The organism is Micromonospora sp. LOL_025, assembly GCF_048060285.1.
Taxonomy (GTDB): Bacteria; Actinomycetota; Actinomycetes; order Mycobacteriales; family Micromonosporaceae; genus Micromonospora.
On sequence record NZ_JBHMIR010000012.1, the window covers coordinates 57,672 to 114,973 of the forward strand.

Below are 57,302 nucleotides of genomic sequence, written 5' to 3' on the forward strand. Positions count from 1 at the left end.
GCCCAGGGCCGGCACCTGCTGTTCACCCCGGGCGTGCACCGGGTCACCGAGCCGATCCGGGTGGACCGCCCCGACACGGTGGTCCTCGGCCTCGGGCTGGCGACCGTCCAGGCCGACAACGGCACCGTCGCGATGCGGGTCGCCGACGTGGACGGCGTGAAGGTGGCCGGCCTCATGTTCGAGGCCGGCCAGGTCAACTCGCCGGTGCTCATGGAGGTCGGCCCGCCCGGCTCGGCGGCGAGCCACGCGGCCAACCCGACCTCGCTGCACGACGTCTTCTTCCGCATCGGCGGGCCGGGCGTCGGCCGGGCCACCAACACGTTGACCGTCAACAGCGACCACGTGATCGGTGACCACATGTGGCTCTGGCGCGCCGACCACGGCGACGGGGTCGGCTGGACGGTGAACACCGCCGACACCGGCCTGACGGTCAACGGCGACGACGTGACCATGTACGGCCTCTTCGTCGAGCACTACCAGCGGTACCAGACGGTGTGGAACGGCAACGGGGGCCGGACGTACTTCTACCAGAACGAGATGCCGTACGACCCGCCGAACCAGGCCGCCTGGATGAACGGGGCCACCCGCGGCTACGCGGCGTACAAGGTGGCCGACTCGGTGAGCACCCACCAGGCGTGGGGGATGGGCAGCTACTGCTACTTCAACGTCGATCCCTCCGTCGTCGCCGACCGGGCCATCGAGGCGCCGACCAACCCGAACGTCCGGTTCACCAACATGGTCACCGTCTCCCTCGGTGGCGTGGGCACCATCAACCGGGTGGTCAACGGCACCGGCGGCACCGCCAACGCGGCCAACCAGCAGGCGTACCTGACGAACTACCCGTGACCCCGTACGGCGACGGGCCCGGCCGGATCGTCCCGGCCGGGCCCGCGCCCCTTCCGGCGGCGCCCGGCGGTCCCGGACCGGCCCCGGCGGATGGCCAGCGTCACTTCACTGAATAAAACGTTGCAGAATCTGCAAGATCGCTAGTAGGGTCCTCGCGTGACATCCGCCGGAACCGAACCCGCTCCCGGGCGGCGCGACCGCAAGAAGCGCCAGACCCGGGCCGCGCTGACCGAGGCGGCCCTGCGCCTGGTGGCCGAGCGCGGACTGGCCCAGGTGACGGTGGAGGAGATCAGCGAGGCGGCCGACGTCTCCCCACGCACCTTCTTCAACTACTTCGCCTGCAAGGACGACGCCCTGGTCGGCGACCAGGCGGGCGACGCGGCGCGCCTGGTCGCCCGGCTGGCCGCCGTGCCGCCCGAGGTGCCGGTGCTGACCGCGCTGCGGACCGCCCTCGACGAGGTCATCGACGAGGTGCGCGCCGAGCGTGAGCTGTGGTGCCTGCGGATGGACGTGGTGACGCGCAATCCCGCGCTGCTGCCCCGCCTGGTGGCGGGCAACGCCGAGACGGAACGCGCCATCGTCGAGGTCGTCGCGGCGCGGGTGGGCGTCGGTGCCGACCACGGCTACCCGGCGCTGGTCACCGCCGTGACGGGCGCGGCGCTGCGCCACGCGATGACCCGGTGGGCCGCCCACCCCGACCGGCCGGACCTTGCCGACCTCGTCGACGAGGCGTTCGCCGCCCTCGCCGCGGGGCTGCCGCAACCCGACCGGTCCTGACCCGCAAGCCCCTTCCGGGAAAGGCGCCCGGGAGGCCGTGAAACCCGTACCCGGTAAGGAAGGTCAATGACCGCCACCGTGCCCGCCAAGACCCCCGAGGTCGGCGCCGGCCGCATGTCCCGCCGCGAGGTGCTCCAGGCACTCTCCGGCCTGATGGTCGGCATGTTCGTGTCGATCCTCGCCTCCACGGTCGTGGCGAACGCGCTGCCGCGCATCATCGCCGACCTCGACGGCACCCAGACCGTCTACACCTGGATCGTCACCACCGAGCTGCTGGCCATGACGGCGACCGTGCCGCTCTGGGGCAAGATGGCCGACCTCTACAGCAAGAAGCTGCTGATCCAGCTCTCCCTCGGCCTCTTCGTGATCGGCTCGCTGATCGCCGGGCTGACCCCGAACGTCGAGGTGCTGCTGGCCAGCCGGGTCGTGCAGGGCATCGGTGCCGGTGGCATGACCGCCCTGGCCACCATCGTGATGGCGGCCATGATCCCGCCCCGCGAGCTGGGCCGCTACGCCGGCATCTTCGGCGCCGTCTTCGGCGTCGGCACCATCGCCGGCCCGCTGATCGGCGGCGTGCTCGTGGACACCTCCTGGCTCGGCTGGCGCTGGTGCTTCCTGATCGGCGTCCCGTTCACCCTGCTCTCGATCGTCCTGCTCCAGCGCACCCTGCACCTGCCGGTGACCCGCCGCAAGGTGAAGATCGACTGGCTCGGCGCGCTGCTCATCACCTCCGGGGTCTCCACCGTGCTGGTCTGGTCGTCGCTGGCCGGCAACAAGTTCGCCTGGGCCTCCGGGTGGACGGCGCTGATGGTGGGCGGCGGCCTCGCCCTGCTGGCGCTGGCGGTCTGGGTGGAGTCCCGCGCGGCGGAGCCGATCGTGCCGCTGGACATCTTCCGCAACCGGACGGTCTCGCTGACCACCGTCGCCAGCATCCTGGTCGGTGTGGCGATGTTCGGCGGCACCGTCTTCCTGTCCCAGTACTTCCAGCTCTCGCTGGGCAAGTCGCCGACGGTGGCGGGGCTGATGAGCCTGCCGATGATCCTGGGCCTGCTGGTCTCGTCGACGGTGGCCGGCCAGCTGATCACGAAGTACGGCCGCTGGAAGCGTTACCTCGTGGCCGGCGCCGCCGTGATGGTCGCCGGCATGCTGCTGCTGGCCACCATCGACGCCCAGACCAGCATCGTGCTGCTCAGCGTCTACATGGCGGTGCTCGGCGTCGGCGTCGGCATGCTCATGCAGAACCTGGTGCTCGCGGCGCAGAACGACGTGCCGGCGCACGAGCTGGGCGCGGCCACCTCGGTGCTGACCTTCTTCCGCAGCATGGGCGGCACGATCGGCGTCAGCGCGCTCGGCGCGGTGCTGGCGAACCGGGTCGCGACGCTGAGCGCGGAGAAGCTCGGTCCGCTGACCGGCGGTGCCACGGCTGGGGAGGGCTCCACCGAGGTGCCCGACCTGTCCGCCCTGCCCGAGCCGGTGTTGAAGATCGTCCAGGACGTGTACGGGACCGCCACCGGCGAGCTGTTCCTGGTGGCCACCCCCTTCGCGGTGCTCGCCCTGGTGGTGGTGCTGTTCATCCGGGAGAAGCCGCTGCACACCCTCAGTGGTGACGAGCGGCGGGCCCGGGAGGAGGCGGCCGCCGTCGTGCCCGGCGCGCACTGAGTCACCCGCCGAAGGGCGGTCCGGATCCGTTCCGGGCCGCCCTTTCGCGTGCCGGCAGCGGCCTGCCCGGCTGCGTCCGGCCGTGCGCCGGCCCGCCGGTCCGGCCGTGCGCCGGCCCGCCGGTCCGGCCGTGCGCCGGCCCGCCGTTCGGCGGCACGGCGGACGCGGTTCCGACCGCCCGCCGCATTGACGCTTTTGATTGACAGGTGATGAACGGCACGTTACGGTCGCTGGGAAAGCGCTTTCCAGCTCCCCCGCCTGCCCCACCACCCTCAGGAGGCCAGTCATGGAAAGGCCGGACCCCCCACGTCCGTCGTACCGGAAGAGGTGGCCCGTCGTCGGCGGCGCGGTCGCCGTGCTCACCGCCGCCAGCCTCGTCCTCTCGCCGACGGCCGGCGCCGCCAGCGCCTTCTCGGCCGACTTCGAGGACGGCAGCATCGCCGGCTGGTCCAAGTCGGGCGGCAGCTGGTCGGTCGTGCCCGACGGCTCCCAGGTGGCGCGGCAGTCCAGCACCTCCAGCGAGAACGCCCGGCTCTTCAACGCCTCGACCGCCCTCACCGACTACACCGTCCAGGCCCGGGTCAAGCCCGTGAGCCTGGGCGCCAACGGCTTCGTCGGGCTGCTCGCCCGCGCCTCCGGCTCGACGACGTTCCACCGGCTGGCCCTGCTGCCGGGCCGGGTCGAGTTGCAGGCGGTCAACGGCAGCTCCGTGACCGTGCTGGGCAGTTCCTCGCGGACCGTCAGCAACGGCACCTGGTACACCCTGTCGCTCACCGCCAGCGGCTCCGTGGTCAGCGCGTCGGTCGACGGCACGCAGTTCGCCTCGCGATCCGCGTCGGGTCCCGCCGCCGGCCGCATCGGCCTGCAGACCGCGTACTCCTCGGCGTCCTTCGACGACGTCGTGGTGACCACCGGGTCCACCCCGCCGCCGACGACCGCGCCCCCGACGAGCGCGCCGCCCACCACCGCGCCGCCCACCACCGCGCCCCCGACGACGCCGCCGCCCACCACACCGCCACCGACCACCCCGCCGCCCACCACGCCGCCGCCGGGCGGCAACGCGCCCGGCCTCCAGGGCTTCGCCACCATGACCGGCCACGGCCGGACCGGCACGAACGGCGGAGCGGGCGGCCCGACGGTGACCGTCAGCAGCTACGCACAGCTCGCCGCGGCCGTGGCCGACGACGTGCCCCGCATCGTCCGCGTCTCCGGCACGATCACCGGCACCGGCGCGAAGATGCTGGACGTCGGCTCCAACAAGACGATCATCGGGGTCGGCTCCACCGCCACGATCAGCGGCTTCGGCCTCGACGTCAACGGCTGGGGCCCGGACGAGGTGGCCTGGGGCGGGGACCTCTGCGACCCCGCCGAGCGGAGCCAGTTCACCCACGTCCAGAACGTGATCATCCGTAACCTGACGTTCCGCAGCTCGCCGGACGACTCGATCAACGTCCAGTGCTACTCGCACCACGTGTGGATCGACCACAACACCTTCCACCCCTCTACGGACGGCTCGGTGGACGTCAAGCGCGGCTCCGACCTGGTCACCGTGTCGTACAACCGGTTCGTCGGCACCGACAAGTCGATGCTGCTGGGCCACAGCGACAGCAACGGCGCCCAGGACACCGGCTACCTGCGCGCGACCTACCACCACAACTGGTTCGACGGCTCCAACACCCGTCACCCCCGGGTGCGTTTCGGCTACGCCCACGTGTTCGGCAACTTCGTGGAGGTCGACGACTACTTCATCGGCCTCGGCGTCGGCGGCCAGGTCTACGCCGAGAGCAACCACGTGAAGAGCGCGAAGACGATCACCGAGGACTACGGCGACACCCGCCTGACCTGGACGGGCACGAACTTCTACGACAAGGCCACCATCACCCGGGCGAACGACTCCGGCAAGACGATGGACGACTGGCTGCGGATCGACAACACCGTCGCCCGGCCCCCGTACGCGTACACGGCCGGATCCGCCTCCGCGACTCCGCCCGCCGCGGGCGCGGGGGTGGGCGGCGCGGACCAGCTGCCGTGACGGTGCCGCCGGCCGTTCCGGGCGACCCGGACTGAACCGGCCGTCGGTGGGGGCGGGCGAGCAGCAGGCCCGCCCCCACCGACGCGTGCCACGTGCCAGCGGCCCAGGCGCGTGGTCATGGGTCAGCAGCCCAGGCGCCCCGGCACCCGGCAGCGGCCCCGGCGCGCGCCGGGCCGGCAGAACCGTGACCGGGCGGGTCACGCCGGCAGCGGTCCCGGCGCGGGGATCGGCACCGGGCGGCGCTGCGGCGCGGGGATCGGTACCGGGCGGCGTACCGACGGCCATGCCGCCGGGATGCGTTCCAGGACCCCGCCGGCGAACACGTCCCGCAGGCCGAGCGGCTTGAGGTGGACGTACCCGATGTGGCAGTCGCAGACCGCGTTGCCGCACGGCCGCGGTCGCAGCGCCGAGCGCCACGACCCGTCGTAGAGGTTGCCGATCGGCTCGTCGATGAAGTGGCAGCGGCGCACCGTGCCGTCGCCGCGCACCGAGATCGCCGTCTCGCCCGCGTGGCAGGGACGGTCGAGCGACACGTGCGGGCGGACGCTGTAGCCGAACAGCGGGTCCAGCTCCGTCCAGGTCGCCTCCTCGCCCGCGTCGTAGCGCCGGCCCTCGGCGGCGTTCACCCACAGGTAGACCTCGGCGGGCAGGGCGGCCCGCAGCGCCCGGGCCTCGGCGAGGTGCTCCGGCAGGCCGACCACCCCGACCGAGTACCGGACGCCCAGCTCGGACAGCCGGGCGCAGCGGCCCAGGAAGCGGTCCCGGTCGACCTGGCCGGGGTGGTAGGTCGTCCACAGGGCGGCGGCGCGCGGGTCGGCGTCGGCGAGCCAGTCCACCCGGGCGGCGAGGTTGGTCTGGATGACCACCCGCTCGACGTGCGGCAGGTGCGACAGCGACACCATCGCGTCCCGGTACCAGCGGCGGGTCAGCCCCTCGCCCCACGGGGTGAGCAGCACCGACAGCCGCACGTCGGTGGTGGCCGCCACCCAGCCGGCGAACCGGTCCAGCGCCGCCCGGTCGGCGCGCAGCAGCTCCGGCGGGTCGCGCCGCTTGGCGAACGGGCAGTACGGGCAGTCGTAGTTGCAGCTCGCCAGCGGACCCCGGTAGAGGATCGCGAGGTTCACCTCGGCACGTACCCGGTCATCGCGTCACGGACCCGGGCGGACGTCAGCCACGGGCCGACCGCGTCGGAGCGGGCCAGCCCGGCCGGGGTCAGCCGCAGCCCGCCGTCGTCGGCCCACCCCCGGTCGACCAGCCGGCCCAGCTCGGGGAAGTCCTCGCCGGGCGGGCGGCCGAAGCGGGCCCGGTAGGCCGCCGGGTCGACCCCCTCGGCGCGCAGCAGCGACTTGAGCAGCCACCGGCGGCGCTGCTCCGCGCCGTCCAGGGCGAACCCGAACTCGGCGTACCGGAAGTCGTCCGCCGGGCGGGCCAGGTAGTCGTCGAGCACCGCGCGCACCTGCGACACGCCCACCGCGTAGTCGAAGGAGTAGTGCAGGGACGTGGTGTAGGAGCGGGCGCCGCAGCCGAGGCCCACCATGCCGTCGTCCTGGCAGCAGTAGTCCGGCCCGTCCGGGGTGGGCGCGTCGGAGCGGCGGAACTGCCGCATCGACTCCTGTCGGTACCCGGCCGCGCCCAGCGTCGCCACCGCCTGCTCGTAGAGGGCGAGCCGCTGGGCGTCCCAGTCCGCGCGGCCGTGCGCCCGCCGCCCGAGCCCCGTCAGCGGTCGCACGTACAGCGGGTAGAGGTACAGCTCCTCGGGCCGCCACGCCAGGGCCGCGTCGAGGCTCTCCCGCCAGGTGTCGGCGGTCTGCCCGTCGATGCCGTAGATCAGGTCGATGTTGAGCACGGGGATCCGGGCGTCGCGGATCGCGGCCAGGGCCGCCTCCACCTCCGCGCGCCGCTGCGGCCGGCCGGCCGCGCGGGCCTCGGCGTCGAGGAAGCTCTGCACGCCGATGCTCACCCGGGTGGTGCCGTACGCGGCGAGCACCGCGAGCCGGTCCGGCGTCGCGGTCGCCGGCGAGGTCTCCACCGACAGCGGTACGCCGGGCAGCCGGGCGCCCATCGCGGTGGCGATGCCGAACAGCTCGGTCAGCTCGTCGGCGGTCAGGTAGGTGGGGGTGCCGCCGCCGAGTGCCGCGCGGGCGTAGCCGGCGTCGTCGCCCAGCGCCTCGGCGACCTGTCCGGCCTGCCGGCGCAGCTGCCGCAGGTACGCCGTCACCTGCTCGGCGGGCGGGTTGGCGCGGGTGAACAGGTTGCAGAAGCCGCAACGCATCTCGCAGAACGGCAGGTGCACGTAGAGGAAGAGCGCCTCGCGCGCCTCGGCCCGCCACACGTCCGCCAACAGCGGGCGCGGTCGCAGCGGCCGGTAGGAGGTCTTGTGCGGGTACGCGTAGAGGTACTGCTGGTACGGCGAGCCGTCGAGGCCCGTGTCGGTGCTGGTCACCATTCCCCCGGTCGCAGGACGAAGTGGGCGTACGGGACCGTCCACACCACGTCGTGGCCGATCCGGTGGCCGGTGTGGCCGTCCTCCCCGTAGGCGGTGCCGTGGTCGGAGCAGACGATCGCGAACACCGGTCGGCCCCGGCCGGTGAGCAGGGCGCACAGCCGGTCGATCCGGCCGTCGACGTACTCCAGGGCGGCGGCGTGGCTGGCCAGGTCGTCGACCTGCGCCCCGGGCAGGTGGTGCCGGTTGGGCTGGTGCAGGGCGGCGACGTTGAGGAACGTGAACAGCGGCTGTTCCGCCGGCACGCGGGGCAGCACCTCGGCCAGCCGGTCGAGCTGCGCGTCCAGGCAGGTGGGGGAGGTGACCCCGAACTCCGGCTCCCAGTGCGCCTCGGCGAACAGGCCCGGCAGCACCGCGCCGAGCGGGCTGCGCCGGTTGAAGAACCCGACCCCGCCCAGGCAGACGGTGTGGTAGCCGACGTCGGCGAGCGCCGTCGGCAGGTCCGGTGCGTCGAACACCCACGTGTCGGCGCCGGACGTCTCGCTGCCGGGGAACGCCGCCGCGTACAGCCGCTCGTGCCGGCCCGGGGTGACCGGGGTGGGCAGGAAGCCGGCGAAGAACGCGTGGTGGGCGGCGTAGGTGAAGCTGGCGGGGGAGTGCCGGCGCTCCCACCGGCCCCCGGGCAGCGCCCGCGTCAGGTGCGGCGTGCGCCCCCGCGCGGCCAGGTCGGCGGCGACGTCGTGACGCAGCGTGTCGAGGGTGAGCAGGAGCAGGTCGTGGCTGCCGATCATGCTCCGCACCGGAGCACCTCCCGCCCCGCCGCGTCGCCGCGCGTGGGCCCCCGTCCCGTCGCGTCGCGCGGCGGTGCCTGCCCGGCCGCCGCGCGCCAGCGCTCCCACCGGCCGTCGGTCAGGGCGCGCACCTGCTCGGCGTAGGTGTCCCGGCCGTCGGTGAGCACCCCCGGCAGCAGGTCGCCGAAGGCGTTGACCTCGGCCACCGCGTGGCGTCGCCAGCCGACGAGGAACATCAGGTCGATCCCGACCTGGAGGGTGCGGGGGAAACACCCGGCCACCCGTCCGCAGGTCTCCATCGCCGCCGCCCACGCCGCCGGCCCGGCCGCCGCGCGCAACTCGGCGAGGTCGCCGCGCGCGTTGCCCAGGTGCAGGTTGGTCAGCGGCCCCCGGGCGGCGCGCACCACGGCGTGGGTGGGTCGCCCCGCGACCGTCACCACCCGCAGGTCGACCACCCGGTCGCCGAGCCCCGCCTTGGGCAGCCACCGCTCCACGTGCAGGCCCTCCCCGGCGATCCGGTCGACGATCGCGGCGACCTCGGCCTCGTCGCCGTAGCGGCGCGGCCGCAGGGAGTTGAACAGCCCGTCCGGTGTCGCCTCGACCGTGGTGACCGCCTGCACCCGCCGCCCGGCCACCGCCAGGGCGACGACCCCGGCGGCGGACGAGCCGTGCGCGGGCTTGACGAACACGCGGCTCCAGCGGGCCGCCGCCATCGCCGCCCGCAGCTCCGCCCACCCGTGCACGGCGGGCAGCGCGGCCGGCACCGGCACCCCGGCGGCGGCCAGCCGCGCGTGGCAGCGCCGCTTGTCGCAGAGCACCGCCACCTCCGCCGGGTCGTTGAGCAGCTCCGCGCCGCCGGCGGCGACCCGGTCCAGGCCCCGCAGCAGCCCGGCGTACGTGTCGGCCAGGCCGACCAGCTCACCGTGGCGGGCCGGGACGGCGGACCGGCGCAGCAGCCGGTCCACCTCGGCGTCCTCCCCGGGCGAGTCGACCCGCACCAGCGCGCCGGCCTCGGGCGGCGCCGCCCCGGTCAGCACGTCGGCCCACGGCAGCACCGCCGGTCGGGGCAGGCCGGCGCCGACGACCGCCCGGGTGAACAGGTCGACCCGACGGTTGCCGGGGTTGCCGACGACGGTCAGGCGCATGTCACTCCGACACCGCCGTGTAGCGGTAGCTCTCGCCGTCGTACTCGTCGGGCTCCTGCGGGTCGGAGTCGTCCACCCGGACGCCCGGCAGCGCGGCGACCAGTGACGCGGCCGTCTCCTCCGACAGGTAGTGGTGGTGTAGGTCCAGCTCCGCCAGGTGGGTCAGCGGCTGCCCGGCCAGGAGGGCCGCCGCGCCCTCGTCGCCGAGCGTGCCCATCGACAGGTCCAGCCGCTCCAGCCGGGGCACCACCGGCGCCGACGCCAGCGCCCGGGCGAGGTCGTCGGCGATCTCCGAGTTGCACAGGCCGAGCCGGCGCAGCCCGGGGAACCGCTCCCCGGCCAGCAGCGGGGCGAGGTCGGTGACCTGCGCGTCGCCGCCGTAGTCGGAGGTGCCGAGCCACAGCTCCAGGTCGGTCAGCGCGGGCAGGTCGGAGTCGAGCACCGCGCCGACGAACGCCCGGGACAGCCCACCGCTCTCCACCGCCAGCTCCCGCAGCCGCGCGTGCCGCACCGGGGAGAAGGCGAGGTCCTCGCCACCGCGTACCCGCAGCACCTCCAGCTGCGGGTACGCCGTCAGCAGCGGGCTGACGTCGCCCACCTTCATCCAGGAGACCTCGCACTCCTCGACGGTGATGTCACCGAGGAACAGGGCACGCAGGGCGGGCAGGCGCGACGCCGCCGCGCAGAGCTGCGCGACCGGGGCGGTGTGGAACGCCGCGTAGCCCCAGGAGCCGACGACCAGGGAGTCCACGGACGGCCCGGCCTGCGCGACGAACCGGTCGAACGCGACGCGGAACTCCTCCGAGAGCTTGTACTCCATTGTCTCGTTGAAGTGCCAGAGGGCGAACCGCCACGAGACCGGGCTGTCCACCGTGGGCAGCGGCCCGTCGACGGGGACGTCCACCACCGGGCGGCCGGCGAAGTGCTCCGCGTGGGAACCGAAGGCCACCGCCGCTCACTCCCCGACGGCCGTGTAGCGGTGCGGCGTGCCGTCGAAGTCCTCGGCGACCTGTGGGTCAGAGAGGTCCACCCGCACATTCGGCAGGGCGGCGGCCACCGCCGCGGCCATCTCCTCGGAGAGGAAGTGGTGCTCCAGGTCGAGGCGCGTCAAATGGGTCAGTGGCTGGCCGGCCAGCAGCGCCTTCGCGCCCTCGTCGGTCAGCGTCCCCATCGACAGGTCGAGCGCCTCCAGCCGGGGCACGATCGGCGCGGTGGCGACGGCCGTCGCCACCGCGTCGGCGATCTCGGCGTTGCACGCCGCGAGGTACCGCAGCGCCGGCAGACCGGCGCCGGAGAGCACCCCGGCCAGGTCCTCGACGCTCGCGTCGCCGCCGTAGTCCCTCCTGCCGAGCCAGAGATCCAACCGGTGCAGGGCCGGCAGCTCGCACGCGCCGACGGCACGGACCACCTCGGCCGGCAGCCCGCCGGACTCGAACCGCAGCTCGCGCAGCTCGGCGTGGCGGATCGGCTCCAGCCGCAGGCCCTGCGCCCCGCGCACCCACAGCACCCCCAGTGACGGGTACGCCGCGAGCAGCGGCGTGATGTCGCCGTGGGTGAGCCAGGAGATCTCGCACTGCTCGTAGGTCAGGTCGGCGAGGAAGACCGCGCGCAGCCCGGTCCACTCCCCGGCCGCCTCGACCAGCGGCTCGATCGGCAGCGGCCGCTCGTAGGCCTCGCCCCACTCGCCGATCACCAGGGCGCGCACCGAGGCGGGCGGAACCTGTTCCCGCAGCGCCCGCACGAGGCCGATGAACTCCTCGGGCTCCGCGTCGTGCTCCTCGACCTCCAGGCGCCAGGCGACCGCCGACGGATCGTCGGGAAGTGTCATTCCCGGGGTGAAGGTCACTACCGGTAACCCGACGAACGACGACACGTGCGAGCTGATCACGCCTACCTCCGGTCCGACTGGTGCAGCGGCGGCGCGACGGTAACAGGTCCGCCCGACAAGATGATCAGTGAGCCGGGCGGCGCTGCCGGTCTCCCGGCTCCGGCCGCCGGCCGGTCACAGCCCGAAGAACGCGAGGTAGGCGTCGATCTGGTGGGCGAGCATCGGCTCGCCGGGATGCGCCCGCAGGCCCCGGGCCCGCGCCTCGGCCAGCAGGACCGTCTCCGCCGGCGTCATGATGATGTCGGCCACCACGGCGTCCGCCGGCAGGTCGGCCACCGCGAACGGCGGCGGGTCGTCGGGGCGCAGCCCCAGGGGCGTGGCGTTGACCGCGAGGTCGGCGTCGGCCAGGCGCGGTCGCGCCGTCGCGCCGACCCGGCCGGGGTACGCGGCACAGAGCCGCCGCCGCAGCGTCTCCAGCCGGCCCGGGTCGGTGTCGCTCAGCCGCAGCTCCGCCACGCCGGCGTCGAGCAGGGCCACCGCGATCGCGCTGCCCGCCCCGCCCGCGCCCACCACGCACGCCCGGCGGCCCCGCGGGTGGTGTCCGGCCCCGGCCAGCCCGCGGACGAACCCGTCGCCGTCGAAGGTGTCCGCGGTCCAGGTCCCGTCGGGCTCGCGCCGCAGCGCGTTGGCGCTGCCGGCCAGGCGGGCGCGGTCGCTGGCCCGGTCGGCGAGGTCCAGCGCGGCGGCCTTGTGCGGCACGGTGACCAGCATCCCGTGCAGGTTCGCCACCCGTTGCAGCCCCCGCACCACCTGGGTGAGGTCGGCCGCCGCCGCGTGGACCGGGACGAGCACCGCGTCGGTGCCGCGCCGGGCGAGCACCGGGTTGAGCAGCCCGGGGGCGCGCACCTGGGCGATCGGGTCGCCGAGCAGCGCGTACACCCGGGTGGCGCCGCCTATCTCGGTCATGGGCGTCTCCCGCGGGGGCAGGGGTCGTCCGGCGCGGCCGGACCGGGGCGGTGCCGACCCTACGCGACGGGTACGCCCGCCCCGACCCGGGCACGTCGGCCACCGGCGGCCGACGTGCCGCGCCCACCCGGCCGGAGTCGGCCGGGTGGGCGCGTCGGTGTCCGTGGGTTCTCAGCCGCTGGACGACGGCCTGCGGATCGCGTCGCGCACGCGGTCGATGACCGCCAGCGCCGGTCCGGCCGCGAGGTTGCCCTTCGCGGACTGGGCGCTGGGGTGCGGGCGCGTCGGCGCGGTCGCCTCCGCCATCCGTACGGCGCCGGCCATCGTGCGGAGCCGGTCGGCGGGTACGTGCTGGCGCAGCAGCGGGAACTCCTGGCGTTCCTCGTAGCGGGCGTGGGTGAGTACCGCGTCGCGCAGCAGGATGATGCCGGTGTCGAAGCCCTCGGCGTCGACACCTCCGGCGATCAGGGTCTTCAGCGTCTCCTTGGCCTGGCGTTCCTCGGCGAGGCGCTCGTCGACCATGGCGTCGCCGCCCCCGCCCGGCAGCGTCCGGGCCAGCGGGTGGACGACCTCCTCCTCGGCGGTCTCGTGCGCGGCGAGGAGCTTCACCAGGTCGTCGAAGGCGTCCCGGCGGGTATCGCCGGTGCTGCCGATGACCAGCAGGAACAGCTCCTCGATGCGCGCGTGCTGGGCCAGCAGCAGGTCGACGACGTCGTCCTCGGGGCCGCGCGTGGCCGGGGCACCGGTGTCAGGCATGGCTGCCTCCCCGCGCGCGCAGCGACTCCACCGGGTGGGGCCCCTCGGTCTCGACGCGGTACTCGTCGCCGAAGCGCTCGCGGTGCATGTCGATGACCTGCTCGCTCGGCGGCTTCTGCCCGTCGTGCAGCTGCTGCTGCATCGACTCGAACCGCTCGTGCGCCTCCCGCACGTACCCCTCGCCGATCTTGTTCAGGTCGACCTGGGTGGCGAGCAGGTGCCGCAGGTACTCCTTGTTCGGCTCGAAGGTCAGCGGCTCGGGCAGGCCCGCGTTGCCCACGATCTCCTCCGGCTCGCGGCCGTCGTGGCGGCGTAGCAGGTCGGCGGCCTGTTGCAGGTGCGCCAGCTCCATCTGCAGGTGCAGCTCCCACACCGCCTTGATGCGCGGGTCGCTCTCCTGCTGCATGAAGGAGTAGTAGAGCCAGCACTCGTTGTACTCGTGGGTGAGCAGCCGCTCCCACCAGTTCTCGCCCGGGTCGAGCAGCGACTCGTAGTGCGTGACGTGCTCCTGCTCGATGAGGCTGATCTCCTGGTAGAGCTGCCGCGCGATCGGCTCCATGTACTGCGGCCCGACGTTCATGTAATAGAACATGACCTGCTGCTCGGCCGACAGGATGGTCAGCGCGTGCAGCTTGGAGCGGGGGTCGACGGTGTTGCGGTCGTACGGGGTGCGCACCTCGTCGAACGGGTGCCGGTGCTCGACGACGGTGGGCCGGCCGGGCATGACCTCGGTCAGGCCCTGCACGATCTTGTCCGCCTTGCGGCGTTCCACCATCTCGTAGAGGTTGGCGTAGCGGTACAGGTGGTCGAAGTCCTCCAGGACGCCGAACTCGTAGCCCTGCTTCAGGTACGGGTCCGGCTCGTGCCGGGCCACCCACGCGGTCAGGTCGACGGCCACCTGCTCGTAGCCGAGCGTCGTCTCCAGCACGCTCGCGGCACCGGGCAGCAGCCAGTTCACCACCCGCTGCTGCTGGCTCTCCAGGTAGCGCACGTACGCCAACTGCCGGCGGACCTCCTGGTCGGGGCAGTTGCGGGCGAACTGGTGCTGGAAGTTGATCGCCTCGACCTCGATGCCGTTCATGGTGATGATTCGGCAGCGGGTGTACGGGTCGACCGCCTCCGGGTCGATCGGCTCCACGTTGAGTTCGCGCCAGTTGCGGATCTGGCTCTCCAGTGGGATTCCTTTGTGCTCCAACGGGTTGAACACGGCGTCTCCTTCATCGGCCGGGGTATCGACTGCCCTACCCCGACAGTCCGGGCGAAAACGGCCGGCCCGAGTTTCCCGGTCCGGACTGGCGATTTCACCGATGCGCCGCCGCCGGCACCGTCGAAGACTGATGCATGTCGATATGCCCCGTCCCGTAGGGAGTGCCCGACGTGTCATCACCCACCACCACCGCCCGTCCCCGTCCCGCCACCCGCCTCGCCGGGCTGGCCGTGGCCGCCGTCCTCGCCACGGTGGGCGCGCTGGCCGCGCCGCCGGCCGCCCAGGCCGCCGACAACCCGTACGAGCGCGGTCCCGCCCCGAGCGTCGCCCTGCTGGAGGCCAGCCGCGGCCCGTTCGCCACCGCGTCGCAGAGCGTCTCCTCGCTGAGCGTCACCGGCTTTGGCGGGGGCGTCATCTACTACCCGACCAGCACCGCCGAGGGCACCTTCGGCGCCGTCGCCATCTCGCCCGGCTACACCGCCGCCTGGTCCAGCATCGACTGGCTCGGTCCGCGGATCGCCTCGCACGGCTTCGTGGTGATCGGCATCGAGACCAACAGCCGCCTCGACCAGCCCGACAGTCGCGGCCGGCAGCTGCTCGCCGCGCTCGACTACCTGACGCAGCGCAGCTCGGTGCGCGGCCGGATCGACGCCAGCCGCCTCGCCGTCTCCGGCCACTCGATGGGTGGCGGCGGCAGCCTGGAGGCGGCGGTCGCCCGGCCGTCGTTGCAGGCCGCCGTGCCGCTCGCGCCGTGGAACCTGGACAAGTCCTGGTCCGACGTCCGGGTGCCGACGCTGATCATCGGCGGCGAGAGCGACAGCATCGCGCCGGTCTCGTCGCACTCGGAGCCGTTCTACAGCAGCATCCCGGCGTCGTCGGAGAAGGCGTACCTGGAGCTCAACGGGGCGAGCCACTTCTTCCCGCAGACGGTCAACACGCCCACCGCCCGGCAGGCCGTGGCCTGGTTGAAGCGGTTCGTCGACGACGACACCCGCTACGAGCAGTTCCTCTGCCCCGGCCCGACCGGTTCCGCCATCCAGGAGTACCGCAACACCTGCCCGAGCGCCTGACACCTGCCGGGGCGACCGCCACCCGCGGTCGCCCCTCGGCGCGTGGCTGCCCGCCCGGTGCAGAAACCGTCGGTCGCCGTCCCGGTCGGGCGGCGACCGACGAGCGTGTGCGCCCGGGGTGTCGAAGCTATTGACGGCCCACGTCAGAAACGTACACTCCCAGTGTAAATACTGGCGGCTGCCGGGGGGACGGGTGATGGAGCAAGGGCTCGCACTGCACCACATCGGGGTCCGCTTCGGCGGCCTCACCGCCCTCGACGACGTCTCGCTGCGGGTGCCGCCCGGCCGGGTGGTCGGCGTGATCGGTCCCAACGGGGCCGGCAAGACCACGCTGTTCAACGTCGTCTGCGGCTTCGTCCCGCCGGACGAGGGCTCGCTGACGCTCGACGGCCGGCCGCTGCGCCCGCGCCCGCACCGGCTGACCCGGCTGGGCGTCGCCCGCACGTTGCAGGGCACCGGGCTCTTCGCGGGGCTCACCGTGCTGGAGAACGTGATGACCGGGGCCACCCACACGGCCCGCGCCGGCTTCCTCGCCGCTCTGCTGGGCCTGCCCCGCAGCGACCGCGACGAGCGCCGGCTGCGCCGGCACGCCCTCGACGTCCTCGACACCCTGGGCATCGCCGGGCACGCCGACGCCGCGCCGGGCACGCTGCCCTTCGCCGTACGCCAGCGGGTCGCCCTGGCCCGCGCGCTGGCCGCGCGTCCCCGGCTGCTCCTGCTCGACGAGCCCGCCGGGGGCCTGGGCGGCGACGACATCGCCGAGCTGGCGGAGCTGATCCGGGGGCTGCCCCGACGCGACGCCGACCCCTGCGCGGTCCTGCTGGTGGAGCACCACATGGACCTGGTGATGTCCGTCTGCGACGAGATCGTGGTGCTCGACTTCGGGCGGGTGATCGCCGCCGGCACCCCCGACGAGGTGCGCGACGACCCGGCGGTCGCCGACGCCTACCTCGGCGCGGCGGTCGACGAGGCCGCCGCATGACCGGCGAGGACCTGCTCGAGGTGCGCGGCCTGGTGGCCGGCTACGGCGGCGCGCCGGTGCTGCACGGGATCGACCTCACCGTCACGCGGGGCGCCATCGCGGCGGTGGTCGGCGCCAACGGGGCCGGCAAGACCACCCTGCTGCGCACCCTGTCCGGCATGCTGCGTCCGGCGGCCGGCCGGGTCGTCCTGGCCGGGGAGGACCTGCGCGGCGTCCCCGTCGAGCAGCTCGTGCGTCGCGGCATGGCCCACGTGCCGGAGGGCCGCGGGGTGGTCGGCGAGCTGACGGTGGACGAGAACCTGCGCCTCGGCGGGCTGTGGCGGCGCGACCGGGCCGACGCCGCCCGCGCCCTCGACGAGGTCTACCAGCTCTTCGAGCCGCTGGCCCGGCGGCGGCGACACCTCGGGCACCAGCTCTCCGGCGGCGAGCGGCAGATGCTCGCCCTCGGCCGGGCCCTCGTCGGCCGGCCCCGCCTGCTGCTGCTCGACGAGCCGTCGCTCGGCCTGGCGCCGCGGGTGGTCGCCCAGACCATGGCCCTGCTGCGCCGGCTGCGCGACGACACCGGGCTGACCGTCCTGCTCGTCGAGCAGAACGTGCGCAGCGCGCTGTCCGTCGCCGACCAGGGTGTGGTGATGTCCCTGGGCCGGGTCGTCACCACCGCCCCGGCCGCCCGGCTGCGCGACGACGCCGACCTGCGGCACGCCTATCTCGGCTTCTGAACCCCTCGTCCCCGCAAGGGAGGACCGTTGGACCGCTTCGTCTTCCTCACCCTCGACGGCTTGTCCAGGGGCGCGGTCCTCGCCGCGTTCGCCCTGGCGCTGGTGCTCATCTGGCGGGCGGCCCGGATCGTCAACTTCGCCCAGGGCGCGATGGCCGTCGCCACCGCGTACGTGGCCTACAGCGTCTCCGCCGCCACCGGCTCGTACTGGCTGGGCTTCCTGGCCGCGCTCGGCGCCGGGCTGCTCCTCGGCGCGGCGGTGGACCTGGTCGTCATGCGCTTCGTCGACCACACCTCGCCGCTCAATCCGGTGATCGTCGCGCTGGGGCTGGTGCTGCTGATCCAGGCCGTCCTCGGCATGGCGTACGGCAGCGAGTTCCTGCCCGCCGCGACACCGTTCTCGCGGACCGCGCTGACCGTGGGCGGCGTCGCCGTCCTGTCGCCGTACGACCTGTTCGTCTTCGCGGCGGTCGCGGTGGTGGTCGTGGGGCTCGCCTGGACCTTCACCCGCACGGCGGTGGGCCTGCGGATGCGCGCGGCGGCGTTCGCCCCCGAGGTGTCCCGGCTGCTCGGGGTGAACGTCGGCGGCATGCTCACCCTCGGGTGGGCGCTGGCCTCCGGGGTCGGCGCCCTGGCCGGCATGCTGGTCATCCCCACCGAGCTGGGCCTGCACCCGCACGCGATGGACCTGGTCTTCGTCTCGGCCTTCACCGCCGCCGTGGTGGGCGGGCTGGACAGTCCACCGGGCGCGGTGGTCGGCGGCCTCGCGGTCGGCCTGCTGCTCTCCTACGTCAGCGGCTACGCCGGCAGCGACGTCACCCCGCTCGCGGTGCTGGTGCTGCTGCTGGCGGTGCTGCTGGTGCGTCCCGGTGGGCTGTTCGCCCCGGTCGCGGCGAGGCGGGTGTGAGCGCCACCCGGGCGGTGACCCCGCCGGAGACGAAGGCGCGGGTCGGCCGCCCCGGCCCTGCCGGGCCCCGCCTCGGCTCGACCCTGCTGCGCCACCTCGGCCTCGCGGCCGTCGCCGCGCTGCTGCTGGTGGCCGCCAGCTACGGACTGGAGCCGTTCCGCAACTTCCAGCTCGCGACCGTGGCCGCCTACCTGTGCGCCACCGCCGGGCTGACCGTCCTCACCGGGCTCAACGGTCAGCTCTCGCTGGGGCACGGCGCGCTGATGGCGACCGGCGCCTACACCGTGGCCCTGTGCCAGAACGCGTTCGCGGACGCCGGGATGACCGGCGGCTGGCTGCTCCCGGTGTCGCTGGGCGCGGCCGTCCTGGCCACCCTCGTGGTGGGCGCCGTGGTCGGGGTGGCCGCCGCCCGGCTGCGCGGCCCGTACCTGGCCGGCGTCACCCTGGCCGTGGCGGTCGTGGTGCCGGCGCTGACCGTCACCTTCGACGGCGTGTTCAACGGCGAGCAGGGGCTGGCGGTGCCGGTCGAGCCGCCGCCGGTGGCCCTCGGCGCGTACTTCCCCTACGAGCGGTGGCAGCTCTGGGTGACCGCCGCGGCCACCCTGCTGGCCCTGCTGCTGCTGGCCAACCTCGTCCGCAGCCGGTACGGCCGCACCTTCCGCGCGGTCCGCGACGACGAGGTCGCCGCCCGCCTCGCCGGCATCCACGTCGCCCGCACCCAGGTCCTCGCCTTCGTGGTCAGCGCGGCCGGCGCCGGGCTCGGCGGCGCCCTGCTCGCGGTGCTCGCGCAGAGCGTGTCGCCCGGGGCCTTCTCGCTGACGCTGTCGCTGTTCCTGCTGATGGCGGTCGTCATCGGCGGGCTGGGCAGCCTCGCCGGCGCGGCCTGGGGCGCCGTCCTGCTGGTCGCCCTGCCCGACCTGACGCACGCCCTCACCGAGCAGCTCACCCTGTCGCCGGCGGTCGCGCAGCGGGTCGAGGGCAACCTGCCGCTGGCGATCTTCGGCCTCACCCTGGTCGTCGTCATGATCGCCGCTCCCGGCGGCGTGCAGGGCCTGCTGTCCCGGCTGGCCCGGGCCGTCTCCGCGCGTCGGGCCGGCCGGCGGCGGTCCTGAGCCGCCCCGCCGGCCGTCCGCACCCCACGACCCACCATCCGCACCACGACCACCCACCACCACCCGGACCGAGGAAAGGTCGGTGTCTGACATGACACGAACGGCACGGCGCGGCCTCGCGCTCGCCACCGCCATCACCCTGCTCGTCGCCTCCGCCGCCTGCACCGGGGACGACGGTGGCGGCGGCGGAGGCCCGGTTCCCGGCGTCACGGACACCGAGATCGTGGTGGGCACGCACATGCCGCTCACCGGTCCGGCCTCCGCCGGCTACTCCAAGATCGCTCCCGCCACGAAGGCGTACTTCGACCACGTCAACGCCAACGGGGGCGTGCACGGCCGGAAGATCACCTACAAGATCATGGACGACGGCTACAACCCGGCGAACACGCAGCAGGTGGTCCGCCAGCTCGTCCTGCAGGACAAGGTCTTCGCCATCCTCAACGGGCTCGGCACGCCGACCCACACCGGCGTGCTCGACTTCCTCAAGAGCAACCGGGTGCCCGACCTCTTCGTCGCCTCCGGAAGCCGCAGCTGGGACCAGCCCGACCGGTATCCGGGCACGTTCGGCTTCAACCCCGACTACACGGTGGAGGGCAAGATCCTGGCCCAGCACGTGAAGACCAGCCTGCCGGGGCGCAAGGTCTGCTTCCTCGGCCAGGACGACGACTTCGGCCGCGACAGCCTGGTCGGCGTGGAGAAGGTGCTCGGCGCCGGCACGGTGGCGGCGAAGCAGACGTACGTCACCAGCAACACCAACGTGGCGCCCCAGATCGGCGCGTTCAAGGCGGCCGGCTGCCAGGTGGTCATCCTCGCCACCGTGCCCGGCTTCACCGCCCTGGCCGTCGGCACCGCCGCCCGGCTGAACTTCACGCCGCAGTGGCTGGTCTCCAACGTCGGCGCCGACCACCCGACGCTGGCCAAGCAGCTCGGCGCCGCGGCGGGCCTGCTCGAGGGCATGGTCGGCGCCAACTACCTGCCGATGCAGAACGACGCCGCCGACCCGTGGATCCAGCTCTTCACCAAAATCAACAAGGAGTACAACGGGGACGCGCCGTTCGACGGCAACACCGTCTACGGCATGGCGGTCGGTTACCTCTTCGTGCAGGTGCTCCTCGCCGCCGGCAAGGACCTCACCCGCGAGGCGGTCACCGAGGCCGTCCGCAAGGGCGGCTACCAGGGGCCCGGCCTGGCCCCGCTGCGCTACTCCGACACCGACCACTCCGGCTACGGCGGGCAGCGGCTGACCCGGGTGAGCGGCGGGACGCAGGCCTACTTCGGGCCGACGTACGAGACGGACGAGGGCGACGGGCCGGTACGCGAGCACACCGCCCCGCCGGTGGCGCCGCCGGCCAACGGGGTGCCGACGGCCTCCTGACCGGTCGTACCCGGCACCGGCCGGGCGTGGCGCGTCGGCCTCCCGACCCGCCACGCCCGGCCGGCGTCAGCTCAGCCGCTCGACGACCATCGCCATGCCCTGGCCGCCGCCGACGCACATGGTCGCCAGCCCGATCTCCTGGTCGTGCCAGCGCAGCGAGTTGATCAGCGTGGTGGTGATCCGGGCGCCGGTCATGCCGAACGGGTGGCCCACCGCGATCGCGCCCCCGTTGACGTTGAGCCGGTCCCAGTCGATCCCCAGCTCCCGGGCGCTGGGCAGCACCTGCGCGGCGAACGCCTCGTTGATCTCGACGAGGTCGACGTCGTCGACGGACATGCCGGCCCGGCGCAGCGCCTGCCGCGACGCCGCCACCGGCCCGAGCCCCATGATCTCGGGGGAGAGGGCGCTCAGGCCGGTGGAGACGATCCGGGCCAGCGGGGTGACGCCCAGCTCCCGCGCCCGTACGTCCGACATCACGACGAGCGCGGCGGCGCCGTCGTTGAGCGGGCAGCAGTTGCCGGCGGTCACCGTGCCGTCGGGCCGGAACACCGGCGGCAGCGCCGCCACCGCCTCCAGGGTCACCCCGGCGCGCGGCCCGTCGTCGGCGGCCACCACCGCCCCGCCGGGGACGGTGACCGGGGTGATCTCGCGGGCCCAGAAGCCGTCGGCGATCGCCTTCTCGGCCAGCAGCTGCGACCGTACGGCGAACTCGTCCTGGCTCAGCCGGGACACCCCGCGCAGGTGCGCCACGTTCTCGGCGGTCTGTCCCATCGCGACGTAGACGTCCGGCAGTTCGCCGTCCTCGCGCGGGTCGTGCCAGCCCGACAGGTCGCCGGCCGCCCTGGTCGCGGTGCGCTCCAGGGCTTCGGCGAAGGCGGGATTGGTGGTGCCGGGGTGCCCGTCGGCGCGGCCCCGGTCGTAGCGGGAGACGCACTCCACCCCGACCGAGAGGAAGGCGTGGCCCTCGCCCGCGCGGATGGCGTGCAGGGCCATCCGGGTGGTCTGCAACGACGACGAGCAGTACCGGTTGACGGTCGTGCCGGGCAGGTGGTCCAGCCCGAGCAGGGTGCCGACCACCCGGGCGAGGTTGTGGCCCTGCTCGCCCGCCGGCTGCCCGCAGCCGAGCATCAGGTCGTCGATCTCGCGCGGGTCGAGCGCCGGCACCTGGTCGAGGGCGGCGCGCACGATGGTGGCGGCCAGGTCGTCGGCGCGCAGGTCGCGCAGGGAGCCCTTGCGCGCGCGCCCGATCGGTGACCTGGCGGCGGCGACGATGACGGCTTCGGGCATGGGAGCGTCCTCTCCGGAGGGCGAACTATCTGCATCGACAGTGCTGTTATCCCGAGACGCTGTCAATGGAATGTGACCTGTCCATCGACGTTCCGTCGTTGACGAGTGCCGACCGCCCTCCTACTATCTGCATCGTGAATGCATATTCGGGGCGACTCGCGGGCCGGGTCGCCCTCGTCACGGGCGCCAGTCGCGGCATCGGCCTGGCCGTCGCCCGCCGGCTCGTGGCCGAGGGTGCCCGCGTCGGGCTGACCGCGCGACACCCGGAGGCCCTGGCCGAGGCGGTCGCGGCCCTGGGCGGGCCCGCCCACGCGGTGGCCGTCGCCGGCCGGGCCGACGACGCGGGGCACCGACGGGCGGCGGTCGACGCCGTGGCCGAGGCGTTCGGGCCGGTCGACGTGCTGGTCAACAACGTCGGCATCAATCCGGCGTACGGGCCGCTGGTCGAGCTGGACCTGGCGGCGGCCCGCAAGATCCTCGACGTGAACCTGGTCGGCACGCTCGGCTGGGTGCAGCAGGTCGCCGCGGGGATGGGCGAGCGCGGCGGCTGCGTCGTCAACGTCTCCTCGATCGCCGGCCGCACCCCGTCGCCCGGCATCGCGTTCTACGGGGTGAGCAAGGCCGCCGTCGACCACCTCACCGCGTGCCTGGCCGTCGAGCTGGCCCCGAGGGTCCGGGTCAACGCGGTCGCGCCCGCCGTGGTGAAGACCCGCTTCGCGGCGGCGCTGCACGAGGGCCGGGAGGAGGAGGTCGCCCGGGCGTACCCGCTCGGGCGCCTCGGGCTGCCGCGGGACGTGGCCGGCGCGGTCGCCTTCCTCGCCTCCGACGACGCCGCCTGGATCACCGGGCAGACCCTCGTCCTCGACGGCGGGGTCAGCCTCGCCGGCCGGCCCGCCGGATGACCGCGCCGGGCCCGGGCCGGGGCCGGACGGTCGCCGGGTCGCCCGCGGCTAGACTCGGCGCGGCGGTACGGGCGACGTGACGGCGATGAGGAGGCGGGCGCGGATGGGTGGTGCCGAGGCGCCGGTCCGGGTCGACGGCCGGACCGCCCGGGCCGAACGCACCCGGGCGGCGATCGTCGAGGCGCACCTGGCGCTCATCTCCGAGGGGGACCTGCGCCCGACCGGCGAGCGCATCGCCGAGCGGGCCGGCATCTCGCTGCGGACGCTCTGGACCAACTTCAAGGACATGGAAACGCTGTTCGAGGCCAGCGGCGCGGAGCTGCTCCGGCAGCAGGACGCCGCCCACCGGCCGATCTCGCCGGCGCTGCCGCTGGCCCGGCGGGTCGACGCGTACTGCCGGCAGCGGGCCCGGCTGCTCCAGCTCATCGCCCCGTCGGCCCGCGCCGCCCAGATGCGCGAGCCGGTCTCCGGGCAGCTGCGCCGCAACCGCCTCAAGCACACCGAGCGGGTGCGCGACGAGGTCGAGCAGCTCTTCGCCGCCGAGCTGGAGCAGGCCGGCCCGGACCGGGATCAGGTGGTGCACGCCCTGGTGGCCGCGAGCATGTGGCCGGCCTGGTCGATGCTGCGCGACGGGCTGGGGCTGGGCGTGGACCAGGCCCGCGCGGTGATGACCCGGACGGTCGCCGCCCTGCTGGCCGACATCGGCCCGCGCTGACGCGCGACGTGGGAAGGCGGCGCCGCCGGTCTTTCCATCGGGCTACCGATAGGTAACACTCGATTGCATGGTTACTGCATCGTCAGTGCAATTAGCCGTGTTGCGCGGCCGGGCCGACGAGTGCGCCGCGATCCGGCGCCTGCTGGGTGACCTGCCCACCGGCGGGGGAGCGCTGCTGGTCCAGGGCGAGCCCGGCTCCGGCCGGAGCGCGCTCGTCGACTACGCCCACCGGCACGCCGAGGGCTGCACCATCCTGGCCGGCGCCGGGCTGCCCGAGGAGGCGGCCCTGCCGTACGCGGGGCTGCAACGGTTGCTGGACCCGGTGCTCGACCGGGCCGGCGCGCTCCCCGAACAACAGCGGCGGGTGCTGCTGCGGGCGCTGACCGGCGCGGGCTGCCCCGCCCACCGGCGCCTGGCGCTCTCCCTGGCCGTGCTCGGCCTGCTCGCCGCCGCCGCGCGGGACCGCCCGCTGCTGTGCACGATGGACGACGTGGACCGGGGCGACCAGCCCACCGCGGACGCGCTGGCGTTCGTCGCCCGCCGCCTGCGCCGGTCGTCGGTGGCCGTCCTGCTCACCACGGCTGCGGACGTCCCCCTCGGCGGGATAGCCCGGCACCGGCTCCGCCCGCTCGACGACCGGGACAGCGCCGCCCTGCTCGCCGACCGGCTGGCCGGTCGGCCACCCACGCCGCCCGTGGCCGCCGCGCTCGCCACGGCCGCCGGGGGCAACCCGCAGGCCCTCGTCGACCTGGCCGAGGTGCTCACCCCGGGCCAGTGCCGCGGGGAGGAGCCGGTGCCCGAGACGCCCCCGCCCGACGGCAGGCTCGGCCGCGCCTACCGGGCCCGCCTGGACCGGTTGCCGGCCGACACCCGCCGCGTCCTGCTGCTCGCCGCGCTCGACGAGGACGGGGAGCCGGCCACCCTGGTCCGGGCCGCCCGGGTCGCCGGCACGGCGGTCGAGGTGCTCGCGCCGGCCGAACTCGCCGGCCTGGTCCGCATCGAACCGCGACGGGTCACGTTCCCGCAGCCCCTCGTCCGGACCGTGGTGCGGGCCGCCGCGCCGCTGGCCGAGCGGCGCGCGGCGCACCTGCTGCTCGCCGGCGTGCTCGACGGGGCCGGGCACCGGCTGCGCCGGGCGGGGCACCTCGCCGCCGCCGCCCAGGGCCCCGACCCGGCCCTGGCCGCCGAGCTGGAGCAGGCCGCGACCGAGTGCGGGGGCGCGGGTACGGCGGCCTCGGCCGCGCTGCAACGGGCCGCCGAACTCACCGACGACCCGGCACGCGCCGCCGCCCGGCTGGTGGCCGCCGCCAGGTACGCCTGGTCGGCCGGCCGGACGCACCGGGCCCGACTGCTCCTGGGGAGCCTGCCCGCCGCCGTGGACGCCACCGAGGCGGGCCGGGCCGGGCTGCTGCGCGGCGAGCTGGAGCTGCGCGCCGGCCGGCCCCGGTCCGCGCCCGCCACGCTGCTGGCCGCGGCGGACGCGCTGGCCGGCAACGATCGCGCGCTGGCCCTCGGCGCGCTGGTGCGGGCGGGCGAGGCCGCCTGCTTCACCGGCGACCAGTACCGCTACGCCGACGTCGCCCGGCGGGCGCGGCTGTTGCGCCGCCCCGACGACCCACCCGCGACCGAGCTGCTGAGCGCCTACGTCGCCGGGACCGCGGCGACCCTGCGCGGCGACCACGAGCAGGCCGGGCCCGCCCTGCGCCGGGCGGTCGTCCTCGGTGGGCAGCTGACCGGGCCGGCGCTGACCCCCGGGGCCCTGACCTGCGCGGCGGCGGCCGGGCTGCTGGTGGCCGTGGACGGCGCGGCGCACCGGCTCGCCGAGCGCGCCGTCGAGCTGGCCCGCGAGCGCGGCGAGCTGTCCGCCCTGCCGCGAGCCCTGGAGCTGCGGGCTGCCGCCGAGTACTGGCTGGGCCGGCACGACGCCGCGACGGACAGCTCCCGGGAGGGGCTGCGGATCGCCCGGGACACCGGCCAGGAGAACTGGGTCGGCGTGCACCTGGGCATGCTGGCGGTGCTGGCCGCCGTCCGGGCCGACCGCGAGACCGCCCTGTGCCGGATCCGCGAGATCGGCGAGGACCCGGGCGCGCACAGCCGGCCCCGCGCCCTCGCGCAGTGGGCCCTGGCGGTGCTCGACCTGGTCGACAACCGGCCGGCCGCCGCCGCCGCGCGACTGGCCGCGCTGGCCTGCCCGGGCACGGGCCGGGGGCAGGTGCTGGTCCTGGTGATGGCCACCCCGTACCTCGTGGAGGCCGCCGCCGCCGTCGCGGACCGGCCGGCGGCCGGCGCCGCCCTCGCCGTCTTCGACAGGTGGGCCAGCAGTACGGCGAGCCCGTCGCGCCGGGCCCTCTCCGCGCGCTGTCACGGGCTGCTCGCGCCCCGGGGCAGCGCCGAGGCGGAGCGGGAGTTCCGCACCGCACTGCGGCTGCACCCGACGGACGCCGGCGCGTTCGAGCGGGCCCGCACCGAGCTGCTCCTGGGCCGGGAACTGCGCCGCAGCCGCCGGCCGCGCGCGGCGCGCGAGCACCTGCACGCCGCCCGGGAGGCGTTCACCCTGCTCGGGGCGGCCACCTGGGCGGAACAGGCCACCACGGAGCTGCGGGCGGCCGGGGAGTCGGTCGGCCCGCCGGAGGAGTCGGCGGCGCGGCTGCTGACCGGCCAGCAGCTGCGGATCGCGCAGCTGGTCGCCGAGGGCGCCACCAACCGGGAGATCGCCGCCCGGATGTTCCTCTCCACCCGTACGGTCGACCATCACCTCCGCAACATCTTCCACCGCCTCAACATCCGCTCCCGCACGGAACTGGCCCGCGCCCTCTCCTGACCCCTGCCCACCCCGCCCCTCCCACCCCTCCCACCCCGCCCCTCCCACCCCGCCCCCACCCGGCCCGGCGCCGATCATGCAGTTGTGGTGCCCCGCGAAAGCCGCGAAGGGGCACTGATCGCCCACCACAAGTCCATGATCGACGCCGGTGGGGGTGCGGAGGGGGAGGGGGTGGGGTGGGGGGTTAGGGGAGGATCACGGTGCGGGCGCCCTCGCCGCGGGACATGCGGGCGAAGGCCTCGGGGGCGCCGTCGAGGGTGGTCCGGTCGGTGATCAGGTAGCCGAGGTCGAGGGTGCCGTCGAGCACGGACCGGGCGAGCTCGGGTACGTCCCGGTCCGGGTCGGAGGAGCCGTAGACCGAGGAACGCAGGGTCCGGGCCGAGTGGAAGATGTCCAGCGCGCCCAGCCCGACGATGTCGTCCTTGGCCCCCATGCCGACGACGGTCACCTGTCCACCCCGGCGGGTCGCCCGCCAGGCGGTGCGGATCGTGGCCGCCCGCCCGACGCACTCCAGCGCGTGGTCGACGCCCCGACCTTCCGTCCGCTGCCGTACCGCCCGGTTGAGCGAATCGTCGGCGAGCAGGAAGTCGGTGGCGCCGGCCGCCGTGGCCAGCGCCGCCTTGGTCGGGGAGACGTCGACGGCGAGCACCGGGTCGGCGCCGGCGGCCCGCGCGGCGGCGACCACCGACAGCCCCACCCCGCCGAGGCCGATCACGGCCACCGACTCGCCGGGGGCCACCCCCGCCGTGCGGCGGACCGCGCCGACGCCGGTGAGCACGGCGCAGCCCAGCAGCGCCGCCGCCTCGAAGGGCAGCTCCGCCGGGACTCCGATGACGGCGTCCTGCGGCACCACCACCTCCTCGGCGAGGGCGCCGAGGCCGAGCGTGACGTGCAGCGCCTCGCCGGCCGGCGTACGTCCACGGGGGGCCGAGGGCGACCCGGTGCGCTCGCACAGCCACGGCTCGTCCCGCGCGCAGTACCAGCAGCCGCGGCACGGCGGGGCCCAGTTCAGCACCACGTGCGCGCCGGGCGCGACCCGCGTGACGGCGTCGCCCACCTCGACCACCACCCCGGCCGCCTCGTGCCCGAGCACCAGCGGGTACGGCGGTGCGAGCGTCCCGTCGACCATGGACAGGTCGGAGTGGCAGACGCCGGCCGCCCGGACGCTGACCCGTACCTCGTGCGGGCCGGGTTCCGGCAGCTCGATCTCCTCCACCAGCAGCGGGGCGTCGACGGCCCGGACGACCAGCGCCCTCATCGCTGGATGGCCTTGACCTGGAGGAACTCCTCGAGCCCGTGCCGGCCCAGCTCACGGCCGAGGCCGGACTGCTTGTAGCCGCCGAACGGGGCGAGCGGGTTGAACGGGGCGCCGTTGACGTCGACGGCGCCGGTGCGCATCCGCCGGGCCACCCGCAGCGCCCGTTCCCCGTCGGCCGACCAGACCGCGCCGGCCAGCCCGTACCGGGAGTTGTTGGCGACGGCCACCGCCTCGTCGTCGTCGTCGAACGGGATGACCGCGAGGACCGGGCCGAAGACCTCCTCCTGGGCCAGCGCGCTGTCGGGGTCGACGTCAGCGATCACCGTCGGGGCGACGAAGTATCCCCGCTCCGGCAGCGGGGCGTCCGGCCCGCCGGCGACGAGCCGGCCCCCGTCGGCCAGCCCTCGGGCGACGTGCTCGCGGACGCGCTCCCGCTGTGCCGCGGAGACCAGCGGGCCGAGCCGGGTGGCCGGGTCGAACGGGTCGCCGAGCCGGTAGCCCGCCGCTGCCCTGGCGGCCAGGTCGAGGGCCTCGTCGTAGCGGTCGCGGTGCACCAGCAGGCGGGTCCAGGCGGTGCAGGTCTGGCCGGAGTTGAGGAAGGCGTTGCCGACCCCCACCTTCACGGCCGTGGCCAGGTCGGCGTCGTCGAGGACGATGTTGGCCGACTTGCCGCCGAGTTCCAGGGCGACCCGGGCGATCCGGTCGGCGGCGAGGTGGGAGATCCGCCGGCCCGTGGCCGTCGAGCCGGTGAAGGAGACCATGTCGACGTCCGGGTGCGCGGCGATGGCCTCGCCGACCACCGGGCCGGTGCCGGTGACCAGGTTGACCACCCCGGGCGGGAAGCCGGCCTCGTGGATCGCCTCGAAGAGCAGGTACGCCGTCAGCGGGGTCAGCTCGCTCGGCTTGAGCACCACCGTGCAGCCGGCGGCCAGGGCCGGGGCCAGTTTCGCGACGACCTGGTGCAGCGGGTAGTTCCACGGGGTGATCGCCCCGACCACGCCGACCGGTTCCCGGACCACCAGTGAGTTGCCGACGGTCTCGTCCGCCGGAGGACTGGCGGCCAGCTCGACGTAGCTGTGCAGGACGGTCAGCGGCAGGCCGGCCTGGACCCGGGTGGCGACCTTCAGCGGGGTGCCGAGTTCCAGGGCGACGGTGCGGGCGATCTCGTCGGCCCGGGCGGAGAGCGCGGCGTGCAGCCGGTCGAGGCGGGCGCCCCGCTCGGCGGGCGCGGCGTCGGCCCAGCCGGGGAAGGCGGCCCGGGCCGCCGCGACGGCGCGGTCGACGTCGGCCGCCGTGCCGGCCGGAACGGTCGCGACGACCTCCTCGGTCGCCGGGTTCCGCACCGCGACGGTCTCCCCGGAGCCGGCGGCGAGCCACTGTCCGTCGAGGTAGAAGTCGGTCCGTGCGAGATCCATCGTGCCCCTCACGTACGTCGGCCAAAACTAGCAGCGCAAGTTTTGACTCTAGTACGCGTCGTCGGCCGGCGGGAGGGGTGGCAGCGGCCCGATGTGCTCCTCGTAGGTGCGCGACAGGCCGTGGATGAGCGCGTCGAGGCCCAGCGCGAAGGCGCCCTCGTCCACCCGCTGCTGGTGCTCGGCCAGCCGGTGGGCCTGGGTCAGGTGCGGGTACTGCTCCGCGTACAGCCCGGGGTCCTCGACGAACCCCCGCGCGAACGAGCCCAGCGCCGAGCCGGCCACGAAGTAGCGCATGAGCGCACCGATGTGCGTCGCCCGGGCCGGCGGCCAGCCGGCGGCGACCAGTCCGCCGTAGACCGCGTCGGCCATGGCCAGCGCCGCCGGCCGGCGCCCCGGCCCCCGGGCCAGGTACGGCACGATGTTCGGGTGCGCGGCCAGCGCCGCGCGGTAGGAGTGCCCCCACCGGCGCAGCGCCTCCCGCCAGTCGACGCTGCCGAAGAACGACACGTCCACCTGGCCGGTGACGCTGTCGGCCACCGCGTCGAGGATCTCGTCCTTGGTGGCGAAGTGGTTGTAGAGCGAGGGTCCGCGTACCCCGAGTTCGGCGGCGAGCCGGCGGGTGGAGAAGCCCTCCAGCCCTTCGGCGTCGATCAGCGCGGCGGCGGTCTCGACGATCCGCTGCCGGCTGAGCAGCGCCTGCCGCGGCCGGGGCATCCGGTCCTCCTTCGCTCGGGTGGTCCGTCGCAGACTCTGCCACAACCGGGTCTGGACGGAATTAAACTTGCACCGCTAGTTTAAGCCTCATGGATCTGGAACTGTCCGCCGAGCAGGCGGCGGTCCGCCGGCTCGCCGCGGACTTCGTCGACCGTGAGGTGACGCCGCACGCGGCCACCTGGGACCGCCGCGAGTCCGTGGACCCCGACATCGTCGGCAAGCTCGGCGACCTCGGCTTCCTCGGGCTCACCATCGGCGAGGACGACGGCGGTTCGGGCGGAGACCACCTCTCCTACTGCCTCGTGCTGGAGGAACTCGGCCGGGGCGACTCCGCCGTGCGCGGCATCGTCTCGGTCTCCCTCGGGCTGGTCGCCAAGTCCGTCGCGGCGCACGGGACCCCGGCCCAGCGGGAGCAGTGGCTGCCCCGGCTCTGCTCCGGCGCCGCCCTCGGCTGCTTCGCGCTGACCGAGCCGGACAGCGGCTCCGACGCGGCCGCGCTGACCACCCGGGCTGTCCGCGACGGCACCGACTGGCTGATCACCGGCGCGAAGATGTTCATCACCAACGGCACCACGGCCGACGTCGCGCTGGTCTTCGCCCGCACCGGCGGCCCGGGACACCGGGGCATCAGCGCCTTCCTGGTGCCCACCGACGCGCCGGGCCTGACCCGGCGGGAGATCCACGGCAAGCTGGGCCTGCGCGGGCAGGCCACCGGGGAACTGCGCTTCGACGGCGTACGGGTGCCGGAGTCGGCCCTCCTCGGCGAGGAGGGCGCCGGCTTCCGGCTAGCGCTGGCCACCCTGGCCAAGGGCCGGATGTCCGTGGCCGCCGGCTGCGTCGGCATCGCCCAGGGCTGCCTGGACGCGGCCGTGGGCTACGCCGGCCAGCGCACCCAGTTCGGCAAGCCCATCGCCGGGCACCAGCTCGTGCAGCAACTGCTCGCGGCCATCGCCGTCGACACCGACGCCGCGCGGCTGCTGGTGTGGCGGGTGGCCGACCTGATCGACCGGGGCCAGCCGTTCGCCACCGAGGCGTCGATGGCCAAGCTCTTCGCCAGCGAGGCCGCCGTCCGCGCGGCCAACAACGCGGTCCAGGTCTTCGGCGGGTACGGCTACATCGACGAGTACCCCGTCGGCAAGTACCTGCGCGACGCCCGCGTCGCCACCCTCTACGAGGGCACCAGCCAGATCCAGCAGTTGCTCATCGGACGTGCGCTCACCGGCGTCAACGCCTTCTAGAGCCAGGGAGAAACCGTGACCAGATTCGCCGACCGGGTCGCCGTCGTCACCGGCGCCGCGCAGGGCATCGGCGCGGCCACCGCGCACCGGCTGGCCGCCGAGGGCGCGGCGGTCGCCGTGGTCGACCTCGACGCCGGGCGCAGCCGGGCCGTCGCCGACGAGATCGCCGCCGCCGGTGGCCGGGCCGTCGGCATCGGCTGCGACGTGACCGACGCCGAGGCGGTCGCCGCCATGACCGAGCAGGTGGTCCAGGCGTACGGCGGGCTGCACGTGCTCGTCAACAACGCCGGGATCACCCGCGACAACCTGTTGTTCAGGATGCCGCTGCCCGAGTGGGAGGCGGTGCTGAGGACCAACCTGACGAGCATGTTCCTCTGCTGCCAGGCGGCGCAGGAGCACATGGTGGCCGCCCGCTACGGCCGGATCGTCAACCTCAGCAGCCGCTCCGCGCTGGGCAACCGGGGCCAGGTCAACTACGCGGCGGCCAAGGCCGGCGTGCAGGGCCTAACCGCCACCCTCGCCGTCGAGCTGGGCCCGTTCAACGTCACCGTCAACGCGGTCGCCCCCGGTTACGTGGCCACCGCGATGACCGCCGCCACCGCCGAGCGGGTCGGCAGCAGCCCCGAGGCCCACCAGCGGACTGTCGCCGAGCACACCCCGCTGCGCCGGGTCGCCCAGCCGGCCGAGATCGCCTCGGTCATCGCCTTCCTGGCCAGCGACGACGCCTCGTACGTGAGCGGCCAGACCCTGTACGTCAACGGCGGCGCGCGCTGAGCCGCGCACACCACCGCACCGACCCGGAGGGGACATGGACTTCGCGCTCTCGGACACCGAACGGGCCATCCGCGACACGGCCCGCGACTTCATCACCAGGGAGGTCATGCCGCTGGAGCCGGAGCTGCTGCGGCGCGAACGCGCCCACCGGCCCGGGCTGGAGCCCGACGAGCTGCGCGAGTTGCAGCTCAAGGCGCGGGCGTTCGGCTTCTGGGGGCTGGCCACCCCCGAGGAGTACGGCGGCATGGACCTGCCCGCCGTCACCCAGTCGCTGATCTGGACCGAACTCGGCCGCTCGTACGTGCCGTTCCGCTTCGGCGGCGAGGCCGACAACATCCTGTTCCGGGCCAACGACGCGCAGAGGCGGGAGTTCCTGATCCCGACGATCGAGGGGGAGCGGCGCAGCTGCTTCGCGATCACCGAGCCGGGCGCGGGGTCCGACGCGGCCAACATCAGGCTCAGCGCCCGCCGCGACGGCGGGGACTGGGTGCTCAACGGCGAGAAGACCTTCATCACCGGCGGCAACGAGGCCGACTTCGCCATCGTCATCGCGGTCACCGACCGGGAGAAGGGGGCCCGCAACGGCGGCGCCACGGCCTTCCTGGTGGACCGGGCGATGGGCTGGCGCTCGGAGTTCATCCAGACCATGGGCGAGGGCGGGCCGGCCGCGTTGGTCTTCGACGACGTACGGGTGCCGGAGCGCAACATCCTCGGCGAGCCCGGCCAGGGCTTCACCCTCGCGATGGAGTGGATCGGCAAGGGCCGCTACACCATCCCCTCGCACGCCGTCGGCATCGCCGAGCGGGCGCTGCGGATGGCCATCGACCACGCCACCACCCGGCAGACGTTCGGCCGGCCCATCGGCGACAACCAGGCGATCCAGTGGATGATCGCCGACTCCGAGACCGAGCTGGAGGCGGCCCGCTGGCTCATCCTGCGGGCGGCCTGGACGGTCGACCAGGGCATGGACCCGCGGCACGCCTCCTCGATGGCGAAGCTCTACGGCGCCGGCATGGTCAACCGGGTGGTCGACCGGGTGTTGCAGATCCACGGCGGCATGGGCTACACCCGCGAACTGCCCGTCGAGCGGTGGTACCGGCAGGTCCGGCTCTACCGGATCTTCGAGGGCACCGACGAGATGCAGCGGCTGATCATCGCGCGTGACCTGCTGCGCGGCTACACCCGACTGGGAGGGCAACTGGCATGAGGACCTTCGACTCCGTCGACGAGCTGGCCGCCGCGGTGGGGGAGACCCTCGGCCCGGGGCCGTGGCAGCGGATCGAGCAGGGGCGCGTCGACCTGTTCGCCGACGCCACCGACGACCACCAGTGGATCCACCTCGACCCGGAGCGGGCCGCCGCCGGCCCGTACGGCGGCACGATCGCGCACGGCTTCCTGACCCTGTCCCTGCTGCCGGCGCTGGTGGGCCGGCTCTACCGGGTGCGGGGCGTGCGGATGGGGGTCAACTACGGGCTGAACCGGGTGCGGTTCCCGGCCCCGGTGCGCGTCGGCACGGCGGTCCGGGCCGTCGCCACCATCGCCGAGGTGTCCCCGGTGGCCGGCGGGGTGCAGCTGGTCACCGCCGCGACCGTGGAGTGCGACGTCGGCGGCAAGCCGGTCTGCGTCGCCGAGACGGTGAGTCGGCTCTACGTGGGGCCGCCGGCCTCCTGAGCGCCGGCCGGTGCCGGCCGCGCGTGGCGGGGGCCACACCCTTCGCGCCTCGTTAGTGGGTTTCTGTCGCTTTTATCCATCGTCCGTTCGGTTGATATGGCGACGGCCGTTGGTCTAGGGTGATGGCACTGCGGTCGTCGGTTCCCGGCGTCGCCGCATCTGTGGGACAGGAAGGGCAGCATGATCACCACGACGACCGCGCCGAGCACCACCACCACCACCACCGACGCCGCCACCACGGTCTCCGGTGACGAGACCCGCGCGAGCGAGCTGACCGCCGCTCTCGCCGCCCTGCCGGAGGGGCACCCCGACCGGCCGGCGCTGCGGGCGCGGGTGATCGAGGCGTGGCTGCCGCTGGCCCACCACCTCGCCTTCCGCTACAGCGGGCGCGGCGAGCCCAACGGGGACCTGGCCCAGACCGCGGCCCTCGGGCTGATCAAGGCCGTGGACCGGTTCGACGCCTCCCGGGGCGTGGACTTCGCCGGCTTCGCCATCCCGACGATCCTCGGTGAGATCAAGCGTCACTTCCGCGACCGCACCTGGAACATCCGCGTGCCGCGCCGCCTCCAGGAGCTGCGGCTGCGCATCTCCGAGGCCAACGGCACCCTCACCCAGACGCTCAACCGCGCGCCGACGGTCGCCGACATCGCCGCCCACCTCGGCGTCACCGAGGAAGAGGTCCTGGAGGGGCTCGAAGGCGCCCGCGCCTACAACGCGGTCTCCCTGTCCACCCCGATCGGCGACGGCGACAGCGCCACCGAGCTGGGCGACACCCTGGGCGCCGAGGACGGCGAGTTCGAGCTGGCCGAGCTGCGCGTCGCCCTCGGCCCGGCCCTCGCCACCCTCGACGAGCGGGAGCAGAAGATCCTCACCCTCCGCTTCTACGGCAACCTCACCCAGAGCGAGATCGCGACGCAGGTCGGCGTCTCCCAGATGCACGTCTCCCGCCTGCTCGCCCGCGCGCTGGGCAAGCTGCGCGGCCAGCTCGAGGGCAGCCGCTGACGACATCCCCGTGGCGCGGCGGCACCGTCGCCGTCCCGCCTGGGCGTAGCGTCCTCGTCCGCCCCGCCGTACCCGGCGGGGCGGACGAGTCCGTGCTTCCCGGATCGTCGCTGCCGGTGGCCGGCCCGGTGTCGCGGCCCCCGGCCCGGACGGGTCCCCGACCTGGCCGCCGCCGTCCGACGGGCCTTCCGCCGCACCGGGTACCCGGCCGGTCCGCCCCATAACCGAGGGCGATCGGCCGGTCCCCCCGTGGCCCTGTCTTCCAGGGTGCCGTGTTGGGTGCCGCACCACCGCGTCCGTGCGGTCTCGGCGTCGCGCCCTGTGGTCGCCGGGGGCGGCGGTGCCACCATCAGACCATGGTGGATGTCGATGTATTTCGGCGTGGGGCGCAGGCCCGGGCGGCGGTGATGACGGCGCGGTTGCGCCGGTTGGTGACCTGCGAGTCGCCGCCGGGGCGGGGCCGGGAACTGGCCGCCTGCGCCGACCTGCTCGAGGCGTGGGGCGACGCCGCGCTGGGCCGGCGGGGGCGTCGTGTGGTCCTCGACGGACTGCCGCACCTGCTCTGGGCGGCCCCCGACCAGCGCGTGCTGCTGCTCGGCCACTACGACACGGTCTGGCCGGCGGGCGCCATCCGGGACTGGCCCTTCACGATCACCGGAAGCACCGCGACGGGCCCCGGGGTCTGCGACATGAAGGCCGGGATCGTGCAGATGCTCACCGCGCTGGAACTGCTGCCGGACACCTCGCGGGTGGGGCTGCTGCTCACCTGCGACGAGGAGAGCGGGTCGGCCACCTCCAGGCCGTTGATCGAGGAGCAGGCCCGGCGCTCCGGGGCGGTGCTGGTCGGCGAGCCGAGCACCGAGGGCGGCGACCTGAAGGTCGCGCGCAAGGGCGGCTCGGTCTACCGGATCACGGTGCGGGGCCGGGCGGCGCACGCCGGCGTCGAACCGCACCGGGGCGTCAACGCCGGGGTCGAACTCGCGCACCACGTCCTCGCGGTGCAGGCCTTCGCCGCGGGGGAGACGAGCGTGACCCCGACGGCCCTCACCGCCGGCACGATGACGAACGTGGTGCCCGAGTCCGCGGTCCTCTGTGTCGACGTGCGGGCCTGGACCCGCGAGGAACTGCACCGGGTGGACCGGCTGGTCCGCGAACTGACCCCCCGGCTGCCCGACGCGCGGCTGGCCGTCAGCGGCGGGATCAACCGGTACCCGCTGCCGGCTTCCGTGTCGACGCCGCTGCTGCGGATCGCGCAGTCGGTGGCGGCGGACCTCGGGCTGCCGGCCGTACGCGGCGTCGCCGCCCCGGGCGCCTCCGACGCCAACTTCACCGGCGCCCTCGGCGTACCGACCCTGGACGGGCTCGGCGGGGTGGGGGGCCTGCCGCACGCGCGTGGCGAGTACGTCGACGTCGCGCGGATGCCGGAGCGCACCGCGCTGCTGGCCGCCCTGACGGCCCGGCTCCTCGCCACGCCCGGCCCGGCCGGGGCCGCCGGGGAGCACCGACCGCTCGGCGCGGTACCCGCCGGGCAGGGCTCGTCGACGGACGGGTGAGTCGCCCACCCGCCCGCGCGGCGTCCCGCCCTCCCGCTCCACGCGGCCGGGCCTCCAACCCTTCGCGGACGGTGACGTCCTCGATGACGGGACCGGCGTCGGGGCCGAAGTTCCGCACGGTTGCGTAAACGCGCCCGGTGCCGCTGGGCGATGCTGGATCCGTCGATCACGCGGGAGGCTCTCATGGCTGGAATGACCGGTGACCTCGGACCCGACTCGCCGCCGGCGGCGGCGGGGGACATGGTGCGCGACGCGCGCACCTTCGCCGACCGGATGGCCGCCAGGCGCTCCATCCGGCACTTCTCGCCCCGGCCGGTGCCGATGGAGGTGATCGAGGAGGCGATCCGCGCGGCGGCGACCGCGCCGAGCGGCGCCAACCTGCAACCGTGGCGGTTCGTCGTGGTCACCGACGCGGCCCGCAAGCGTCGGCTGCGGGAGGCAGCCGAGGCCGAGGAGCGCGAGTTCTACGCCCGGCGCGCGTCGGTGCAGTGGCTGGAGGCGATCGCCCCGATCGGTACGGACTGGCACAAGCCCTTCCTGGAGGTGGCGCCGGTCGTGATCGTGGTGTTCGAGGTGCACCAGGGCCCCCGGACCCCGAAGCCCTACTACGTCAAGGAGTCCGTGGGCATCGCGGTCGGCGTGCTGATCACGGCGCTGCACCACGCCGGCCTGGCCACCCTGACGCACACGCCGAGCCCGATGCGCTTCCTCAACGAGGTGTGCGAACGGCCGCCGGAGGAGCGCCCGTACCTGGTCATGCCGGTCGGCTACCCGGCGCCCGACGCGACGGTGCCGGACCTGGTCCGCAAGCCGCTGCCGGAGGTCCTCATCCGGCGGTGACGGCCCGTCGTCCGGGCCGCCGGGGGCGCGACCAGATATCACCGTCGTCGTCAACAATCAATGACCCGGGCGTCACAAAGCGCCGCACGTTGGAAGATGCCGCGCTGCGCCGTGGCAACCAAGATTCTCTTCGCAACTCCTGTGACGGACCGATCGGTGATCTACCGGCCGGCGGTGCGTCCGGGTCTTCGCGGGCTTCGGGGGCCCCGCCCCCACCCCGGCCCGGGCTGACGCTCTCCGCCGCCGGTCGTGCCCGGCTCGACCAGAAAGGGTGTACATGTCCGTGGATTCGATGGAGGTCGCTGGCCTCCGGGACGCATGGGTCAGGCTTGGCGACACGGAGCTGACCTCGCGCCTGCTCGTCGGTATCGAGCAGTACACGTCGCCGTCGGTGATCCGTCAGGTGCTCGAGGCGACCGGTTCGCAGGTCTTCATCACCACCGTGGACCCCGACAACAACCGTTCGAGTCTCCTGCTGTCCGACCTGGCCGACGAGATCCCCATCGAGAAGTACCTGTGGATCGGCACGACCTCGTTCGCCCGGTCGGCCGAGAGCGCGTGGAAGACCGTACGCATCCTGCACGACGCCTACGGCATCACCGTGTTCAAGCTGGACGTCCGCGGCCGGACCAACGAGCCGGACAACCGCGCCACCGTCGAGGTCGCCGCCCAGCTGCGCGAGCAGGGCTGGGAGGTCATGCCGTTCATCCTGCCCGACCTCGCCGTCGCCAAGGAGCTGGAGGCGCTCGGCTGCGCGTCCCTGCGCGTGATGAGCGCCCCCGTGGCCTCCGGCCACGGCATCCCGAACCCCGGCCCGATCCGCCAGATCATCGACACGGTCGACATTCCGGTGGTCGTCGAGGGCGGCCTGGGCAGCGCCCGGCACGCCACTCTGGCGATGGAGCTCGGGGCGGCGGCGGTCCTGGTCAACACCGCCCTGGTGAAGGCCCGGGAGCCGATGCTGATGGCGCGGGCGATGAAGCACGCCGTGGAGGCCGGCCGGCTGTCGTACCTGGCCGGTGCCATGCCCGGCGACGAGATCCCCTACTGACCGAGGAGCCGACCATGGCCGTCGAGGTGTGCGTCCCGACCGTGTTCCGCAACTACACCAGTGGCAGCAAGTACGTGACCGCGGACGGCTCGACCGTCGCCGAGGTGCTGGCCGACCTCGAGGCCCGGCACCCGGGGCTGGGCAGCCGCGTGATGGGGGAGGACGGGCAGCTGCGCCGCTTCGTCAACCTCTACATCAACGACGTCGACGTGCGTACCAGCGGAATGCTCGACTCCCGCCTGCGCGACGGCGACTCGCTGACCATCCTGCCCGCCGTGGCGGGGGGCTGATGGCGTCCGGACCGGTCCCTGTCTTCGCCGGTGTCCTGTTCGACCTGGACGGTGTCCTGATCGACTCGACCGAGGCCATCCTGTCGCTGTGGCGGGGCCTGGCCGCCGAGCACGATCGGGCGCTGTCCGCGTCGGCGATCCGCGACGACGTGCTCGGCTGCTCCCCGGAACACTCGGTCTCGGCGCTCTTCGGCGACCTCGACCCCGACACGCGGGAGGCTATCCTGCGCCGGGTGCGGGTCGCCGAGACCGACCTCGCGTTCGTCGAGGTGCCGAACGCCCGGGAGATCCTGGCGGCGCTCGGCGGCGCCGGTGTCCGGCTCGCGCTGGTCACCGGCGCGTCCGCGCGCCGGGCCCGCCGGGTGGTGGAGCACCTGGGCGTCGCCGCGGCCTTCGACGCCATGGTCACCTGGGGCGAGACGGCGCGCGGCAAGCCGGCACCGGACTGCTACCTGCTCGCGGCGCGCCGGCTCGGGCTGGCGCCGGCGGACTGCCTGGTCGTCGAGGACGCGCCCAGCGGCGTACGCGCGGCCTCGTCCGCCGGGGCGGTGACCGTCGGCGTCGGCGACCCGCCGGCCCTGCGGGCCGCCGGGGCTACCTGGACCGCGCCGGACCTCACCGCGCTGGGCGTGGCCAGGGGCGCCGGCACGGTCGAGCTGCGCCTCGCCGGTGCCCCGATCGCCGGCCTGTCCACGGCCGCGGGGCCGGCCACGCTGTCGGGGACGCCGGCGTGAGCGCCGGCCGCCCGCTGCGGGTCTTCTTCGCCACCTCCGAGGTGGCGCCCCTGGTCAAGGTCGGTGGCCTCGGGGACGTCGCCCGGGCCCTGCCCCGGGCGCTGGCCGGCCGGGGGCATGACGTCCGGCTGTTCCTGCCCGGCTACGCGGGGCTGCCGGACGGCCGCCGGGTCGGCACGGTGGCGGTCGCGGCGGGCTCGGCGCGCGCCGAGTTCACCGTCGACGACCTGGGCGACCACGACGGCGTCCGGTACCTCACCCTGCGGACGCCGCAGCATCCCGACTGGCAGCGTCCCGAGGGGTACGTGGAGAAGCACCTGTCGTCCTTCGTGCTGTTCTCCCGGGCGGTCGCCGAGCTGGCCGTCCGGTCGGCCAGCCCGCCCGACGCGGTGCACTGCAACGACTGGCACGTCGGGCACGTCCCGGCGTACCTGCGCACCCTCGACGCGGCGCCGCGGACCGTGATGACCATCCACAACCTCGCCTACCAGGGGTTGTTCCCGCACGACAAGGCCGACGAGCTGGACCTGACCCGCTACGGCACGGGCAACCTGCTGGCTCAGGGCATCCGGTACGCCGACGCGGTGACCACCGTCAGCGCCCGCTACCGGGACGAGACGCTCGCCCCCGCGCACGGGGTCGGGCTGCAGGGGCTGCTGCGCGCCCGGGGCGAGGACTACCACGGGATCCGCAACGGGGTCGACTACGACGACTTCGACCCCGCCACCGACCCGCACCTGCCGGCCCGCTTCGACGTGCACGACCTCGCGGGCAAGGCGGTGGCGAAGCGCGCGCTCCAGCAGCGCAGCGGCCTGGCGACGGATCCGGACGTGCCGCTGTTCGCCTTCGTCGGCCGGTTGGTCGACCAGAAGGGCGTCGACCTGCTGCTGGAGGGCATCGACGAGATCGCCGCCCTCGGCCTGCAACTCGTCGTCGTCGGCGTCGGCGCCGAGTACGAGCGGTCGTTCCGCCGCGCCGCCCGCTACCACCCGCACGTCGCCTACCACCCGGACAGCGGCGAGGCGATCGCCCGGCTGGCGTACGCCGGCTCGGACGCCTTCCTGGCCCCCTCCCGGTTCGAGCCGTGCGGGCTGGCGCCGCTGATCGCGCTGCGCTACGGGTCGGTGCCCGTGGTGCGACGGGTCGGCGGCATGGCGGAGACGGTCGCCGCGACGGGGCTGGGCTTCTCGTTCGACGGCTACCGCGCGCCCGACCTGGTCGACCTGCTCGCGGACGTGGTCGCGCGCTGGGCCGACCGGCAGACGTGGGCGCGGTTGCGGGAGCGCGGCATGCGGGCCCGGTTCTCGTGGGACGAGGCCGCCGAGCGGTACGAGCAGTTGTACGTGCGCGTGCCGGCCCCCGCCGGCGCCCCGGCGCACGGGACAGGACGGGAGGACGACTCGGGTGCCGGTCAACCGACGTAGCGGGATCCTGCTGCATCCCAGCTCACTACCGGGCCGGTTCGGGGTGGGTGAGTTCGGGCCGGCCGCGATCGAGTGGCTGGACTTCCTCGCGGCCGCCGAGCAGAGCGTGTGGCAGATGCTGCCGCTCAACCCCGTCGGCGCGGACGGCTGCCCGTACCAGGCCAGCTCCACACTGGCCGGCAGCCCGCTCTACGTCAGCGTCGAGCGGCTGCGCGACGAGGGCCTGCTCACCGCCGCCGACCTGGCGGCCGTGCCGGCGCTGCCGCCGGACACCGTGGACTACCCGGCGGCGGGCGCCGTCAAGGCCGACCTGCTGGCCCGGGCGTACGCGGCGTTCACGCCGACCGCCGGCAGCGAGGCGTTCGCCCGGGAACAGGCGTGGTGGCTGGACGACTACGCCCGCTACATGACCCTGCGGGAGCGGCACGGCGGGCCGTGGACGAGCTGGCCGGCGCCGTTGGCCCGGCGGGACCCGGACGCGCTGGCCCGGCTCGACGACACCGAGCGGGACCGCCTCGACTACTACCGTTTCGAGCAGTACCTCTTCGCCTCGCACTTCACCGCCGTCCGCGACCACGCCCGCCGGCTCGGCATCGAGCTGATCGGCGACGTGGCCATGTTCGCCGGCACGGACAGCTGCGAGACGTGGGCGGCTCCGGAGCTGTTCCAGCTCGACGCGGCGGGTCGTCCGACCGCCGTGGCCGGGTTCCCGCCCGACGAGTTCAGCACCGACGGCCAGGTCTGGGGCAACGCGCTGTACCGCTGGGAGCTGATGGCGGAGGACCAGTACGCCTGGTGGGTCGACCGGATCCGCCGGATGACCCAGCTGTACGACATGATCCGGCTCGACCACTTCCGGGGCTTCCTGCGCTACTGGGCCGTGCCGGAGGGCCGGCCGGCGAGTGCGGGGCAGTGGCGCGACGGGCCGGGCCCGTCGCTGTTCCAGGCCGTCCGCAAGGAGCTCGGCGAGGTGGTGATGCTGGCCGAGGACCTGGGACCGGCCTCGGCCGAGGTGCAGCAGCTGCGCATCGACGCGGGCATCCCGGGCATGCGGCTGCTCCAGTTCGCCTTCGCCGGCGACGAGAACCAGCATCTGCCGCACCACTACCCGACCGACTGCGTGGCGTACACCGGGACGCACGACAACGACACCACACTGGGCTGGTGGGAGGAGTCGAGCGCCGACCAGCGGCTGCGGGTGGAGCGCTACCTCGGGGGCGTGCCGGACGGCATCTGCTGGTCGATGGCGCGGGCGGTCTTCGCGTCGGTGGCCGAGCTCGCCGTCCTGCCGTTGCAGGACGTGCTGGAGCTGGGCCCCACGGCCCGGATGAACGTGCCGGGGCAGGCCGAGGGGAGCTGGCGGTGGCGGTTCCGGATGGAGGCGCTGACCCCGGGCCTGGAGTTCCGGCTGCGCCGGCTGACCGAGACGTACGGCCGGGACCGGCGGGCGTCCACCCGACGGGCCAGGGGGTTCACCGGCTGATGGCGGCACCGACCTCCACGTACCGTCTCCAGTTCGGTCCCCATCTCGGCCTCTCCGACGCCGTCGCGCTGACCGACTACCTGGCCGACCTCGGTGTCGGCGCGCTCTACGCCTCCCCGCTGCTCGCGGCGGCGCCGGGCTCGACGCACGGCTACGACCTGGTGGACCCCACACGTGCCGACCCGGGCCGGGGCGGCGAGCGGGCCCGGCTCGCGCTCGCCGGCCGGCTCGCCGAGGCCGGGCTCGGCTTCGTGGTCGACGTGGTCTGCAACCACATGGGCGTCGCCGACGCGGCGGCCAACCCCTGGTGGTGGGACGTGCTGCGGCACGGGCCCGAGTCCCGCTTCACCCGGTTCTTCGACGTCGACTGGTCGGCGGGGCCGCTGTTGCTGCCCGTGCTGGGCGACGACGGCGACGGCGGCGCGGCGGCCGAGGGGGAACTGAAACTCGCCGACGACTCGCTGGTCTACCACGAGCACCGGTTCCCGCTCGCGCCCGGCACCGGGCACGGCACGGTGACGCAGGTGCACGGCCGGCAGCACTACCGGCTGGTGTCCTGGCGCCGGGGGGCGGCCGACCTGACGTACCGCCGGTTCTTCAACATCGACACCCTGGCCTGCCTGCGCACGGAGGATCCGGAGGTGTTCGAGGCGCTGCACGCCGAGACGCTGCGCTGGGTGCGGGAGGGGCAGGTCACCGGGCTGCGGATCGACCATCCGGACGGCCTGGCGGATCCCTCGGGCTACCTACGGCGGCTGCGCGCGGCGGCGCCCGGGGCGTGGATCGTCGTGGAGAAGGTGCTGGGCGCCGGCGAGGAGTTGCCGGCGGGCTGGCCGGTGGACGGCACCACGGGCTACGACGCCCTGGCCGAGATCTCCGGCGTCTTCGTCGCCCCGAGCGGCCGGCAGCGGCTCACCGAGGCGGCCGGCCTGACCGGCACCGCGCTGGCCGATGTCGTACGCGAGGCGCGCGAGCAGGTCGTCGCGACGATGCTGGTCGCCGAGGCGCGACGGGTGGAGGCGCTCGTCGCGGCGCTGCTGCCCCGCTGCCCGGCCGCCGACCGCGCGGACGCCGTGCGGGCCCTGCTGGTGGAGTTCCCCGTCTACCGGTCCTATCTCCCGCAGCACCGCTGGGCGCTGGACGAGGCGGTCGAGCGGGCCGCCCGGCGCCGGCCGGGGCTGCGCGAAGTCCTCACCGCCGTGCGGGACGAGATGGTCGCCCGGCCGACCGGCCCGCTCGCGGTGCGGGTGCAGCAGGCGACCGGCCCGGTGATGGCCAAGGGCGTCGAGGACACCGCGATCTACCGGCACAACAGCCTGGTCGCGGTCAACGAGGTGGGCGTCGACCCGGGCCGCTTCGGGGTGTCGCCCGGTGAGCTGCACGCGGCGAACGCGGCGAGGGAGGCCGGCTGGCCCGCCACCATGACCACCCTGTCCACCCACGACACCAAGCGGTCGGAGGACGTACGGGCCCGCCTGGCGGTGCTCAGCGAGCTGCCGGAGGCGTACGCCGAGCGCTTCCGCCGCTGGTCGGCCCGGCAGCCGTTGGGCGACCCCCTGCTCGAACCGCTGGCGTGGCAGACCCTGCTCGGCGCCTGGCCGATCGGCCCCGAGCGGCTCTCCGCGTACCTGCTCAAGGTCGCCCGCGAGACGCGGATCCGCACGAACTGGCACGATCCCGACCCCGACTACGAGCACGGCGTCACGAGCTGGCCCGCCCGGGTGTTCGCCGACGAGTCCCTCACGGCGGAGGTCCGTGCCTTCGTCGACCGGATCGCCGCGCCCGGTTGGTCGAACTCGCTGGGCCAGAAGCTGCTCCAGCTCGCCGGTCCCGGGGTGCCCGACGTCTACCAGGGCACCGAGCTGTGGGACTACTCGCTGGTCGACCCGGACAACCGCCGGCCGGTGGACTTCGCGGCCCGCCGGCGGCTGCTCGCGGAGATCGACGCGGGACGGACGCCGCCGGTCGACGCCACGGGGGCGGCCAAGCTGCTGGTCACCTCCCGGGTGCTGCGGCTGCGCCGGGACCGTCCGGGGCTGTTCCGCGGTTACCGACCGGCCCGTGCGGAGGGCGGCGCGGCGGAGCACCTGGTCGGCTTCTCGCGCGGCGGTGACTGCGGCGTCGTGGCGCTGGCCACCCGGCTGCCCGTACGGCTCGCCGAGCGGGGCGGTTGGGCCGACACCGTGGTACCCCTGCCCGGTGACGCCGACGGCTGGGTGGACGTGCTCACCGGCGCCCCGGTCCGTTCGTCGGCACCCCGTGTCGAGGACCTGTTCGGCCGCCTGCCGGTGGCACTGCTCGTCAAGAAAAGAGGATCATGAGCGTCGACGTGGAAACCACCGGCCGGCGACGGTCGATGGCGGCCCTGCTCGGTGGGGTGGCCGCCACCAACACCTCCATGGTGGGGGCCAGCACGGCGTCCACGCTGATCGGCGCGGAGCGGCTGACCGAGACCTGGAGCGGCGTGCCGAACGCGGCCGGCGTGCTGGGCACGGCGGCCGGCACGCTCTGGCTGGCCGCGTTGATGGCGCGTCGGGGCACCCGTTCCGCGCTGTCGCTGGGCTACCTGGTCGCGATCGTGGGCGCGGCGGTGTCCGGCGCCGCGGTGGCCTCCGGGCAGGTGTTGCTGCTGATCTTCGGCATGGTGCTGCTCGGGGTGGGCAACGGCGGGGCGCAGCTGTCGCGGTACTGCGCGGCGGACCTGTACCCGCCCCGCCGGCAGGGGCTGGCCGTCGGGGTCATCGTCTGGGCGGGCACCGTCGGGGCGGTCTTCGGGCCCAACCTGATGGATCCGAGCGCGAACGCCGCCAGCCGGCTGGGCCTGCCGGACCTGGCCGGGCCGTTCCTCGTGGCCCTGCTGGCGGCCGGCATCTGCGTGCTCGCCTCCGCCGCCATGCCCCGGTCGCGGACCGCGGCCCGGCGCGGCGCCTCCGATCCGACCCCGGCGCAGGTGTGGCGGCACCCGGTGGTGTCCGTCGCGCTGGTGTCCATGATCGCCGGGCAGTTGGCCATGGTCGCCCTGATGACCATGACGCCGCTGCACATGAGCAGCAACCACCACGGCCTCACGGCGGTGGGCGTGGTGCTCAGCGGCCACATGATCGGCATGTTCGCGCTGGCGCCGCTCTCCGGCTATCTGTCGGACCGCTTCGGCGGCCGGGCCGCGGTCCTGATGGGCATCGGCCTGCTGGTCACCTCCGTCGTGGTGGCGTCCTGGCCGGCGGCCCACAGCAGCGGCCTCACCCGCCTGGTGGTCTCGCTCTTCCTGCTCGGTTGGGGCTGGAACCTCACCTTCGTCGGCGGTAGCGCCCTGCTCACCCAGGCGCTGACCCCGGCCGCGCGGCGGGCGGTGCAGGGCCGGGTGGACGCCCTCGTGTGGGCCGCCTCGGCCGTGGCCAGCGTGGTGGCCGGGGTGGTGCTGGCGACCACCAACTACGTGGTGCTGTCGGTCGCCGCCGGGGTCGTCTCCCTGATCCCGGTGCCGATGCTGCGCCGCCGGCCGCCGGCCGAGGAGCCGGCGACCGCCGCCGAGCACGCCGACGCGGTGCGCTGACCGGGCGCGACGCGGCACGCGCGAAGGTGCGGCCGTCGGGCGCGGCGGACGATGCTGGGTGCGGCGCGGGCCTCGTACCGCCCGGTGCCGGCCGCGCCCCTGGGGCCGCCGGTGCCCGGTGGGTTCCGCCGGTGCCGGCCGACAAGCCACCTCCCGCTGGACGCTAGGAGAACCTGATGACAGTCGCGTTGGAACGTGCCGGCGTCACGACGTTCCGGGGTCGCCCGGTCACGCTGCTCGGGCCGGAGGTGCGCGTGGGTGATCCCGCGCCTGCCTTCACCGCGCTGGCCAACGACTTCTCGCCGGTCGACCTGGCCTCGTCGGCCGGTACGGTGCGGATCCTGTCGGTGGTGCCGTCGCTCGACACCGGCGTCTGTGACCAGCAGACGCGGCGGTTCAACGAGGAGGCCGCCGCCCTGCCGGGGGTGAGCGTGCTGACCATCTCCGTGGACCTGCCCTTCGCACAGGCCAGATGGTGCGGCAACGCCGGCATCGAGGGGGTCCGGACGGCCTCGGACCACCGCGACCTGTCCTTCGGGCTCGCCTACGGCGTGGTGATCGCGGAGTTCCGGCTGCTCGCGCGGGCGGTCTTCGTGGTCGACGCCGAGGACCGCGTCGTGCACGTCGAGTACGTGCGCGAGGTCGGCGAGCACCCGCGCTACGAGGAGGCGATCGCCGCGGCGAGGACGGCGTCGTCCCGCTGAACCGCCCCGGGTCGCCACCCCACCACCACACGAACGCGGTGACCACGACGTCGGTACGTCGTGGTCACCGCGTAACCCTGTCCGGCACCGGCACCGGCACCGGCACCGGCACCGCTCCCGTTTGCGGCCGTGCGCGCGCCCGCGCCGGGCCTCGCGCTTCCGGTCACGCGCGCGTCGACCGCGTCCCCACCGGGTGCGCCCACCGGCCGCGTCCCCGTCCCCGTCGAAGGCGGCCGACGGGTGCGGCCCGACGGGTGCGGCGCCCCGGAATCGGCCCGTCGGGTGGGGCCCACCGGAAGCGGCGCCCCGGAATCGGCCCGTCGGGTGGGGCCCACCGGAAGCGGCGCCCCGGAATCGGCCCGTCGTGCCGGCATGAGCCGGCACGACGGGCCGTAGCGGGTGAACGGCAGCGATCCCCGCGGGTGTGGACCCGCCTCAGCCGCGGTCGCGTGCCGGGGGACGGGCCACCGGGCCGGACGGGGTGGCGACGGAGCCGGCCGGCTGCTTGCCCGCCCGCAGCACGCGCAGCATCACCGAGGGGCGCATGATCGCCTGCGGCGGGTCGATCAGCCCGGCCACCCGCAGGAAGGCGTCCGTGACCCGGCTGTCCCGGGTGGCGGCGGCGTGCACGCGGGCGATGTAGGCGTTGGCCATCCGCACCTTGAACGGGCGCGGGCCCTCCACCCGCGGGTGGGCCAGGTCGCCGCCGGCGGCGACCTCCCACGGGGCGTCGAGCTGCCGGGAGATGTCGGCGAAGAAGGCCCGTGGCCGGGGCGCCCCACCGCCGGCGAGGTGCCGGCGCAGGACCAACGCCTCCAGGGCGGCGACGGTCATGCCCTGGCCGTAGACCGGGTTGAACGTGCAGACCGCGTCGCCGACCACGAGCAGCCCCTCCGGCAGCCGGGACACCCGCTCGTAGCGGCGCCGGACGCTGGCCGGGAACCGGAACGAGGCCGGCTCGTCGAGGAACTCGGCGTCCCGGACGGCGTCGATGATGTCGGGCACGGGCAGCGAGGCCGCGTACGCCAGGAAGCCCTCCCGGTCGGTCGGGGGCTCGTCGCCGAGGATGCCGGTGAGCGAGAGCAGCCCGGCGTCGCCGCCCAGCGTGGCGAGGAACGCGCCGCGCGGATGGGCGGGGGTGGCCACCGGGTTGATCGAGACGTCGCCGTGGAACGGGTCGTGGGAGAAGCGGAACCGCGCACTGGTGTAGGTGAGCCCGATCTTGATCCGCTCCTCCGGCACCGGGCCGTGGCCGAGTTCGGTCAGCCAGGTGGGGGTCCGGGAGCCGCGGCCGGTGGCGTCCACCACCAGGTCGGCGTCGATCACCTCGGCGACGTCGGCGCTGCGGTGGTAGATGCGTACGCCGGTGATCCGGTTGCCGTCGGCGGTGGCGACCGGGGCGACGACGTCGGCGTCCTCGACGAGCCGCACCCCCGACAGGGCCAGCACCCTGCGCCGCACCAGCGCCTCGATGCCCGGCCGGTAGCCCCCGACCACCAGCAGACCGGTCTCCGCCGGCTTCAGCCGGTGGCCGTTGAAGTACCAGCGAATCTGGGTGCCCAGGTCGCCCGAGCGCAGGCCGGCCGCGGTCGCCTCGTCGGTGAAACCGGGCAGCAGTTCCTCGATGGCCTGCTGACCCCGGGCGAGCAGGCCGTGCAGGTGCCGCCCCTGCGGTGCGCCGCGGCGCACCTCGGTCGCGTCGGCGAGCCGGTCCCGGTCCACCAGGACCACCTCCCGGTACGCCTCGGCGAGCACCTTCGCGGCGAACAGCCCGGCCATGCTCGCGCCGAGGACGACGGCCCGGCCTCTCGCGGTGTCGCTCATCGTGTGGTTCCTCTCGGTTCGCCGCCGGACGGACCTCCCGCCCGGTACAGGGGGTGCCGGTCTGCGGTCGCTCTCACTCGGCCGCTACTGCGGGGGCGGCCGGCTCGGTGCTGCGCGGCGCCCACCGCGCCGCCTCGCGGCCGGCCGGGAGCTGCTCGCGTACCGTCTTCGGCGCCTGGGCCCCCGGGTCCACGGGCGCCCGGCCCAACCACGGCCGCAGCCCCGACGCCGGGCGCTCCACCACGTAGAAGCTCAGCGTCGCCGTCACCACGCTGGCACCGGTCACCGCTGCGGTGACGAGCCAGAAGTTGCCGGTGCCCAGCGGAGTGCCGGTCGCCCCGTAGTAGACCCACAGGTAGAAGACGTGCCAGAGGAAGACCCCGTAGGAGATCCGGCCGAGGAAGCGCAGCACGGGGTTGGACAGGGCCGCCCGCATGTAGCCGGGACGGCCCGCCGGCAGGGTCAGCGGCGCCACCAGCAGCAGGGAGATGACCAGGTAGAGAGTGTGGTCGACCATCGCCGAGCCCAGCGGCGGGTAGTTCATCTCGTTCGGGCCGCCCAGGGGGGAGCAGGCCGCCGCGTACGCCAGCGCCGCGCCGATCCACGCGGCGCCCGGGTGCCGGATGAGGAATCGGTACGCGGTCGGCGTCCGCTCGGGCGTCACCTCGGCGACGGCGGAGAGGGTCGCCAGGATCATGCCGACCGCCAGGTAGCCCATGTACTCGGTCGGCCAGAGATGCTGCACCGGGAAGGCGCCCATCGAGGGCAGGTGGTGGTACACGGCGAAGCCGGCGCCGGTCAGCACCAGCGCGCCCAGTGGCACCAGCAGCCGCCTCGCGCGGGTCCCCGGGTCGGCGGCGCGTACCGCCCAGCGGCGCAACGCCCAGGCCAGCAGCGGCAGGGTGACGTAGAACGCGACCTCGGTCGCGAGGCTCCACGTCTGCTCCATGCCCGTGGGCATCGCGTTCGGCTGGTAGACGTGCAGCACGAGCAGCGAGCGCAGCACGTACCACAGCCCGGTGAGGGCGTCGGCGTTGAGCACGAGCAGCGCCGTCACGGCCAGCGCCCAGTACGCCGGCAGGATCCGCAGGGCCCGCCGCCAGAAGTACGGCTTCAGCGCCATCGACGGCCGGTCGGTGAGGGTGGCCAGCGCGAAGGGCCGGTAGAGCACCAGCCCGGAGAGGACGAAGAAGATCGGCAGGCCGACGTCCATGGTGTTGAAAATCGGTCCGGCGACCGGGTTGCCGGCCGCGCCGTACATGTCGGAGGCGATCATGCCCGTGGTCAGCGCGATGTGGGTCAGCATGACCATCACGGCGGCGACCCCGCGCATGCCCTCCAGCTCGGGGAAGAAGATCCTCGGTCGGGCCCGCTCGCCGATGGCGGATGTCGTCCCCGGCGTGTCCCCTCGCACTGTTGTCATAGTCGCTCCTCACGCGCCCGTACTGTCCGAAAAGGATCTGTTGAGCCTTGCCTCGGCAGATCCGGGCGCCCCGGCGCGTCCGTCCGCTCCACTGTCGGATCGTGCTGCTCCGCCGGACCCGGCGCACCTTCCACCGTGCGCAACCCCGCGCCCGGCGACGGGATGAGCGCACGACGGGAGATGCGGGGCCCAGAGGGGCCGGACGACGATCCCTGATGACCAGGCACCACCGATGACCGCCGCACGTGCGGCGGACCGAAGCGGCGGAGGGGACACAGGGTGGGCGAGAAACGTGCGGCAACCGGTAGCGGAGGGCGCGGCCGAAGGGCCGTCGCGGTCGGGAGCGTGGCGGCCCTGGCGGCAGTACTGGTGATCACCGGGCAGCAGACCCCCGCGGTCGCGGGCGGAGACGCGGAACCCGCGCCGGCGCCCGCCAGCCAGTCCGACCATCGGGTCACCCTGATCACCGGTGACCGGGTCACCGTCTCCCCGGACGGCGCGCGGGTCACCGTGACCGCCGCCCCGGGCCGCGCCGGCACCCGTTTCACCAGCCACCGCGCCGGCGGGCACCGCACGGTCCTCCCGGAGGACGCCCGCCCGCTGGTCGCCGCCGGGCTGCTGGACCGGCGCCTGTTCGACGTCACGGCGCTGGTCCGGGCCGGCTACGACGACGCCCGCAGCCCCGGGCTGCCGCTGATCGTGTCGCGACGCGGCGCCGATCCCGCGGCCGGTCTGACCGGGCCGGGGCTGCGCACGACCGGCCGGTTCGCCGTAGCCGGGATGAGCGCGGTGACCGTGGCCAAGACGGACGCCGCCTCGGCCTGGTCGGCGATTCGCGAGCAGCGGGCAGGCATCGAGAGGATCTGGCTGGACAGGCCGTTGACCCCGGCGCCCGTGCCGGCGCCGCCCACCGAACTGCCCCCGGCTCTGTCGGCGGGTGGCGCCGCGCCGACCGTGGCCGTGCTGAGCACCGGCGTCGACGCCGAGCGGGCCAGGCCGGCCGCCCGGGTGGCGCGTCGGCAGGTCTTCGCCGGCGCGAGCACCGGTGACCGGCACGGACACGGCACCCGCACCGCCGCCGCCGTGCCCGGGGCGACGCTGCTCGACGGCAAGGTCTGTGACGACGACGGCCGGTGCCCGGAGTCGGCGATCCTGGCCGGCCTGGAGTGGGCCGCCGGCCGGGCCGACGTCGTCGACCTCGGCGTCGGTGGCGCGGAGCAGTTCGGCACCGGCCCGCTCGGCCGGGCGATCGAACGGATCGGCGACCGCACCGGGGCCCTCGTGCTGGCTCCCGCAGCGGACGGGGCTGCCGGAGCGATCGCCACCCACGACGGGGCCGCCGGGCGTGCGACCGGGCTGCCGGCCGGCACGGTGACGGGCGCGGCACTGCTCGCCCAGCGTCACCCGGACTGGTCCGTGGACCGGCTCCGCGCCGCCCTCGCCGCCTCCGCGGTGGACGGTGCGCTCGACGCGGCGGCGCTGGCCCGGCGGAACGTGCTCCCGGCCACGGCCTCGCTCGCCTTCGGGGTGCAGCAGTGGCCGCACGCCGACGACCGCCCGCAACAGCGGACGCTCACCTGGCACAACCACGGCGACCGGCCCGTCGAGCTGCGGCTCGACGTCGCGCTGACCGGCCCCGACGGCACGCCCGCCCCCGCCGGGGCGCTGCGGCTCGACGCGACCACGGTGACCGTGCCGGCGGGCGGGTCGGCCGGCGTCGCCGTCACCGCCGACACCCGCCACGACGGGCCCGACGGCCGCTACACGGGCACCGTCACCGCCACCCCGGCGGGCGCGCCCGACCTGGCCGTGCGCTCGCGCGTCGAGGTGGAGAAGGAGGTCGAGAGCCACACGCTCACCGTCCGGCACCTCGGGCCGGACGGGCGGCCCACCGGCCGGGCCGAGACCATGGTGCTGGACCTCACCGGCGAGCTGAGGGCGTTGCTGTACGGCGAGGACGGCACCGCCACCGCCCGGCTGCCGAAGGGCAGCTACGTCCTCGTCGGCGACGTGGTCGACTTCGGCGACACCGACTCGACCTGGCACCGCCTCGTCCAGCCGGAGCTGGCCCTCGACGCCGACGCCACGGTGACCGTGGACGCCCGGCGGACCGCCCCGGTACGCACCACCGTGCCCCGCCCCGAGGCGCGGACAGCCGTGGTCGACCTCGGCTTCGACCGGCGCGCCGAGGACGGCACCGGGTTCGCCCTCGCCCTGGCCCTCAACGGCTTCAACGGCCTGCGCTCCGGGCAGATCGGCCCCGACCTGCCCGCCGAGCGGATGACCGGCTACCTGCACTCCACCTGGGCCGTGCCCGGCCCGGCGGGCGACTTCCGCGACACCCCGTACACCTACGGGCTGCTCGACACCCGCCCGGGGGGCTTCTTCACCGGCTTCCAGCGCAAGGTGGCCGATCGCGACCTGGCGACGTTGGACAGCCGGATGGTCGCCCAGGTGACTGGCCGCGCGGCGACCAAGGCCATGTTCCCCACCGTGCCCGGCGTCGTCGGCGTGCTGACTCCGCTGCTGCCGTACCGGCTGCCGGCACGCACGACGCACCTGCTGGACGGCGGTGCCACCGTGTGGAGCGCCGCCTTCGGCGAGAACGTCCCGGGCGAGGACGGGCTACCGAAGGAGATCACGGCCTTCGGCCAGGCAAACCAGTCGTACCAGGTCGGGCAGCGGCACGCCGACCGGTGGAACGCGTCGGTGCTCGGGCCGATGTTCGACTTCCCCGGTCACGCCGGCCGGAGCGGCGACACCGTCTGGTTCGGCGTCCCCATGTACTCCGACCAGGACGGGCACCGGGCCGGCTCCCTGACCGACGCGGCGACGACCCGGATGTACCGCGACGGCCGGCTGGTGGCTTCCTCCGGCGCCGGGAACCTGGAGGGCACGGTGCCGCCGGGGCCCGCGACGTTCCGCGTGGAGAAGCGGACCAGCCGTCCGTCGTACTCCCCCCTGTCGACGCGGGTGGACGCGACGTGGACGTTCCGGTCGGACACCGCCGACGAGATCTTCCCGCTGTGGCTCGTCCGGTACAAGCCGACGGTCGACGACCACAACGTCGCCCGCTGGGCGCCGGTGACCCTGCTGCCGGTGTCCGTGATGTCCCAGCCGGGGGCCCGCGTGGGTCGCGTCCGGCAGCTCACCGTGCGGATCTCCGTCGACGGGGGCCGCACCTGGCGCAAGGCCCCGGTGGTGCCGGCGCGTGACGGCGGCTACCGCGCGGTGGTGCACACGCCCAAGGGGACCCGGACGGTGTCGCTGCGCGCCACCCTGGTCGACTCGCACGGCAACCGGCTGGACCAGACCATCGTCGACGCGTACCGGTTCAGTAGGTGATCCGGTACGACACGGGCAGGCCGGCCGCCGCTCCCGCGCCCCGGTGCGGGAGCCGGCCGGCCGGCCGGACAGGAGGAGGAAACATGGCAACGATATCGAGATGGCTGTCGCTGACGCTGGCCGTCGTCCTCGCCGTCGGGGCGGTCGGCTCGGCCCCGGCCGCCGCCGCGGCGGCGGCTGCGGAACCGCCGAGCTGCATCAGCGCGCCGAGCACCCCGGAGAAGAGCCCCAGCGGCGTGATGGTCCGGAGCGTCGCGACCAACGACTGCGTGGTCCTGGCGGTCTTCTGGCTGATGCGCTACGAATCCACCGACACCGGCTGGCGGACGGTGCTGGACCGCTACATGGAACCCGGGTCGGTGACCCGGCTCGAACTTCCGTGCCACGGCAGCGGCACCCGGAGCTACCGGTCCGTCGTCTGGGACCCGAACATGATGGCCTACGTGACCTCTCCCGAGGTCCGCATCACCTGCTGACCCGCCCACGCGGCCCGCACGTCCGGACGCCCGCGGCGTACCGGTGACACGAGGAGGAGGAACGACATGTCCGCAGGCAATGCCGCTGTCGTGAGCGACGAGACGGCCGTACGGGACGTCGCGCGGCGCATCGTGACGGCCTGGGCGGCCAACGACGCCGACGCGTTCGCGGCGATCTTCGTCGAGGACGGCACGCTCATCGGTGACGCCTACATGAAGGGCCGGGAGGAGATCCGCTCCTACATGGCCGCCGGGTTCGCCGGGCCGTACGGGGGGACCCACGTCCTCGTCGAGCCGCTCGATGTCCGCTTCCTGACCGACGACATCGCGCTGCTGGTGACCCAGGGCAGCGTGCTCCTGGAGGGGGAGACCGAGTTCGTCGCCGAGCGCGCCTTCCTCGCCACCTCCACGGTGGTCCGGGTGGACGGGGGGTGGAGCATCGCCGCCTACCAGAACTCCAAGGGCACGGCCAACCGCTGACGACGCGTACGCGGCGGCGGGTCGCCCGGCGTCCGACTGCACCCCGCACCGCCCCCGGGCGGTGCGGGGTGCGTCGGTGCGTCCGGGTGACCGCCGCCCGGGCTGAGCCCCGCCCGCTCAGGCGGGGCGGGGGAGGCCGGCCACCAGCGAGCGGTAGGCCTCGGTGGGGGTCAGCGCGGTACCCCGGTCGAACTCCTCCGTGAACGCGGTCGGGCCGAGCGCGTCACGCGCGGCCTGAGTGATCCGGTCGACATCGCCCCGTTCCCCGGCCGGCAGCGGCGCGCCCACCGAGGCCCGCGCCATGGCCGCCGCGCCGAGCAGCCGGGCGGCATCGCCGTGCCGGCCGTCGAGCGTCGCCGTGCCGGCGAGACCCTCCAGCGCGAGCGCCTGCGCCCGGGGATCGCCGATGGCGGTGGCGACCTCGAACGCCTCGGCGTGCAACTCGTGCGCGTCGCGGGCGGTGCCGCGCTGCTCCGCGACGAAGCCCAGCTCGGCCAGGAGCAGTGCCCGCACCACGTCGGCGTCCAGGCCCGGCTGGCGGGTCCACGCCAGGACGCCGCGCAGCAGCTCCTCGGCGGCGTCCAGCCGGCCCTCGCGGCGGGCCCCGAGCCCGAGGCCGATCTGCGCGTACAGCTCCCCGGGCTTGAAGTTCTGTTCGGCGGCCAGCCGCAGCGCCCGCTCGTGGAACTCCCGGGCCCGGTCGTAGTCGCCGCTGAGCAGCGCGATGCGGCCCAGGCCGGAGAGCCGGTCGGAGGCCTCCAGCCACAGCCCGAGTTCCTCGGCCATCCGCAGGCCCTCCCGGTGCAGCCTGGCCGCCTCCGGGTAGTCGCCGGTCGCCTCCGCCCGCGTGGTCAGCGCGAAGGACGCCTGGAGCTGCCCCCACCGGTCGCCCAACTCGCGGAAGAGCGCCACGCTGCGCGCGCTGTCCCGGCTGGCCGCCTCCAGGTCGCCCCGGGACTGCGCGTGCCCGGCCCGCAGGCTCAGCGCCGTCGCCACCCCCCACCGGTCGCCGAGCGTCTCGAACTGCGCCAGCGCGTCGTCGACCAGCTCCTGGCTGGTCGTGACGTCCCCCGTGTTGAGCAGCGCGAGGCCGAGGAAGCAGGTGGCCCGGGCCCGCCCCGCCGGGTCCTCGTCCGGCGGCCAGCCCGCCAACGCCGGGGCCACCAGCGGGGCGTGGTCGCCACCGGCCTCCAGCAGGGCGAGCCCGGCCCGCCAACAGGTGGCCGCCGCCCGTACGGAGGCCGGCACCGAACCGGGCACGGCGAGCGCCGCCTCGATCGACCGGCGCGCCTCGCGCAGCCGGCCGCGCAGGTACCGGTACCAGGCCAGCGTGGTCGCCAGCTCCAGCGCGCCGGCCGCGTCGTCGTCGGCCAGCGCGCCGTCGAGCGCGCGGCGCAGGTTGGCCGTCTCCTGGTCCAGCCGCGCGAGCCAGCGCCGCTGCGCCGCCCCGCGCAGTTCGTGGTCGGCCCGCCGCGCCAGCTCGAGGTAGTGGCGCCGGTGGCGGCGGCGTACCACCGCCACCTCGTCGGCCTCGCGCAGCCGCGCCAGGCAGTACTCGGCGACCGACTCGAGCAGCCGGTAGCGCGGCTCACCGGCGCCCTCGGTCATCACCACCAGCGAGCGGTCGACCAGCCGGACGAGCAGCCCGAGCACCTCGTCGGCGGGCAGGTCCGGGTCGGCGCAGACCGCCTCCGCGGCCTCCAGGGTGCAGCCGTCGGCGTGCGCGGCGAGGCGCCGCAGCACCACCCGCTCCGGGTCGGAGAGCAGCTCCCAGCTCCAGTCGATCATCGCGCGCAGGGTCTGCTGGCGCGGCGGGGCGCCCCGGTGGCCGCCGGAGAGCAGCCGGAACCGGTCGTCCAGCCGGGTGACCAGCCCGTGCACGCCCAGCGCGCGTACCCGGGTGGCGGCCAGCTCCAGCGCGAGCGGCACCGCGTCGAGGCGGCGGCACAGCTCGGCGACGTCACGGGCGTTGGTCGTATCCAGGGCGAATCCGGGGGCGGCGGCGGCGGCCCGGGCGACGAAGAGCTGCACCGCGCTGGAACGGGCGAGCACCTCGGGCTCGGTGACCTCCGGGTCGGGCAGCTCCAACGGGGGGACCGGCCAGACCCGCTCACCCGCCACGCCGAGCGGATCCTGGCTGGTGGCCAGCAGGCGTACGCCCGGGGCGTGCGGCAGCACCCGCTGGGCCAGCTCGGCGACCGGCTCCACGACGTGCTCGCAGTTGTCCAGGACCAGCAGCAGGGACCGGCCGCGCAGCACGTCGACGAGGCGGTCGGCGGGGGTGGCCGGGGCGCCCGTCGGCCCACGGTCGGCCCCGGTGGCCTCGCGGATGCCGAGCACCGCCAGCAGCGACCCGGCCAGCGCGGCGGGGTCGTCCGGGCGCAGCGAGGCCAGCTCGACCAGCCACACCCCGTCCGGGTACGCCTCGACGAGCTGGTGGGCCGCCTCGACCGCCAGCCGGGTCTTGCCCACTCCGCCCGGCCCGACGAGGGTGAGCAGCCGTTCGACGCGCAGCAGTTCGTGGACGTGCCGCACGGCCTCCGCACGCCCGACCAGCGGGGTCAGCGGGGCGGGCAGGTTGGTCCTCGGCATCACCCGTCCCGCACCCGCCGGGCGCGGTGCGGCCGGCGGATCGTCCGCGCCGTTCGGCTCGGCGCCGCGCGGATCCCTCGGGCCGCTCCCGCCGCGCTGGCCGTTCCTGCCGCTCGGGCCGCCCTGGTCGCCTGCACCGCTCCCGCCGCTCGGGCCGCCCTGGTCGCTTGCACCGCTCGGGCCGCTCCGGTCGCCCGAGCCGAACTGGTCGGCGAGCAGCGCCGGGTCGTGCGCCAGGATCGCCCGGTGCAGCGCCACCAGTTCCGGGCCCGGGTCCAGGCCCAGTTCCTCGGCGAGCTGCCGGCGGAAGCGGGCGTAGCTCTCCAGCGCCTCGCCCTGTCGCCCGGCCCGGTAGAGGGCCCGCAACTGGAGGGCGCGGGCCCGCTCCCGGAACGGGTGCCGCGCCACCAGATCGGCGAGTTCCCCGACCAGCAGCTGGTGCTCGCCCAGGACCAGCCGGGCCTCGGCCCGCTCCTCGACGGCCACCAGGCGCTGCTCCTCCAGCCGGGCGGCCAGCGGGCGGGTGAACGGCTCGTCGGCGAAGTCGGCCAGCACCGGGCCACGCCACAGCGCCAGGGCCTCGTCCAGCAGCGCGACCCGGGCGGGCGGGGCGGCCGTGCCGGTGGCCCGCTCGACCAGCGCGCCGAACCGGTCGGCGTCGGTCTGCCCGGGCGCGGTGTGCAGCAGATATCCCGGCGGTCGGGACACCACCGCGTCCCTGCCGCCGGCCTCCGCGTCGTTCAACGCCCGCCGCAGCTGCCAGACCTTGGTCTGTAGCGCGCCGCTGGGATTGGCCGGCGGGCGCTCGCCCCACAGGTCCTCGACCAGCCGGTCGACGGGCACGGGTCGGCCCTGGTGCGCCAGCAGGTCGGCGAGCAGGACACGAACCTTTAGATCGGGCACGGTGACCGGTGCGCCGTCCGTCGTCCAGACCGCCAACGGACCGAGGAGCCCGAAACGCATGGCGTCACCGTAGCGCAGCGCACCGACGACGGGCGGTCACGGCGCGGCGCGGCGGTGCGGCGACCGGGAGCGCACCGGGAGAAGACCAAGAGTGGACCGGGAGTGGACCGGGAGCGGTGGGCGGCAGAGTGGGACCGGCGACGGATCCGGCCCGGC

General features: G+C 74.8%; 47 protein-coding genes (1 of these 47 only partly in view). 31 read left to right on the forward strand and 16 right to left on the reverse strand.

Annotation, left to right across the window (positions count from 1 at the left end; genetic code table 11):
- The 4 genes from ACFHW0_RS17235 to ACFHW0_RS17250 all read left to right on the forward strand — a co-directional run.
- Positions 1–846, forward strand: the 3' end of a protein-coding gene (locus ACFHW0_RS17235) for a discoidin domain-containing protein (protein ID WP_416608826.1). Its footprint begins 1,779 nt before the window's first position; only the last 846 of its 2,625 coding nucleotides appear in the window; its start codon lies off the left edge, out of view; it ends in the stop codon at positions 844–846.
- A gap of 156 nt (positions 847–1,002) precedes the next feature.
- Complete coding sequence (locus tag ACFHW0_RS17240) at positions 1,003–1,623, forward strand: TetR family transcriptional regulator (RefSeq protein WP_416608828.1); 621 nt, start codon at positions 1,003–1,005, stop codon at positions 1,621–1,623.
- 66 nt (positions 1,624–1,689) lie between these two features.
- Positions 1,690–3,282, forward strand: coding sequence for an MDR family MFS transporter (locus ACFHW0_RS17245; RefSeq protein WP_416608829.1), 1,593 nt, complete (start codon positions 1,690–1,692; stop codon positions 3,280–3,282).
- Between the two features lie 286 nt (positions 3,283–3,568).
- The gene (locus tag ACFHW0_RS17250; protein WP_416608831.1) at positions 3,569–5,314 is read left to right on the forward strand and encodes a LamG domain-containing protein; all 1,746 of its coding nucleotides are present in this window, start codon (positions 3,569–3,571) and stop codon (positions 5,312–5,314) included.
- A 197-nt stretch (positions 5,315–5,511) separates the two neighbouring features.
- Here the strand turns inward: ACFHW0_RS17250 and ACFHW0_RS17255 are convergent, their stop codons facing one another.
- From ACFHW0_RS17255 to ACFHW0_RS17295, 9 genes are all read right to left on the reverse strand, one after another.
- Positions 5,512–6,438 carry an STM4011 family radical SAM protein gene (locus ACFHW0_RS17255; protein ID WP_416608833.1) on the reverse strand — a complete coding sequence of 309 codons (927 nt, stop codon included), beginning with the start codon at positions 6,436–6,438 and terminating at the stop codon, positions 5,512–5,514.
- The gene (locus ACFHW0_RS17260; protein ID WP_416608834.1) at positions 6,435–7,757 is read right to left on the reverse strand and encodes an STM4012 family radical SAM protein; all 1,323 of its coding nucleotides are present in this window, start codon (positions 7,755–7,757) and stop codon (positions 6,435–6,437) included. The genes ACFHW0_RS17255 and ACFHW0_RS17260 overlap by 4 nt, the downstream gene beginning before the upstream one ends.
- Complete coding sequence (locus ACFHW0_RS17265; protein WP_416608953.1) at positions 7,754–8,548, reverse strand: STM4013/SEN3800 family hydrolase; 795 nt, start codon at positions 8,546–8,548, stop codon at positions 7,754–7,756. The genes ACFHW0_RS17260 and ACFHW0_RS17265 overlap by 4 nt, the downstream gene beginning before the upstream one ends.
- Positions 8,545–9,693 carry an STM4014 family protein gene (locus ACFHW0_RS17270; protein ID WP_416608836.1) on the reverse strand — a complete coding sequence of 383 codons (1,149 nt, stop codon included), beginning with the start codon at positions 9,691–9,693 and terminating at the stop codon, positions 8,545–8,547. Before ACFHW0_RS17270 ends, ACFHW0_RS17265 begins: the two co-directional genes overlap by 4 nt.
- A 1-nt stretch (position 9,694) precedes the next feature.
- On the reverse strand, positions 9,695–10,642 hold the full coding sequence (locus ACFHW0_RS17275) for an STM4015 family protein (RefSeq protein WP_416608838.1): 948 nt from the start codon (positions 10,640–10,642) through the stop codon (positions 9,695–9,697).
- 6 nt (positions 10,643–10,648) lie between these two features.
- Entirely contained in the window at positions 10,649–11,521 is an 873-nt protein-coding gene (locus ACFHW0_RS17280; protein ID WP_416608840.1) for an STM4015 family protein, read from the reverse strand.
- Positions 11,522–11,695: 174 nt separating this feature from the next.
- A complete protein-coding gene (locus tag ACFHW0_RS17285) occupies positions 11,696–12,487 on the reverse strand; it encodes a shikimate dehydrogenase family protein (protein ID WP_416608842.1) in 792 nt (263 codons plus the stop codon).
- Between the two features lie 171 nt (positions 12,488–12,658).
- Positions 12,659–13,243, reverse strand: a complete 585-nt coding sequence (locus ACFHW0_RS17290) for a hemerythrin domain-containing protein (RefSeq protein ID WP_416608843.1) — start codon at positions 13,241–13,243, stop codon at positions 12,659–12,661.
- The gene (locus tag ACFHW0_RS17295) at positions 13,236–14,450 is read right to left on the reverse strand and encodes a hypothetical protein (protein ID WP_416608845.1); all 1,215 of its coding nucleotides are present in this window, start codon (positions 14,448–14,450) and stop codon (positions 13,236–13,238) included. Before ACFHW0_RS17295 ends, ACFHW0_RS17290 begins: the two co-directional genes overlap by 8 nt.
- A 170-nt stretch (positions 14,451–14,620) precedes the next feature.
- On the opposite strand from ACFHW0_RS17295, the gene ACFHW0_RS17300 reads away from it, so the two are divergent.
- The 6 genes from ACFHW0_RS17300 (at position 14,621) to ACFHW0_RS17325 (ending at position 20,614) form a co-directional block, all read left to right on the forward strand.
- The gene (locus ACFHW0_RS17300; RefSeq protein WP_416608847.1) at positions 14,621–15,520 is read left to right on the forward strand and encodes an alpha/beta hydrolase family protein; all 900 of its coding nucleotides are present in this window, start codon (positions 14,621–14,623) and stop codon (positions 15,518–15,520) included.
- Between the two features lie 196 nt (positions 15,521–15,716).
- Entirely contained in the window at positions 15,717–16,502 is a 786-nt protein-coding gene (locus ACFHW0_RS17305) for an ABC transporter ATP-binding protein (protein WP_416608849.1), read from the forward strand.
- The gene (locus ACFHW0_RS17310) at positions 16,499–17,221 is read left to right on the forward strand and encodes an ABC transporter ATP-binding protein (protein ID WP_121401374.1); all 723 of its coding nucleotides are present in this window, start codon (positions 16,499–16,501) and stop codon (positions 17,219–17,221) included. Before ACFHW0_RS17305 ends, ACFHW0_RS17310 begins: the two co-directional genes overlap by 4 nt.
- A gap of 27 nt (positions 17,222–17,248) precedes the next feature.
- A complete protein-coding gene (locus ACFHW0_RS17315) occupies positions 17,249–18,127 on the forward strand; it encodes a branched-chain amino acid ABC transporter permease (protein WP_121401375.1) in 879 nt (292 codons plus the stop codon).
- Positions 18,124–19,239: a branched-chain amino acid ABC transporter permease gene (locus ACFHW0_RS17320; protein WP_416608852.1), complete on the forward strand. Its 1,116-nt coding sequence runs from the start codon at positions 18,124–18,126 to the stop codon at positions 19,237–19,239. The genes ACFHW0_RS17315 and ACFHW0_RS17320 overlap by 4 nt, the downstream gene beginning before the upstream one ends.
- A 91-nt stretch (positions 19,240–19,330) precedes the next feature.
- A complete protein-coding gene (locus ACFHW0_RS17325) occupies positions 19,331–20,614 on the forward strand; it encodes an ABC transporter substrate-binding protein (RefSeq protein ID WP_416608854.1) in 1,284 nt (427 codons plus the stop codon).
- Positions 20,615–20,680: 66 nt separating this feature from the next.
- Here the strand turns inward: ACFHW0_RS17325 and ACFHW0_RS17330 are convergent, their stop codons facing one another.
- Positions 20,681–21,901 (reverse strand): acetyl-CoA C-acetyltransferase, encoded by a 1,221-nt coding sequence (locus ACFHW0_RS17330; RefSeq protein ID WP_416608855.1) that lies wholly within the window; start codon positions 21,899–21,901, stop codon positions 20,681–20,683.
- Positions 21,902–22,035: 134 nt separating this feature from the next.
- On the opposite strand from ACFHW0_RS17330, the gene ACFHW0_RS17335 reads away from it, so the two are divergent.
- The 3 genes from ACFHW0_RS17335 to ACFHW0_RS17345 all read left to right on the forward strand — a co-directional run bounded on the left by ACFHW0_RS17335 (position 22,036) and on the right by ACFHW0_RS17345 (position 26,339).
- Positions 22,036–22,803: an SDR family oxidoreductase gene (locus tag ACFHW0_RS17335; RefSeq protein ID WP_416608857.1), complete on the forward strand. Its 768-nt coding sequence runs from the start codon at positions 22,036–22,038 to the stop codon at positions 22,801–22,803.
- A gap of 103 nt (positions 22,804–22,906) precedes the next feature.
- On the forward strand, positions 22,907–23,518 hold the full coding sequence (locus tag ACFHW0_RS17340) for a TetR/AcrR family transcriptional regulator (protein WP_416608859.1): 612 nt from the start codon (positions 22,907–22,909) through the stop codon (positions 23,516–23,518).
- 97 nt (positions 23,519–23,615) lie between these two features.
- Positions 23,616–26,339 carry a LuxR C-terminal-related transcriptional regulator gene (locus tag ACFHW0_RS17345; protein ID WP_416608860.1) on the forward strand — a complete coding sequence of 908 codons (2,724 nt, stop codon included), beginning with the start codon at positions 23,616–23,618 and terminating at the stop codon, positions 26,337–26,339.
- A gap of 184 nt (positions 26,340–26,523) precedes the next feature.
- Here the strand turns inward: ACFHW0_RS17345 and ACFHW0_RS17350 are convergent, their stop codons facing one another.
- Genes ACFHW0_RS17350 through ACFHW0_RS17360 form a run of 3 tightly spaced genes read right to left on the reverse strand, consistent with a single transcriptional unit; the run spans position 26,524 to position 29,726 of the window.
- On the reverse strand, positions 26,524–27,597 hold the full coding sequence (locus ACFHW0_RS17350) for an alcohol dehydrogenase catalytic domain-containing protein (protein WP_416608862.1): 1,074 nt from the start codon (positions 27,595–27,597) through the stop codon (positions 26,524–26,526).
- On the reverse strand, positions 27,594–29,012 hold the full coding sequence (locus ACFHW0_RS17355; RefSeq protein WP_416608864.1) for an aldehyde dehydrogenase family protein: 1,419 nt from the start codon (positions 29,010–29,012) through the stop codon (positions 27,594–27,596). Before ACFHW0_RS17355 ends, ACFHW0_RS17350 begins: the two co-directional genes overlap by 4 nt.
- A gap of 48 nt (positions 29,013–29,060) precedes the next feature.
- Entirely contained in the window at positions 29,061–29,726 is a 666-nt protein-coding gene (locus ACFHW0_RS17360) for a TetR/AcrR family transcriptional regulator (protein WP_121401384.1), read from the reverse strand.
- Positions 29,727–29,815: 89 nt separating this feature from the next.
- On the opposite strand from ACFHW0_RS17360, the gene ACFHW0_RS17365 reads away from it, so the two are divergent.
- The 15 genes from ACFHW0_RS17365 (at position 29,816) to tpx (ending at position 46,043) form a co-directional block, all read left to right on the forward strand.
- Complete coding sequence (locus ACFHW0_RS17365) at positions 29,816–30,964, forward strand: acyl-CoA dehydrogenase family protein (RefSeq protein WP_121401385.1); 1,149 nt, start codon at positions 29,816–29,818, stop codon at positions 30,962–30,964.
- Positions 30,965–30,979: 15 nt separating this feature from the next.
- Positions 30,980–31,738 (forward strand): 3-oxoacyl-ACP reductase FabG, encoded by a 759-nt coding sequence (fabG, locus tag ACFHW0_RS17370; protein WP_416608867.1) that lies wholly within the window; start codon positions 30,980–30,982, stop codon positions 31,736–31,738.
- 34 nt (positions 31,739–31,772) lie between these two features.
- The gene (locus ACFHW0_RS17375) at positions 31,773–32,945 is read left to right on the forward strand and encodes an acyl-CoA dehydrogenase family protein (protein WP_416608869.1); all 1,173 of its coding nucleotides are present in this window, start codon (positions 31,773–31,775) and stop codon (positions 32,943–32,945) included.
- On the forward strand, positions 32,942–33,409 hold the full coding sequence (locus ACFHW0_RS17380; protein ID WP_416608871.1) for a MaoC family dehydratase: 468 nt from the start codon (positions 32,942–32,944) through the stop codon (positions 33,407–33,409). Before ACFHW0_RS17375 ends, ACFHW0_RS17380 begins: the two co-directional genes overlap by 4 nt.
- A 180-nt stretch (positions 33,410–33,589) precedes the next feature.
- A complete protein-coding gene (locus ACFHW0_RS17385; protein ID WP_416608872.1) occupies positions 33,590–34,411 on the forward strand; it encodes a SigB/SigF/SigG family RNA polymerase sigma factor in 822 nt (273 codons plus the stop codon).
- Between the two features lie 356 nt (positions 34,412–34,767).
- The gene (locus ACFHW0_RS17390) at positions 34,768–35,964 is read left to right on the forward strand and encodes a M20/M25/M40 family metallo-hydrolase (RefSeq protein ID WP_416608874.1); all 1,197 of its coding nucleotides are present in this window, start codon (positions 34,768–34,770) and stop codon (positions 35,962–35,964) included.
- 240 nt (positions 35,965–36,204) lie between these two features.
- On the forward strand, positions 36,205–36,804 hold the full coding sequence (locus tag ACFHW0_RS17395) for a nitroreductase family protein (RefSeq protein WP_416608955.1): 600 nt from the start codon (positions 36,205–36,207) through the stop codon (positions 36,802–36,804).
- A 277-nt stretch (positions 36,805–37,081) separates the two neighbouring features.
- Entirely contained in the window at positions 37,082–37,855 is a 774-nt protein-coding gene (locus ACFHW0_RS17400) for a thiamine biosynthesis protein ThiG (protein ID WP_416608875.1), read from the forward strand.
- 14 nt (positions 37,856–37,869) lie between these two features.
- Positions 37,870–38,145 (forward strand): MoaD/ThiS family protein, encoded by a 276-nt coding sequence (locus tag ACFHW0_RS17405; RefSeq protein WP_416608876.1) that lies wholly within the window; start codon positions 37,870–37,872, stop codon positions 38,143–38,145.
- A complete protein-coding gene (locus ACFHW0_RS17410; protein ID WP_416608878.1) occupies positions 38,145–38,879 on the forward strand; it encodes an HAD family hydrolase in 735 nt (244 codons plus the stop codon). The genes ACFHW0_RS17405 and ACFHW0_RS17410 overlap by 1 nt, the downstream gene beginning before the upstream one ends.
- Positions 38,876–40,303: a glycogen synthase gene (locus tag ACFHW0_RS17415; RefSeq protein WP_416608880.1), complete on the forward strand. Its 1,428-nt coding sequence runs from the start codon at positions 38,876–38,878 to the stop codon at positions 40,301–40,303. Before ACFHW0_RS17410 ends, ACFHW0_RS17415 begins: the two co-directional genes overlap by 4 nt.
- Positions 40,284–41,786 (forward strand): 4-alpha-glucanotransferase, encoded by a 1,503-nt coding sequence (gene malQ / locus ACFHW0_RS17420; RefSeq protein WP_416608882.1) that lies wholly within the window; start codon positions 40,284–40,286, stop codon positions 41,784–41,786. The genes ACFHW0_RS17415 and malQ overlap by 20 nt, the downstream gene beginning before the upstream one ends.
- The gene (gene treY, locus ACFHW0_RS17425; protein ID WP_416608884.1) at positions 41,786–44,107 is read left to right on the forward strand and encodes a malto-oligosyltrehalose synthase; all 2,322 of its coding nucleotides are present in this window, start codon (positions 41,786–41,788) and stop codon (positions 44,105–44,107) included. The genes malQ and treY overlap by 1 nt, the downstream gene beginning before the upstream one ends.
- On the forward strand, positions 44,104–45,339 hold the full coding sequence (locus ACFHW0_RS17430) for an MFS transporter (protein ID WP_416608886.1): 1,236 nt from the start codon (positions 44,104–44,106) through the stop codon (positions 45,337–45,339). Before treY ends, ACFHW0_RS17430 begins: the two co-directional genes overlap by 4 nt.
- A gap of 176 nt (positions 45,340–45,515) precedes the next feature.
- On the forward strand, positions 45,516–46,043 hold the full coding sequence (gene tpx / locus ACFHW0_RS17435; RefSeq protein ID WP_416608888.1) for a thiol peroxidase: 528 nt from the start codon (positions 45,516–45,518) through the stop codon (positions 46,041–46,043).
- A 435-nt stretch (positions 46,044–46,478) separates the two neighbouring features.
- Here the strand turns inward: tpx and ACFHW0_RS17440 are convergent, their stop codons facing one another.
- A complete protein-coding gene (locus ACFHW0_RS17440) occupies positions 46,479–47,867 on the reverse strand; it encodes an FAD-dependent oxidoreductase (RefSeq protein WP_416608890.1) in 1,389 nt (462 codons plus the stop codon).
- 73 nt (positions 47,868–47,940) lie between these two features.
- On the reverse strand, positions 47,941–49,290 hold the full coding sequence (locus ACFHW0_RS17445; RefSeq protein WP_416608891.1) for an acyltransferase family protein: 1,350 nt from the start codon (positions 49,288–49,290) through the stop codon (positions 47,941–47,943).
- A gap of 345 nt (positions 49,291–49,635) precedes the next feature.
- Between ACFHW0_RS17445 and ACFHW0_RS17450 the strand changes: the two genes are divergently transcribed.
- The 3 genes from ACFHW0_RS17450 to ACFHW0_RS17460 all read left to right on the forward strand — a co-directional run bounded on the left by ACFHW0_RS17450 (position 49,636) and on the right by ACFHW0_RS17460 (position 53,591).
- Positions 49,636–52,635: a hypothetical protein gene (locus ACFHW0_RS17450; RefSeq protein ID WP_416608892.1), complete on the forward strand. Its 3,000-nt coding sequence runs from the start codon at positions 49,636–49,638 to the stop codon at positions 52,633–52,635.
- Positions 52,636–52,718: 83 nt separating this feature from the next.
- Positions 52,719–53,111, forward strand: coding sequence for a hypothetical protein (locus ACFHW0_RS17455; protein WP_311413386.1), 393 nt, complete (start codon positions 52,719–52,721; stop codon positions 53,109–53,111).
- Between the two features lie 66 nt (positions 53,112–53,177).
- The gene (locus tag ACFHW0_RS17460) at positions 53,178–53,591 is read left to right on the forward strand and encodes an SgcJ/EcaC family oxidoreductase (protein WP_132238240.1); all 414 of its coding nucleotides are present in this window, start codon (positions 53,178–53,180) and stop codon (positions 53,589–53,591) included.
- Between the two features lie 117 nt (positions 53,592–53,708).
- Here ACFHW0_RS17460 and ACFHW0_RS17465 read toward each other — a convergent pair whose 3' ends face one another.
- Positions 53,709–57,146 carry an AfsR/SARP family transcriptional regulator gene (locus ACFHW0_RS17465; protein ID WP_416608895.1) on the reverse strand — a complete coding sequence of 1,146 codons (3,438 nt, stop codon included), beginning with the start codon at positions 57,144–57,146 and terminating at the stop codon, positions 53,709–53,711.
- Positions 57,147–57,302 lie beyond the last annotated feature (156 nt).

Bases quoted from the DNA above. Each gene is read 5' to 3' on its own strand.
- ACFHW0_RS17365 (WP_121401385.1), top strand. From the start codon at position 29,816: ATGGATCTGGAACTGTCCGCCGAGCAGGCGGCGGTCCGCCGGCTCGCC.
- ACFHW0_RS17270 (WP_416608836.1), bottom strand. From the start codon at position 9,693: ATGCGCCTGACCGTCGTCGGCAACCCCGGCAACCGTCGGGTCGACCTG.
- ACFHW0_RS17390 (WP_416608874.1), top strand. From the start codon at position 34,768: ATGGTGGATGTCGATGTATTTCGGCGTGGGGCGCAGGCCCGGGCGGCG.
- ACFHW0_RS17395 (WP_416608955.1), top strand. From the start codon at position 36,205: ATGGTGCGCGACGCGCGCACCTTCGCCGACCGGATGGCCGCCAGGCGC.
- ACFHW0_RS17440 (WP_416608890.1), bottom strand. From the start codon at position 47,867: ATGAGCGACACCGCGAGAGGCCGGGCCGTCGTCCTCGGCGCGAGCATG.
- ACFHW0_RS17430 (WP_416608886.1), top strand. From the start codon at position 44,104: ATGAGCGTCGACGTGGAAACCACCGGCCGGCGACGGTCGATGGCGGCC.
- ACFHW0_RS17460 (WP_132238240.1), top strand. From the start codon at position 53,178: ATGTCCGCAGGCAATGCCGCTGTCGTGAGCGACGAGACGGCCGTACGG.
- ACFHW0_RS17310 (WP_121401374.1), top strand. From the start codon at position 16,499: ATGACCGGCGAGGACCTGCTCGAGGTGCGCGGCCTGGTGGCCGGCTAC.
- ACFHW0_RS17355 (WP_416608864.1), bottom strand. From the start codon at position 29,012: ATGGATCTCGCACGGACCGACTTCTACCTCGACGGACAGTGGCTCGCC.
- tpx (WP_416608888.1), top strand. From the start codon at position 45,516: ATGACAGTCGCGTTGGAACGTGCCGGCGTCACGACGTTCCGGGGTCGC.
- ACFHW0_RS17265 (WP_416608953.1), bottom strand. From the start codon at position 8,548: ATGATCGGCAGCCACGACCTGCTCCTGCTCACCCTCGACACGCTGCGT.
- ACFHW0_RS17280 (WP_416608840.1), bottom strand. From the start codon at position 11,521: ATGACACTTCCCGACGATCCGTCGGCGGTCGCCTGGCGCCTGGAGGTC.
- ACFHW0_RS17455 (WP_311413386.1), top strand. From the start codon at position 52,719: ATGGCAACGATATCGAGATGGCTGTCGCTGACGCTGGCCGTCGTCCTC.
- ACFHW0_RS17245 (WP_416608829.1), top strand. From the start codon at position 1,690: ATGACCGCCACCGTGCCCGCCAAGACCCCCGAGGTCGGCGCCGGCCGC.
- ACFHW0_RS17405 (WP_416608876.1), top strand. From the start codon at position 37,870: ATGGCCGTCGAGGTGTGCGTCCCGACCGTGTTCCGCAACTACACCAGT.
- ACFHW0_RS17465 (WP_416608895.1), bottom strand. From the start codon at position 57,146: ATGCGTTTCGGGCTCCTCGGTCCGTTGGCGGTCTGGACGACGGACGGC.
- ACFHW0_RS17350 (WP_416608862.1), bottom strand. From the start codon at position 27,597: ATGAGGGCGCTGGTCGTCCGGGCCGTCGACGCCCCGCTGCTGGTGGAG.
- ACFHW0_RS17360 (WP_121401384.1), bottom strand. From the start codon at position 29,726: ATGCCCCGGCCGCGGCAGGCGCTGCTCAGCCGGCAGCGGATCGTCGAG.
- ACFHW0_RS17375 (WP_416608869.1), top strand. From the start codon at position 31,773: ATGGACTTCGCGCTCTCGGACACCGAACGGGCCATCCGCGACACGGCC.
- ACFHW0_RS17410 (WP_416608878.1), top strand. From the start codon at position 38,145: ATGGCGTCCGGACCGGTCCCTGTCTTCGCCGGTGTCCTGTTCGACCTG.
- ACFHW0_RS17325 (WP_416608854.1), top strand. From the start codon at position 19,331: ATGACACGAACGGCACGGCGCGGCCTCGCGCTCGCCACCGCCATCACC.
- ACFHW0_RS17445 (WP_416608891.1), bottom strand. From the start codon at position 49,290: ATGACAACAGTGCGAGGGGACACGCCGGGGACGACATCCGCCATCGGC.
- ACFHW0_RS17250 (WP_416608831.1), top strand. From the start codon at position 3,569: ATGGAAAGGCCGGACCCCCCACGTCCGTCGTACCGGAAGAGGTGGCCC.
- ACFHW0_RS17385 (WP_416608872.1), top strand. From the start codon at position 33,590: ATGATCACCACGACGACCGCGCCGAGCACCACCACCACCACCACCGAC.
- ACFHW0_RS17285 (WP_416608842.1), bottom strand. From the start codon at position 12,487: ATGACCGAGATAGGCGGCGCCACCCGGGTGTACGCGCTGCTCGGCGAC.
- ACFHW0_RS17330 (WP_416608855.1), bottom strand. From the start codon at position 21,901: ATGCCCGAAGCCGTCATCGTCGCCGCCGCCAGGTCACCGATCGGGCGC.
- treY (WP_416608884.1), top strand. From the start codon at position 41,786: ATGGCGGCACCGACCTCCACGTACCGTCTCCAGTTCGGTCCCCATCTC.
- ACFHW0_RS17400 (WP_416608875.1), top strand. From the start codon at position 37,082: ATGTCCGTGGATTCGATGGAGGTCGCTGGCCTCCGGGACGCATGGGTC.
- ACFHW0_RS17340 (WP_416608859.1), top strand. From the start codon at position 22,907: ATGGGTGGTGCCGAGGCGCCGGTCCGGGTCGACGGCCGGACCGCCCGG.
- ACFHW0_RS17290 (WP_416608843.1), bottom strand. From the start codon at position 13,243: ATGCCTGACACCGGTGCCCCGGCCACGCGCGGCCCCGAGGACGACGTC.
- ACFHW0_RS17305 (WP_416608849.1), top strand. From the start codon at position 15,717: ATGGAGCAAGGGCTCGCACTGCACCACATCGGGGTCCGCTTCGGCGGC.
- ACFHW0_RS17380 (WP_416608871.1), top strand. From the start codon at position 32,942: ATGAGGACCTTCGACTCCGTCGACGAGCTGGCCGCCGCGGTGGGGGAG.